General features: G+C 63.7%; 59 protein-coding genes and 5 tRNA genes (2 of these 64 running past the window's edge). 56 read left to right on the forward strand and 8 right to left on the reverse strand.

Translation table 11 applies throughout. The annotated features are described in order from the left end of the window. The 4 genes from moaB to hemA all read right to left on the reverse strand — a co-directional run. A protein-coding gene (gene moaB / locus ACCQ13_RS03620) for a molybdenum cofactor biosynthesis protein B (protein WP_104602625.1) crosses the window boundary here: on the reverse strand, positions 1 to 169 show its 5' end (the start). It extends 350 nt beyond the left edge of the window; 169 of the gene's 519 nt are visible here — the first part of the coding sequence; its start codon is at positions 167 to 169; the stop codon falls past the left edge of the window. A 63-nt stretch (positions 170 to 232) separates the two neighbouring features. Next, a complete protein-coding gene (locus ACCQ13_RS03625) occupies positions 233 to 1939 on the reverse strand; it encodes an O-linked N-acetylglucosamine transferase, SPINDLY family protein (RefSeq protein WP_104602624.1) in 1707 nt (568 codons plus the stop codon). Then, a complete protein-coding gene (prfA, locus tag ACCQ13_RS03630; RefSeq protein WP_104602623.1) occupies positions 1936 to 3021 on the reverse strand; it encodes a peptide chain release factor 1 in 1086 nt (361 codons plus the stop codon). The genes ACCQ13_RS03625 and prfA overlap by 4 nt, the downstream gene beginning before the upstream one ends. Further along, on the reverse strand, positions 2999 to 4297 hold the full coding sequence (gene hemA / locus ACCQ13_RS03635) for a glutamyl-tRNA reductase (protein WP_159406660.1): 1299 nt from the start codon (positions 4295 to 4297) through the stop codon (positions 2999 to 3001). Before hemA ends, prfA begins: the two co-directional genes overlap by 23 nt. A 65-nt stretch (positions 4298 to 4362) precedes the next feature. Between hemA and ACCQ13_RS03640 the strand changes: the two genes are divergently transcribed. The 53 genes from ACCQ13_RS03640 (at position 4363) to ACCQ13_RS03900 (ending at position 45921) form a co-directional block, all read left to right on the forward strand. Next, a complete protein-coding gene (locus ACCQ13_RS03640; RefSeq protein WP_159406661.1) occupies positions 4363 to 6051 on the forward strand; it encodes a tetratricopeptide repeat protein in 1689 nt (562 codons plus the stop codon). Beyond that, a complete protein-coding gene (gene lolB / locus ACCQ13_RS03645) occupies positions 6048 to 6701 on the forward strand; it encodes a lipoprotein insertase outer membrane protein LolB (protein WP_159406662.1) in 654 nt (217 codons plus the stop codon). Before ACCQ13_RS03640 ends, lolB begins: the two co-directional genes overlap by 4 nt. Beyond that, the gene (gene ispE / locus ACCQ13_RS03650; protein ID WP_159406663.1) at positions 6683 to 7558 is read left to right on the forward strand and encodes a 4-(cytidine 5'-diphospho)-2-C-methyl-D-erythritol kinase; all 876 of its coding nucleotides are present in this window, start codon (positions 6683 to 6685) and stop codon (positions 7556 to 7558) included. Before lolB ends, ispE begins: the two co-directional genes overlap by 19 nt. 12 nt (positions 7559 to 7570) lie before the next feature. Continuing rightward, a tRNA-Gln gene (locus ACCQ13_RS03655) sits at positions 7571 to 7647 on the forward strand. A gap of 86 nt (positions 7648 to 7733) precedes the next feature. Next, complete coding sequence (locus ACCQ13_RS03660; protein WP_104602618.1) at positions 7734 to 8693, forward strand: ribose-phosphate diphosphokinase; 960 nt, start codon at positions 7734 to 7736, stop codon at positions 8691 to 8693. Between the two features lie 111 nt (positions 8694 to 8804). Beyond that, entirely contained in the window at positions 8805 to 9440 is a 636-nt protein-coding gene (locus ACCQ13_RS03665; RefSeq protein WP_104602617.1) for a 50S ribosomal protein L25/general stress protein Ctc, read from the forward strand. Positions 9441 to 9490: 50 nt separating this feature from the next. Further along, positions 9491 to 10069: an aminoacyl-tRNA hydrolase gene (pth, locus tag ACCQ13_RS03670; protein ID WP_104602719.1), complete on the forward strand. Its 579-nt coding sequence runs from the start codon at positions 9491 to 9493 to the stop codon at positions 10067 to 10069. A gap of 79 nt (positions 10070 to 10148) precedes the next feature. Further along, the gene (ychF, locus tag ACCQ13_RS03675; protein WP_159406664.1) at positions 10149 to 11240 is read left to right on the forward strand and encodes a redox-regulated ATPase YchF; all 1092 of its coding nucleotides are present in this window, start codon (positions 10149 to 10151) and stop codon (positions 11238 to 11240) included. 152 nt (positions 11241 to 11392) lie between these two features. After that, positions 11393 to 11478, forward strand: a tRNA-Tyr gene (locus ACCQ13_RS03680). A gap of 29 nt (positions 11479 to 11507) precedes the next feature. After that, positions 11508 to 11581, forward strand: a tRNA-Gly gene (locus tag ACCQ13_RS03685). A 33-nt stretch (positions 11582 to 11614) separates the two neighbouring features. Then, a tRNA-Thr gene (locus tag ACCQ13_RS03690) sits at positions 11615 to 11690 on the forward strand. Positions 11691 to 11736: 46 nt separating this feature from the next. Next, positions 11737 to 12927, forward strand: a complete 1191-nt coding sequence (tuf, locus tag ACCQ13_RS03695; protein ID WP_159406665.1) for an elongation factor Tu — start codon at positions 11737 to 11739, stop codon at positions 12925 to 12927. Between the two features lie 105 nt (positions 12928 to 13032). Next, positions 13033 to 13108: transfer RNA gene (locus ACCQ13_RS03700), tRNA-Trp, on the forward strand. Between the two features lie 49 nt (positions 13109 to 13157). Next, positions 13158 to 13568 carry a preprotein translocase subunit SecE gene (secE, locus tag ACCQ13_RS03705; RefSeq protein WP_104544236.1) on the forward strand — a complete coding sequence of 137 codons (411 nt, stop codon included), beginning with the start codon at positions 13158 to 13160 and terminating at the stop codon, positions 13566 to 13568. A 13-nt stretch (positions 13569 to 13581) separates the two neighbouring features. Continuing rightward, positions 13582 to 14139 (forward strand): transcription termination/antitermination protein NusG, encoded by a 558-nt coding sequence (gene nusG / locus ACCQ13_RS03710; RefSeq protein ID WP_104605365.1) that lies wholly within the window; start codon positions 13582 to 13584, stop codon positions 14137 to 14139. Positions 14140 to 14338: 199 nt separating this feature from the next. Continuing rightward, entirely contained in the window at positions 14339 to 14767 is a 429-nt protein-coding gene (gene rplK / locus ACCQ13_RS03715; protein ID WP_104588956.1) for a 50S ribosomal protein L11, read from the forward strand. A 3-nt stretch (positions 14768 to 14770) separates the two neighbouring features. Continuing rightward, on the forward strand, positions 14771 to 15469 hold the full coding sequence (gene rplA / locus ACCQ13_RS03720) for a 50S ribosomal protein L1 (protein WP_003486747.1): 699 nt from the start codon (positions 14771 to 14773) through the stop codon (positions 15467 to 15469). A gap of 547 nt (positions 15470 to 16016) precedes the next feature. Beyond that, complete coding sequence (gene rplJ / locus ACCQ13_RS03725; RefSeq protein ID WP_104605367.1) at positions 16017 to 16550, forward strand: 50S ribosomal protein L10; 534 nt, start codon at positions 16017 to 16019, stop codon at positions 16548 to 16550. A 54-nt stretch (positions 16551 to 16604) separates the two neighbouring features. After that, the gene (gene rplL / locus ACCQ13_RS03730; RefSeq protein ID WP_104605369.1) at positions 16605 to 16970 is read left to right on the forward strand and encodes a 50S ribosomal protein L7/L12; all 366 of its coding nucleotides are present in this window, start codon (positions 16605 to 16607) and stop codon (positions 16968 to 16970) included. 352 nt (positions 16971 to 17322) lie between these two features. Next, the gene (gene rpoB / locus ACCQ13_RS03735; RefSeq protein WP_104605371.1) at positions 17323 to 21474 is read left to right on the forward strand and encodes a DNA-directed RNA polymerase subunit beta; all 4152 of its coding nucleotides are present in this window, start codon (positions 17323 to 17325) and stop codon (positions 21472 to 21474) included. A gap of 124 nt (positions 21475 to 21598) precedes the next feature. After that, positions 21599 to 25816 (forward strand): DNA-directed RNA polymerase subunit beta', encoded by a 4218-nt coding sequence (rpoC, locus tag ACCQ13_RS03740; RefSeq protein ID WP_104605373.1) that lies wholly within the window; start codon positions 21599 to 21601, stop codon positions 25814 to 25816. Positions 25817 to 26036: 220 nt separating this feature from the next. After that, the gene (gene rpsL / locus ACCQ13_RS03745) at positions 26037 to 26411 is read left to right on the forward strand and encodes a 30S ribosomal protein S12 (protein ID WP_003469157.1); all 375 of its coding nucleotides are present in this window, start codon (positions 26037 to 26039) and stop codon (positions 26409 to 26411) included. 12 nt (positions 26412 to 26423) lie between these two features. Continuing rightward, complete coding sequence (gene rpsG / locus ACCQ13_RS03750) at positions 26424 to 26891, forward strand: 30S ribosomal protein S7 (protein WP_005993356.1); 468 nt, start codon at positions 26424 to 26426, stop codon at positions 26889 to 26891. 136 nt (positions 26892 to 27027) lie between these two features. Continuing rightward, positions 27028 to 29145, forward strand: a complete 2118-nt coding sequence (fusA, locus tag ACCQ13_RS03755) for an elongation factor G (protein WP_104605375.1) — start codon at positions 27028 to 27030, stop codon at positions 29143 to 29145. Between the two features lie 46 nt (positions 29146 to 29191). Next, positions 29192 to 30382 carry an elongation factor Tu gene (tuf, locus tag ACCQ13_RS03760; protein WP_159406666.1) on the forward strand — a complete coding sequence of 397 codons (1191 nt, stop codon included), beginning with the start codon at positions 29192 to 29194 and terminating at the stop codon, positions 30380 to 30382. A 451-nt stretch (positions 30383 to 30833) separates the two neighbouring features. Then, the gene (gene rpsJ, locus ACCQ13_RS03765) at positions 30834 to 31145 is read left to right on the forward strand and encodes a 30S ribosomal protein S10 (RefSeq protein WP_003486723.1); all 312 of its coding nucleotides are present in this window, start codon (positions 30834 to 30836) and stop codon (positions 31143 to 31145) included. Between the two features lie 11 nt (positions 31146 to 31156). After that, complete coding sequence (gene rplC, locus ACCQ13_RS03770; RefSeq protein WP_005993363.1) at positions 31157 to 31807, forward strand: 50S ribosomal protein L3; 651 nt, start codon at positions 31157 to 31159, stop codon at positions 31805 to 31807. A gap of 12 nt (positions 31808 to 31819) precedes the next feature. Further along, positions 31820 to 32425, forward strand: coding sequence for a 50S ribosomal protein L4 (gene rplD, locus ACCQ13_RS03775; RefSeq protein WP_010371054.1), 606 nt, complete (start codon positions 31820 to 31822; stop codon positions 32423 to 32425). Continuing rightward, entirely contained in the window at positions 32422 to 32721 is a 300-nt protein-coding gene (rplW, locus tag ACCQ13_RS03780) for a 50S ribosomal protein L23 (RefSeq protein ID WP_002811694.1), read from the forward strand. The genes rplD and rplW overlap by 4 nt, the downstream gene beginning before the upstream one ends. A gap of 10 nt (positions 32722 to 32731) precedes the next feature. Beyond that, entirely contained in the window at positions 32732 to 33559 is an 828-nt protein-coding gene (rplB, locus tag ACCQ13_RS03785; protein ID WP_003486715.1) for a 50S ribosomal protein L2, read from the forward strand. Between the two features lie 6 nt (positions 33560 to 33565). Then, entirely contained in the window at positions 33566 to 33835 is a 270-nt protein-coding gene (rpsS, locus tag ACCQ13_RS03790) for a 30S ribosomal protein S19 (RefSeq protein WP_104604116.1), read from the forward strand. 12 nt (positions 33836 to 33847) lie between these two features. Continuing rightward, the gene (gene rplV / locus ACCQ13_RS03795) at positions 33848 to 34183 is read left to right on the forward strand and encodes a 50S ribosomal protein L22 (RefSeq protein ID WP_003486710.1); all 336 of its coding nucleotides are present in this window, start codon (positions 33848 to 33850) and stop codon (positions 34181 to 34183) included. A 17-nt stretch (positions 34184 to 34200) separates the two neighbouring features. After that, positions 34201 to 34935, forward strand: a complete 735-nt coding sequence (gene rpsC, locus ACCQ13_RS03800; RefSeq protein ID WP_104584652.1) for a 30S ribosomal protein S3 — start codon at positions 34201 to 34203, stop codon at positions 34933 to 34935. Positions 34936 to 34940: 5 nt separating this feature from the next. Continuing rightward, positions 34941 to 35354: a 50S ribosomal protein L16 gene (gene rplP, locus ACCQ13_RS03805; RefSeq protein ID WP_003486706.1), complete on the forward strand. Its 414-nt coding sequence runs from the start codon at positions 34941 to 34943 to the stop codon at positions 35352 to 35354. Next, positions 35354 to 35539 carry a 50S ribosomal protein L29 gene (gene rpmC / locus ACCQ13_RS03810; RefSeq protein ID WP_104604115.1) on the forward strand — a complete coding sequence of 62 codons (186 nt, stop codon included), beginning with the start codon at positions 35354 to 35356 and terminating at the stop codon, positions 35537 to 35539. The genes rplP and rpmC overlap by 1 nt, the downstream gene beginning before the upstream one ends. 11 nt (positions 35540 to 35550) lie before the next feature. Continuing rightward, entirely contained in the window at positions 35551 to 35820 is a 270-nt protein-coding gene (rpsQ, locus tag ACCQ13_RS03815) for a 30S ribosomal protein S17 (RefSeq protein WP_003486701.1), read from the forward strand. Positions 35821 to 35834: 14 nt separating this feature from the next. Next, positions 35835 to 36203 (forward strand): 50S ribosomal protein L14, encoded by a 369-nt coding sequence (gene rplN, locus ACCQ13_RS03820; RefSeq protein WP_003486699.1) that lies wholly within the window; start codon positions 35835 to 35837, stop codon positions 36201 to 36203. A 15-nt stretch (positions 36204 to 36218) separates the two neighbouring features. Next, entirely contained in the window at positions 36219 to 36536 is a 318-nt protein-coding gene (rplX, locus tag ACCQ13_RS03825) for a 50S ribosomal protein L24 (protein WP_003486696.1), read from the forward strand. Between the two features lie 11 nt (positions 36537 to 36547). Next, the gene (rplE, locus tag ACCQ13_RS03830; RefSeq protein WP_010371090.1) at positions 36548 to 37090 is read left to right on the forward strand and encodes a 50S ribosomal protein L5; all 543 of its coding nucleotides are present in this window, start codon (positions 36548 to 36550) and stop codon (positions 37088 to 37090) included. Positions 37091 to 37101: 11 nt separating this feature from the next. Continuing rightward, entirely contained in the window at positions 37102 to 37407 is a 306-nt protein-coding gene (gene rpsN / locus ACCQ13_RS03835; RefSeq protein WP_005917137.1) for a 30S ribosomal protein S14, read from the forward strand. 204 nt (positions 37408 to 37611) lie between these two features. Continuing rightward, positions 37612 to 38010 carry a 30S ribosomal protein S8 gene (gene rpsH, locus ACCQ13_RS03840; protein ID WP_010371096.1) on the forward strand — a complete coding sequence of 133 codons (399 nt, stop codon included), beginning with the start codon at positions 37612 to 37614 and terminating at the stop codon, positions 38008 to 38010. Between the two features lie 15 nt (positions 38011 to 38025). Next, a complete protein-coding gene (rplF, locus tag ACCQ13_RS03845) occupies positions 38026 to 38553 on the forward strand; it encodes a 50S ribosomal protein L6 (protein WP_104604114.1) in 528 nt (175 codons plus the stop codon). A gap of 91 nt (positions 38554 to 38644) precedes the next feature. Then, complete coding sequence (gene rplR / locus ACCQ13_RS03850; protein WP_005993383.1) at positions 38645 to 39004, forward strand: 50S ribosomal protein L18; 360 nt, start codon at positions 38645 to 38647, stop codon at positions 39002 to 39004. A gap of 158 nt (positions 39005 to 39162) precedes the next feature. Then, entirely contained in the window at positions 39163 to 39705 is a 543-nt protein-coding gene (gene rpsE, locus ACCQ13_RS03855) for a 30S ribosomal protein S5 (RefSeq protein WP_003486682.1), read from the forward strand. Continuing rightward, positions 39698 to 39889, forward strand: coding sequence for a 50S ribosomal protein L30 (gene rpmD, locus ACCQ13_RS03860; protein ID WP_024711764.1), 192 nt, complete (start codon positions 39698 to 39700; stop codon positions 39887 to 39889). Before rpsE ends, rpmD begins: the two co-directional genes overlap by 8 nt. 4 nt (positions 39890 to 39893) lie before the next feature. After that, a complete protein-coding gene (gene rplO, locus ACCQ13_RS03865) occupies positions 39894 to 40337 on the forward strand; it encodes a 50S ribosomal protein L15 (RefSeq protein ID WP_104604113.1) in 444 nt (147 codons plus the stop codon). A gap of 7 nt (positions 40338 to 40344) precedes the next feature. Continuing rightward, a complete protein-coding gene (secY, locus tag ACCQ13_RS03870; protein WP_104604112.1) occupies positions 40345 to 41709 on the forward strand; it encodes a preprotein translocase subunit SecY in 1365 nt (454 codons plus the stop codon). A 331-nt stretch (positions 41710 to 42040) separates the two neighbouring features. After that, positions 42041 to 42397 (forward strand): 30S ribosomal protein S13, encoded by a 357-nt coding sequence (gene rpsM / locus ACCQ13_RS03875; RefSeq protein WP_104604120.1) that lies wholly within the window; start codon positions 42041 to 42043, stop codon positions 42395 to 42397. 10 nt (positions 42398 to 42407) lie between these two features. Further along, entirely contained in the window at positions 42408 to 42800 is a 393-nt protein-coding gene (gene rpsK / locus ACCQ13_RS03880) for a 30S ribosomal protein S11 (protein WP_003486671.1), read from the forward strand. A 15-nt stretch (positions 42801 to 42815) separates the two neighbouring features. After that, complete coding sequence (gene rpsD / locus ACCQ13_RS03885; protein ID WP_104604111.1) at positions 42816 to 43445, forward strand: 30S ribosomal protein S4; 630 nt, start codon at positions 42816 to 42818, stop codon at positions 43443 to 43445. Positions 43446 to 43498: 53 nt separating this feature from the next. Continuing rightward, the gene (locus ACCQ13_RS03890; RefSeq protein WP_002811635.1) at positions 43499 to 44497 is read left to right on the forward strand and encodes a DNA-directed RNA polymerase subunit alpha; all 999 of its coding nucleotides are present in this window, start codon (positions 43499 to 43501) and stop codon (positions 44495 to 44497) included. A 179-nt stretch (positions 44498 to 44676) separates the two neighbouring features. Continuing rightward, complete coding sequence (gene rplQ / locus ACCQ13_RS03895) at positions 44677 to 45060, forward strand: 50S ribosomal protein L17 (protein ID WP_023902827.1); 384 nt, start codon at positions 44677 to 44679, stop codon at positions 45058 to 45060. Positions 45061 to 45402: 342 nt separating this feature from the next. Then, the gene (locus ACCQ13_RS03900; RefSeq protein WP_104604110.1) at positions 45403 to 45921 is read left to right on the forward strand and encodes a disulfide bond formation protein B; all 519 of its coding nucleotides are present in this window, start codon (positions 45403 to 45405) and stop codon (positions 45919 to 45921) included. A gap of 129 nt (positions 45922 to 46050) precedes the next feature. On the opposite strand, the gene ACCQ13_RS03905 is transcribed toward ACCQ13_RS03900, so the two are convergent. Continuing rightward, a complete protein-coding gene (locus tag ACCQ13_RS03905; RefSeq protein WP_159406667.1) occupies positions 46051 to 48177 on the reverse strand; it encodes a TonB-dependent receptor in 2127 nt (708 codons plus the stop codon). A 233-nt stretch (positions 48178 to 48410) separates the two neighbouring features. On the opposite strand from ACCQ13_RS03905, the gene ACCQ13_RS03910 reads away from it, so the two are divergent. Together ACCQ13_RS03910 and ACCQ13_RS03915 are read left to right on the forward strand one after the other, a co-directional pair. Then, positions 48411 to 49808: a class II 3-deoxy-7-phosphoheptulonate synthase gene (locus ACCQ13_RS03910; protein WP_104604108.1), complete on the forward strand. Its 1398-nt coding sequence runs from the start codon at positions 48411 to 48413 to the stop codon at positions 49806 to 49808. 85 nt (positions 49809 to 49893) lie between these two features. Next, positions 49894 to 51021: a mechanosensitive ion channel family protein gene (locus ACCQ13_RS03915; RefSeq protein WP_104604107.1), complete on the forward strand. Its 1128-nt coding sequence runs from the start codon at positions 49894 to 49896 to the stop codon at positions 51019 to 51021. A gap of 152 nt (positions 51022 to 51173) precedes the next feature. Here the strand turns inward: ACCQ13_RS03915 and ACCQ13_RS03920 are convergent, their stop codons facing one another. The 3 genes from ACCQ13_RS03920 to typA form a co-directional block, all read right to left on the reverse strand. Then, positions 51174 to 52805 carry an amidase gene (locus tag ACCQ13_RS03920; RefSeq protein ID WP_208800620.1) on the reverse strand — a complete coding sequence of 544 codons (1632 nt, stop codon included), beginning with the start codon at positions 52803 to 52805 and terminating at the stop codon, positions 51174 to 51176. A gap of 106 nt (positions 52806 to 52911) precedes the next feature. Continuing rightward, the gene (locus ACCQ13_RS03925; RefSeq protein WP_104604105.1) at positions 52912 to 53379 is read right to left on the reverse strand and encodes a DUF2127 domain-containing protein; all 468 of its coding nucleotides are present in this window, start codon (positions 53377 to 53379) and stop codon (positions 52912 to 52914) included. Positions 53380 to 53397: 18 nt separating this feature from the next. Further along, positions 53398 to 55227, reverse strand: a complete 1830-nt coding sequence (typA, locus tag ACCQ13_RS03930; protein WP_104604104.1) for a translational GTPase TypA — start codon at positions 55225 to 55227, stop codon at positions 53398 to 53400. Positions 55228 to 55470: 243 nt separating this feature from the next. Between typA and ACCQ13_RS03935 the strand changes: the two genes are divergently transcribed. Beyond that, positions 55471 to 55779 carry the 5' portion of a peptidylprolyl isomerase gene (locus ACCQ13_RS03935; protein WP_159406668.1) on the forward strand. It continues 186 nt past the right edge of the window, so the window shows 309 of its 495 coding nt (coding positions 1–309); the start codon lies at positions 55471 to 55473; its stop codon lies beyond the right edge, outside the window.

Below are 55779 nucleotides of genomic sequence, written 5' to 3' on the forward strand. Positions count from 1 at the left end.
GCATGCGGTAACGGTCGTCCGGGCATAGCGCACGTTCGTGTAGCACGTGGCCTTCCTGGGTGAGGGCATCGGCCAGATAGTCGCCGGAACGGTCGTCGGCCAGGCGGCGGCTGTCGGACACGGTCAGCACGCACAGGCGCAGGGGAATGAAGTCGGGAGTGGATGGCATGCGCCAAGCCTAGCGAGCCTGGACGGCCGGGTACAGCGCCAATGGGGTGCTGGCACTGGCGCGCTAGACACCCAGCCAGCCGCGCTCCTGCGCAAGCGCGTGCAGCACGGCGGCCAGCGCATCGGCCAACCCGTCCATATCGAAGACGCCACTTTGCTGCCGCTGCAGTGCCAGGCGCGCACGCAGCGCGGCCAGTGCATCGGTATCGTTCGCCAGCGCCACCGCCTTGGCCACGAACGCCGCGTCATCGGCCACGTTCATCTCCTCCAGCCCCAGGTGATGATTGAGGCTGCCGGCCACGCGCGCGGCAAAGGTCTCGCCTGGGGTGGTCAGCACCGGGCAACCCGCCCAGAGCGCGTCCGATGCGGTGGTATGGGCGTTGTACGGGTGCGTGTCCAGGAATAGATCTGCATGCCGGTAGCGTGCCAGATACTGCGGGTGCGGCAGTTTCGGCATGAACACCAGGCGCTGCGGGTCCACGCCTTGCGCCTTCGCTGCCGCGCGCAACCGCGCATCGGCCTGGCCTGGCCCGGAGAGCAGCCACAGCACGCTGCCGGGTGCCGCACCCAGCACTGCCAGCATGCGCGCCATGCTGCGCGGGTTGAGCTTGTAGCTGTTGTTGAAGCAGCACAGCACCACGCCATGCTCGGGCAATCCGCAGTCCGTACGCGAGGGCGGGGCGGCCACCGTGCGCGAGGTGTCCGAGGGTTGAAACGCGCGCGGCAGGCGCAGTACCTGCTCGCTGTAGAACGGCGCCAGTGCTGGCGGCAACGCAAACGCATCGCCCAGCACGTAGTCCATCCACGGCGCACCGGAGGTGCCGGGGTAGGCCAGCCAGTTGATCTGCACCGGCGCCGGGCGCAGGGCGAATACTTCCGGCCGTCCGCCACCGCCCCAGCCGCGCAGGTCGAACACCACATCGATCCCCTGCGCGCGGATGTGCCGGGCTGTCTCCACGTGGCCCAGCGTGGTCACGTCGTGCAGCGTGGTGGCACGCGCAAGACGCGCACGGATCTGGCTTCCGTCGTCGTGGCTGGTGGCGAACAGATGCACCTGCAGCCCCGTCTGACGCTGCTGCAAGGCTTCGAACAGCGCCACGGTCAGCAACCCGGTGGGATGCGCCCCGAAGCCGTTGGAGACGAAACCGATCCGCAACGCGCCCTGGCGGCGTAGTGCCACCGGCGGCAGCGGCTGCAACATCGCCGCGATGGCCTGCGCGCGCGTCCGTGCGCAGGCCAGCTGTTCGGCCGCGCTGGCGTCTTCGCTCAGGAACGCGAACGGCTCCACCGCCGCGGCGCCTTGTGCCACCGCTGCGCGCACCTGCGTGGACAGCGCTTCCACCTCGCGCCAATCGCATAGGCGCCGCCGCCAGTTGAGCAACTGCGCGGCGATATAGGGCTGGTCAGGAAGCAGCTGATACGCACGCGTGTAGGCCGCTGCGGCTTGCTCCGGCTGGCCGGCGTCTTCCAGCGCATGGCCAAGCCACAATGCAATTCCCGGATGTTGCGGCACCAGCTCGGACGCCTGCTGGAGCAGGTTGGCGGCCTCGGCATGCCGCGCCTGCGCCCAGCGCACCCGCCCCAGCCGTGCGATCGCTTCCGGGTGGCCTGGCTGCAGTGCCAGCGCGCGTTGCACCGCCTGCTCACCGGCCGCGGTGGCGCCCATGCCCAGCTCGGCATCGGCCAGCATCAGCCAGGCGACGAAATCGCCGGGCTGGCGTCGCACCGCCTCGCGCAGCTGCAGCAGCGCGCGCGGGACCTGCGCAGTCACGGGCTGTCGCTCAACCGCGCCAGTTCGTCAGCCTGATGCTCGTGGATCAGCCGGCCGATCAATGCTTCCAGATCGCCTTCGATGATGTTGGGCAGGTCGTACAGGGTCAGCCCTTCCACGCGGTGGTCGGTGATGCGTCCCTGTGGAAAGCTGTAGGTGCGGATGCGCTGGCTGCGATCACCGCTGCCCACCTGCAATTTGCGTGTCTGCGCTTCGGCGGCGGCGGCCTTGCTGCGTTCGGCTTCCAGCAGCTGCGCCTTGAGTCGTTTCATCGCCTTGTCGCGGTTGGCGTGCTGGCTGCGCTCGGTCTGGCATTCCACCACCACGCCACTTGGGACGTGGGTGATGCGGATCGCCGATTCGGTCTTGTTGACGTGCTGGCCGCCGGCGCCGGAGGAGCGAAAGGTGTCCACTTTAAGATCGGCCGGATTGATCACGATCTCTTCCACGTCGTCGGCCTCGGGAATGATCGCCACCGTCGCCGCCGAGGTATGGATGCGGCCCTGCGACTCGGTCGCGGGGACGCGTTGCACGCGATGGGTGCCGGACTCGAACTTCAGCCGCGAATACGCGCCGCGCCCGACCACGCGCGCCACCACTTCCTTGTAGCCGCCGTGTTCGCCGGGGCTGTCCGATTCGATCTCCACCTTCCAGCCCTGACGCTCGGCATAGCGGGCGTACATGCGAAACAGGTCGCCGGCGAAGATCGCCGCTTCGTCGCCGCCGGTGCCGGCGCGGACTTCCAGGAACAGGTTGCCGTCGTCGCGCGGGTCGCGCGGCACCAGCAGCAGCGCCAGTTGCGCGTCCAGTGCTTCCAGGCGCGCCTGTGCGGCGGCGATTTCTTCTTCGGCCAGTTCGCGCATTTCCGGATCGTTGCGCATGGCCTCGGCCGCGCTCAGGTCGGCCTTGGCGCGCGCTTCGTCTTCCAGCGCGATTGCCACCGGCTCCAGCTGCGACAGCTCGCGTGACAGGCTGCGGAACCTGTCGTTGTTGCCCACCACGTCCGGATCGGACAACAGGTGCTGCAGTTCTTCGCGGCGCTCGGCCAGCGCTTCGAGCTTACGGCGCAGGGTCGGCGTCATCAGTCCTCACGATCGGGGTAGCTACAGGGGGATGTAGGTAACCGGGCTTTTCCGGAAACAGCCGGTCGGCTGCGCTGGTCAGTTCCAGGTCGTTGTTGAGCGCGGCGTCGCGCAACGCGGCGGTGGGTGGATGCAGCAGACGGTTGGTCAGCGCATGCGCCAATTGTTCCAGCACCTCGTCGGCCGGCTTGCCGTTGTGCAATTGCTGGCGCGCCTTGGCCAGCAGTTCGTCGCGGGTGCTGTCGCCGAAGGCGCGCAAGCGCTTCAGCGGGGCCTGGCGCGCATTGGCTTGCACGGTCTCGACGTAGCGCGCCACCTGCAGGTCGATGATGGCCTCGGCCTGGTCGGCGGCCTCGCGGCGGCTGCGGCGGTTGTCTTCCACCGCGCGCTCCAGGTCGTCCACCGTGTACAGGTAGGCGTCGCTCAGTTCTGCCACCGAGGCTTCGATATCGCGCGGGACTGCCAGGTCGAACAGCAGCATCGGCTTGCGTTTGCGCGCGCGCAGCGCCTGTTCCACCTGCACCCGGGTCACCAGCGGCTCGCGCGCGGCAGTGGCCGAAAACACCACGTCGGCTTCGGCCAGGTGGCGTTCCAGATCGGTGAGCGGCAAGGCGTAGCCGCCATGCTGGCTGGCCAGGGTCTGCGCATGGGCGAGGGTGCGATTGGCGATCAGCAGGCGCTGCACGCGGCCTTCGCTCAGATGCCTGGCGGCCAGTTCGATGGTCTCGCCGGCGCCGACCAGCAGCACGGTCGATTCGTTGAGCCGGGCGAACGACTCCTGCGCCAGGCGCACGGCGGTGGAGGCCACCGACACCGGATTGGCACCGACGCGGGTATCGGTGCGCGCCCGCTTGGCGACCGAGAAGGTCTGCTGGAACAGGCGGTCCAGCCCGCTGCCCAGTGCGCCGTGTGCACGCGCCACTGCCCAGGCGTCCTTCACCTGGCCCAGGATCTGCGGCTCGCCCAGCACCATCGAGTCCAGCCCGGTGGCAACGCGGAACAGGTGGCGCACCGCCGCTTCCTCCTGGTGCTGATACAGGTAGCCGCTCAAGCCCGGCGCATGGGTCTCCAGCCAGCTCACCAGGCTGTGCGGGTCGTCGGACATCGCATACAGCTCGGTGCGGTTGCAGGTGGACAGCAACGCGGCCTCGCGCACCTGCGGCAACGCGCGCAGGGATTCGAGCGCGCGCGGCAACGCGTCACCTGCGAACGCTGCGCGTTCGCGCAGGTCCACAGGTGCGGTCTGGTGATTCAGTCCGAGCACCCACAACGTCATTGTTCAGTTGCTTGCGATAAGCTGGCGGCCATTCAGGGCCCCATTTTACGGCCCGGTTGCCCCCGATGCCTGTACCGATTCGCATCCTGTGTGTTCTTTTGCTGGCCGCAATCTCCGCCAGTGCCGCCGCAGCGCCGAAGAAAGCACCGCCCAAGCCCCCGGCCGGCAACGCCGCCAGCGCTTCGCTGGAGCCGGTGCTGGCCGGTGAATTCGCCTTGCAGTCCGGTCAGCTGGACGAGGCCGCCCGCGCCTATCTGGACGCCGCCAGGGCCGAAGCCGGCGATGCCGGGCTGGCCGAACGCGCTGCCCGCATCGCCATGCTGGCCAATGACGACCCGCGCGCCATCGAAGCGCTGGCGCTGTGGCGCGACCGCGCACCTTCTTCGATGTCCATGCGCAGCACCGAGGCCTCGCTGGCCCTGCGCCGCAACGATCTGCGCACCGCACGCCGTGACTTGCTCGGCCTGCTCAAGGAACCCGACCCCCGCGGCTGGCGTTTTGCGCTGATCGCACTGGCCAATGGTGGTCGCGAGCCGGAGGCCTCGGCCGACGTGCTCGAAGATCTGGTCAAGGCCGGCGCCATCACCAACCAGATCGAAGCCTGGCAGGAATTCGGCCGGCTGGCGCTGCGCATGGAGCGCCCGGCGCTGGCCAAGCGCATCGTCGATGAAGTGGTGCGCCGCTTCCCCGAAGAGCCGCGCGTGGCCTTGCTGCACGCCACCCAGCTGCAGCAGGAGGGCAAGAACGACCAGGCCCTGGCGCTGCTGAAAAATGTCGAGCCGCAGGCGGTGAAGGATTCCGAACTGCGCGGCGCACTGGCCTTCGCCTATGACGCCATGGGCCAGACCGAAGCCGCTGCACGGGTGCTGTCCACCGGGCCGCAGGATACCCAGACCTACGGCCTGCGCGCCTCCATGCTGGCCAAGGAAAAAGACCGCAGCGCGCTGGATGCGCTGTACGGGGAACTCAAGAGCAATGCGACCAAGCCGGATCCGGACCGCCGCCTGCTGCTGGGCAAGATCGCCGAATTCCTCAAGCGCTACGACGAAGCGGTGGAATGGTACCGCGGCGTGCCCGGCGGCCCGCAATTGAGCGAAGCGCGCCTGCGCGCCGCCAGCGCACTGTACGAACTCGGCCGCAAACCCGAGGCGCTGGCCGAGGTGCGCGCGCTGCAGGGCGATGCCAGCGCCGACGACGACGCCCGCCGCGATGCCTATGTGCTGGAAGCCGAGTTGCACCAGCGTGCCAACGATGCCGCTGGCGAATTGGATGCCTTCGAGCGTGGCCTGGCCGCCTACCCGGACGACGGCGAGCTGCTGTACGCCCGCGGGCTGGCCTGGGAGCGGCGCGACGAGGTGCCGCGTGCCGAGGCCGACCTGCGCAAGATCCTGGTGGCCGAACCCGAGAACGTCGCCGCGCTCAACGCGCTGGGCTACACCCTGGCCGACCGCACCACCCGCTACAAGGAAGCGCTGGCGCTGATCGACCGCGCCCGGACCGCCGATCCGGACAACCCGGCCATCGTCGACAGCTATGGCTGGGTGCTGTACCGCATGGGCCGTATCAAGGAAGCGCTGGTGCAGCTGCGCCGCGCCTGGGCGCTGGCCAGGGATCCGGAGATCGCCTCCCATGTGGGCGAAGTGCTGTGGGTCAGCGGCAAGCAGGACGAGGCGCGACGCTACTTCGACGAGGCCCGCCGGCTGGATCCGGACAACCGCGCTCTGCAGCGCGCAACCGAGAAATTCGGCCTGTGAGTGTTGTGCTGCGCACGCTGGCCCTGAGCGGGCTGGTGCTGGCGGGTCTGTCCGGCTGCGTCAGCGTGCCGCGCGGGCAGGGCGGCGGCGCGGCCGTGGTCGAACGCGTCTCCGATACCGCGCGCACCGCGGAAGCGGCGCGCCAGGCCTGGTTGCAGGCGCATCCGCAGTGGTCCTTCCAGGGGCGGGTGGCGATCAGCAAGGGCCGCGACGGCGGCAGTGGCCGCATCGACTGGCAACAGGATGGCCCACGCTATCGCGTGCAGCTCAGCGCGCCGGTGACCCGACAGAGCTGGGTGCTCACCGGCGACAGCGCCACCGGTGCCGGTCGCATCGAAGGGCTGGATGGCGGTCCGCGCAGCGGGCCGGATGCCGAGCAGGTCTTGCTGGAGGCCACGGGCTGGACCATTCCGGTCAACCAGATGCCGGACTGGGTGCTTGCGCTGCGGATCGCCGACGCCAGCGCCCAGCGCGTGGACCTGGACGCCGCCGGACGCCCGCGCACCGTGCAGCAGGACGGCTGGACCATCGATTTCCTGGCCTGGGCACCGGCCGGCGACGGCCAGCCCGAGCTGCCGCAGCGCATCGAAGCCTACAACGGCAGTGCCAAGGTCCGCCTGCTGGTGGATCAATGGACGGTCTCGCCCTGATGTCGGCGCAGGGAGCGTGGTCGGCCTGGCCTGCGCCGGCCAAGCTGAACCTGTTTCTGCAAATCACCGGGCGCCGCGCCGATGGCTACCACCTGCTGCAGACCGTGTTTCGGCTGCTGGCCTGGGGGGATACCATTCATCTTCGTTTGCGCAACGATGGCCTGATCCGGCGCATCGGCGACGGTTTGCCCGGCGTCGCCGAAGACGACGATCTGGTGATCCGCGCGGCGCGTCTGCTGCAGTCGGCCACCGCCACGCAGGCTGGTGCCGAGATCCGCATCGACAAACGCATCCCCGCCGGCGGCGGGTTTGGCGGCGGCTCATCGGATGCGGCCACCATATTGGTGGCGCTCAACGCCTTGTGGGGGCTGGGTTTGCCGGTGGATGTGCTGGCCGGGCTGGGCCTGCAGGTGGGTGCGGACGTGCCGGTGTTCGTGCGCGGGCACAATGCCTGGGCCGAGGGCGTGGGGGAGCAACTGACCCCGATCACGCTGGCGGACGCGGCCTACGTGCTGGTGGATCCGGGCGTTCACGTGCCCACGCCCGCCTTATTTCAATCACAGGAATTGACGCGGGATGCCGCGCCCGCGAAAATAGCGGACTTCGCTTCCGGTTCTCTGCTCGACAATGCGTTCGAGCCGGTCCTGCGGCGCCGCGAACCCGCCGTCGAGGCGGTGTTCCAGGCACTGTCCAGGATCGGAACGCCACGCTTGACCGGGTCGGGAAGCGGCTGTTTCGTCGAATTCGCCACGCGCGCTGCTGCAGAGCAGGCGCTGGCGCGGTTGCCGGGCAGCCTGCGGGCGTGGGTGGTGGAGGGTGCAGCGCACTCGCCATTGCTCGACGCACTGGACGCGTGACAGGTTTGATGCAGGGGCGTCGCCAAGAGGCCCAAGGCACCAGGTTTTGATCCTGGCATTCGTAGGTTCGAATCCTACCGCCCCTGCCAGTTTTTAAAGAAAAGCCCGGCGTCAGGTCGGCTTTGTCCAGCTCAGCCATCGCCCGCACGCTCTTCGCCGCCGCCCGAGAGATCCCATGCAAGATCAACGTAACCTGCTGGTGTTCTCCGGCAACGCCAACAAGCCGCTTGCCCAGAGCATCTGCAAGGAACTGGGGCTGCGCATGGGCAAGGCGCTGGTGACGCGCTTCTCCGATGGCGAAGTGCAGGTCGAAATCGAAGAGAGCGTGCGCCGGCAGGAAGTGTTCGTCATCCAGCCGACCTGCGCGCCCAGCGCCGAGAACCTGATGGAGTTGCTGGTGCTGATCGACGCGCTCAAGCGCGCCAGCGCCGCCTCGGTCACTGCGGTGATTCCGTATTTCGGCTACTCGCGCCAGGATCGCCGCATGCGCTCTTCACGCGTGCCGATCACCGCCAAGGTCGCCGCCAAGATGATCTGCGCGATGGAGGCCGACCGTGTGCTGACGGTCGACCTGCACGCCGACCAGATCCAGGGTTTCTTCGATGTGCCGGTGGACAACGTCTACGCCTCGCCGCTGCTGCTAGCCGACATCTGGCGCGCCTACGGCACCGACAACCTGATCGTGGTCTCGCCGGACGTCGGTGGCGTGGTGCGCGCGCGCGCCGTCGCCAAGCGCCTGGACGATGCCGACCTGGCCATCATCGACAAGCGCCGTCCGCGTGCCAACGTCGCCACCGTGATGAACATCATCGGCGACGTACAGGGCAAGACCTGCGTGCTGGTGGACGACCTGGTCGATACCGCCGGCACCCTATGTGCCGCTGCCGCCGCACTCAAGCAGCGCGGCGCGCTTAAAGTAGTGGCCTACATCACCCACCCGGTGCTGTCCGGCCCGGCGGTGGACAACATCAATAATTCGCAGCTCGACGAGCTGGTGGTGACCGACACGATCCCGTTGAACGAAGCGGCGCGCATGTGCCCCAAGATCCGTCAGCTGAGCGTGGCCGAACTGCTGGCCGAGACCATCCGCCGCATCGCCTTCGGCGAGTCGGTCAGCTCGCTCTACGTCGACTAACACCCCATTCGGTGCCCGCATCACGCGGGTGCCGGTACCACGTCTCTCCTGGTCGCGGGTGAGACGCTTCATCGCCGCGAGGCGGTATTCCAATCTAGGTAGTGAAACAACATGGCAAAGACTCACGAAATCAAGGTCGAGCGCCGCGCAGACGAGGGGAAGGGTGCGAGCCGCCGCCTGCGTCACGCTGGCGTCATTCCGGCCATCGTCTACGGTGGCGATCTGCAGCCGGTCAGCATCCAGCTCGACCACGAGCAGATCTGGCTCGCCCAGCAGAACGAGTGGTTCTACTCGTCGATCCTGGACCTGAGCCTCAATGGCGACGTGCAGCAGGTGCTGCTGCGTGACATGCAGCGCCATCCGTTCAAGCAGCTCATCATGCACATCGACTTCCAGCGCGTCAGCGCCAACGAGAAGCTCAGCGCCGCCGTGCCGCTGCACTTCATCAACGAAGCGACCTCGCCGGCCGGCAAGTCCAGCGAAGTGGTCGTCACCCACGAGCTCAACGAAGTCCAGGTGGTCTGCCTGCCGAAGGACCTGCCGGAGTTCATCGAGATCGACCTCGGTGCCCTGGAAGTGGGCAATGTGATCCACTTGTCCGAGATCAAGCTGCCGGCCGGCGTCGAAATTCCCGAGCTGAAGCTGGGCAAGGAACACGACGTCGCCGTGGTTGCCGCCAAGCACGTGCGCATCGAGGAAGACGATGCGGCCGGTGAAGAAGGCAGCGAAGGCGCCGAGACCAAGTAATCCGTTGGCCGATTCCTCGCACATGCGGGGAATCGGCGGCGGTGACCGGCATGTCTGCACTTCGGCTGATCGTCGGGCTCGGGAATCCGGGTCCGGAACACGCGCAAACCCGGCATAACGCCGGGTTTCGTTTCGTCGATGCGCTCATCGAGCGCAGCGGCGCCCGCTGGAGCCTGGACAGCAAGCTGTTCGGCGAGACGGCCAAGGTCGAGCTGGCGGGGCAGGCGGTCTGGCTGCTCAAGCCGGCCACCTTCATGAATCTCAGCGGCAAGTCGATCACCGCCGCATTGCGGTTCTGGAAGATCGAACCGGAGCAACTGCTCGTTGCGCACGACGAACTGGATCTGGCGCCAGGCACCGCACGGCTCAAATTCGATGGCGGTCACGGCGGCCAGAACGGCCTGCGCGACACCATTCACCTGCTCGGACACGGCAAGTTCCACCGTTTGCGCATCGGCATCGGCCATCCCGGTCACAAGGACCGCGTGGTGCCATGGGTGCTGGGGCGGGCAGGGCGCGAGGACGATGCAGCGATCGGTACGGCAGTGGATGCCGCCATCGACGTGCTGCCGCTGGCAATGGCCGGCAATTTCAGCGAGGCGATGAAGCGCCTGCATACGGAAAAATAGAGAATGGGGAATCGGGAATGGGAGGAGCGGTTGCGCTTGTCCATTCTCGATTCCCGATTCTCCATTCACTGGAAAACCCATGGGTATCAAATGCGGCATCGTCGGCCTGCCTAATGTCGGCAAGTCGACCCTGTTCAATGCGCTGACCAAGGCGGGCATCGCGGCGGCCAACTTTCCGTTCTGCACCATCGAGCCGAATGTCGGCATCGTGCCGGTGCCGGATCCGCGCCTCAACCAGCTGGCCGAGATCGTCAAGCCACAGAAGCTGATCCCCACCGCGGTGGAGTTCGTCGATATCGCCGGCCTGGTGGCCGGTGCCGCCAGTGGCGAGGGTCTGGGCAACAAGTTCCTGGCGCACATCCGTGAAGTGGATGCGATCACCCATGTCGTGCGTTGCTTCGAGAACGACGACGTCATCCACGTCAACAACAAGGTCGACCCGATCGCCGATATCGAGACCATCGATACCGAGCTGGCGCTGGCCGACCTGGACAGCGTGGAAAAGGCGCTCAACCGGGCCGAGCGCAGCGCCAAGGGCGGCGACAAGGATGCGGCGGCGCGCAAGCCGGTGCTGGCCAAGTTGCAGGCGGCGCTGGCCGAGGGCAAGTCTGGCCGCGCCGCCGGTCTGGACGAGGAAGAAAAAGCGCTGGTGCGTGACCTGTTCCTGTTGACGCTCAAGCCGGTGCTGTACATCGCCAACGTGCTGGAAGACGGTTTCGAGAACAATCCGCATCTGGAGGCCGTACGTGCGCACGCGGCCGCCGAAGGCGCCGAGGTGGTGCCGGTCTCGGCGGCCATCGAAGAAGAGCTGTCCCAGTTGGACGACGAAGACCGCGACACCTTCCTGGCCGACCTGGGTCTGGACGAGCCGGGCCTGAATCGCGTCATTCGTGCGGCCTATACGCTGCTGGGTCTGCAGACCTACTTCACGGCGGGCGTCAAGGAAGTGCGCGCGTGGACCGTCAGGGCGGGCTCCACCGCACCGCAGGCCGCCGCGGTGATCCATACCGATTTCGAGAAGGGCTTCATCCGCGCCGAAACCATCGGCTTCGATGACTTCATCAAGTACCGCGGCGAAGCCGGTGCGCGCGACGCCGGCCGTCTGCGCCTGGAAGGCAAGGAATACCGCGTGCAGGAAGGCGACGTGCTGCACTTCCGTTTCAACGTCTGAGAGGGTGCGCGCGGCGGCGGTCGCTGCGCGTATTCAGTGTCTGCGCGAAGTTCAAAATTGTTGTTGACATCGCAGGCGGTCCACAACAAAATAACGGGCTGCTTCACACCGAACCGAATCGCCACGCGGCGGTCCGGCCCGGTGGGAAAGCTGGAGGGATACCCAAGCGGCCAACGGGGGCAGACTGTAAATCTGCTGGCTTACGCCTTCGGTGGTTCGAATCCACCTCCCTCCACCAGTTTCACGTTGTGGTATGCAGTTCCCGGCGCGGGAGTAGTTCAACGGTAGAACCTCAGCCTTCCAAGCTGATGGTGCGGGTTCGATTCCCGTCTCCCGCTCCATTGAACGCAAATGCATGGCATAATGCAAAACTCGCTCACGTAGCTCAGTCGGTAGAGCACCTCCTTGGTAAGGAGGAGGTCGAAGGTTCGATTCCTTTCGTGAGCACCATTGCTCAATCGTCTTAACTCCAAACGATTACCGAGAACTTGCACCCATGGCAAAAGTAAAATTTGCGCGTACCAAGCCACATGTGAACGTCGGCACCATCGGTCACGTTGACCATGGCAAGACCACGTTGACCGCCGCGCTGACCAAGATCGGTGCAGAGCGTTTCGGTGGTGAGTTCAAGGCGTACGACGCGATCGACGCAGCGCCGGAAGAAAAGGCGCGTGGCATCACGATCTCGACCGCGCACGTCGAGTACGAATCCGAAAAGCGTCACTACGCACACGTCGATTGCCCCGGCCACGCCGACTACGTCAAGAACATGATTACCGGTGCAGCGCAGATGGACGGCGCGATCCTGGTGTGTTCGGCCGCCGACGGCCCGATGCCGCAGACCCGCGAGCACATCCTGCTCTCGCGTCAGGTCGGTGTGCCGCACATCGTCGTGTTCCTGAACAAGGCCGACATGGTCGACGACGCCGAGCTGCTGGAGCTGGTCGAAATGGAAGTGCGTGAGCTGCTGAGCAAGTACGACTTCCCGGGCGATGACACTCCGATCATCCACGGTTCGGCGCGTCTGGCGCTGGACGGCGATCAGAGCGAAATCGGCGTGCCGGCGATCCTGAAGCTGGTCGAGGCGCTCGACACCTTCATCCCGGAGCCGACCCGCGACGTCGATCGTCCGTTCCTGATGCCGGTGGAAGACGTGTTCTCGATCTCCGGCCGCGGCACCGTGGTGACCGGTCGTATCGAGCGCGGCATCATCAAGGTCGGCGACGAAATCGAAATCGTCGGTATCCGCGACACCCAGAAGACCACCGTCACAGGCGTGGAAATGTTCCGCAAGTTGCTGGACCAGGGCCAGGCAGGCGACAACGCCGGTCTGCTGCTGCGCGGCACCAAGCGTGACGACGTCGAGCGTGGCCAGGTGCTGTGCAAGCCGGGTTCGATCAAGCCGCACACCGAGTTCGAAGCCGAAGTCTACGTGCTGTCCAAGGACGAGGGTGGCCGTCATACCCCGTTCTTCAAGGGCTACCGTCCGCAGTTCTACTTCCGCACCACCGATATCACTGGCGCCTGCCAGCTGCCGGAAGGCGTGGAAATGGTGATGCCGGGCGACAACGTGAAGATGGTCGTGACCCTGATCAACCCGGTCGCGATGGACGAAGGTCTGCGTTTCGCCATCCGCGAAGGTGGCCGCACCGTCGGCGCCGGCGTGGTTGCCAAGATCGTCAAGTAAGAACCTGCAATCCGGCGGCCTGAGGTCGCCGGATTTGCGCGAAAGGCGGGCCGGCTGAACCGCGGTCCGCCTTCGTTGTCTAAGGTGTGCGGTAAACGAGTACATACGCCAGTAGCTCAATTGGCAGAGCAGCGGTCTCCAAAACCGCAGGTTGGGGGTTCGAGTCCCTCCTGGCGTGCCACTCCTCTTTCCGGCCCAGCGATTCGGGTCAGATCGGTAACTAGAGCCGGATGAATAGCAAAATCGAGCCTTCCAAAAGCGCGTCTGCTGCAAGCGCCGATATCGTGAAATACGTGATCTCTGCGATCCTGGTGATTGCAGGGCTGTTTGTGTGGTTCTGGTTTTCCGCGCCCGAACGCGCGACCCAGCTGGGTGCCTGGACGCCGCAGTTGCGGGCGCTGGCGGTCATCGTCGGGTTGGTGGCGGGTGCGTTCGTGTTTCTCGGGACCGGCAAGGGTCGTGATACCCGTGAATTCCTGTCCGAATCCAGGTTCGAGCTGCGCAAGGTGGTCTGGCCAACACGCCAGGAAGCCATCCGCACCACCTGGGTCGTCATTGTTGTTGTAATCATTCTGAGTTTGCTGTTGGGCGGCTTCGATTTCGTCATCCAGAAGCTCACGCAGTGGTTCCTGGCTCGTTGAGGAGAATCAAGCAGTGAAGCGTTGGTATGTCGTTCACGCCTATTCAGGCTTCGAAAAATCTGTCGCGCAGGCGCTGCGCGACCGCATTGCGCGCACCGGAATGGAAGAGCGTTTCGGCGACGTGCTGGTGCCGACCGAGGAAGTCATCGAAATGCGTGCCGGCCAGAAGCGTCGGTCCGAGCGCAAGTTCTTCCCGGGTTATGTGCTGGTGCAGATCGAAACGCACGAGGAAGCCGGCATCCCCCGCATCGACAATGAAAGCTGGCATCTTGTGAAGGAGACTTCCAAGGTCATGGGCTTCATTGGTGGCACCGCCGACCGGCCGCTGCCGATCCGGGACGAGGAGGCCGATGCGATCCTGCAGCGTGTGCAGGACGGTGTCGAAAAGCCGCGTCCCAAGGTGTTGTTCGAACCGGGCCAGATGGTGCGCGTCACCGACGGCCCGTTCAACGACTTCAATGGCGTTGTCGAAGAAGTCAACTACGAGAAGAGCCGGCTCCGCGTGGCCGTGCTCATTTTCGGTCGCTCCACCCCGGTCGAGCTCGAATTCGGCCAGGTCGAAAAGGGCTGATCGGTTTGGGCGCCGTCCAGGCGTCCGTTCGAAAATCCTGCTATGCTGCGCGGCTCGCTGACCTGGCGGACCGCCGGGAAACACTGGCTGCCGCATGGCGGCCATCTGCATGTGGTCAAAACGCGAAGCCGGGACGCGTGATTTTCCCGGTCCGATGGGGAGCCTGCAGTTCAGGCGCTAGCACCCGGAGAGTATCGAAATGGCAAAGAAAGTAGTTGCTTACATCAAGCTGCAGGTCAAGGCCGGTCAGGCCAATCCTGCGCCGCCGGTCGGCCCTGCACTGGGTCAGCGCGGTCTGAACATCATGGAATTCTGCAAGGCCTTCAATGCGGCCACGTCCAAGCTGGAACCGGGCCTGCCGACGCCAGTCATCATCACCGCGTATTCCGACCGTACCTTCACCTTCGTCACCAAGAGCACCCCGGCCAGCGTGCTGCTCAAGAAGGCGGCGGGTGTGACCTCCGGTTCCAAGCGCCCCAACACCGACAAGGTGGGCAAGGTGACGCGCAAGCAGCTGGAAGAGATCGCCAAGGCCAAGGAAGCCGATCTGACGGCAGCCGAGCTGGAAGCGGCGGTTCGCACGATTGCGGGTTCTGCCCGCAGCATGGGTTTGACGGTGGAGGGCTAAGATATGGCACAGAGCAAGCGCGTTAAGGCCATCACGGCCGCTGTCGTTCCGGGCAAGACCTATGCCTTCGAAGACGCAATCAAGATCCTGAAGACCGCCACCAAGGCCAAGTTCGTTGAGTCCATCGACGTGGCTGTGCGCCTGGGCGTGGACGCCAAGAAGTCCGATCAGCAGGTGCGCGGTTCGACTGTGCTGCCGGCCGGTACCGGCAAGAGCGTGCGCGTTGCCGTGTTCGCACCGGCAGGCGCCAAGGCTGACGAAGCCCTGGCCGCCGGCGCCGAAGCCGTGGGCATGGACGACCTGGCCGAGAAGATGCAGGCCGGCGACCTGAACTACGACGTGGTCATTGCCACGCCGGACGCCATGCGCGTGGTCGGTAAGCTCGGCACCCTGCTGGGCCCGCGCGGCCTGATGCCGAACCCGAAGGTCGGCACCGTGTCGGCCAACCCGGGCGAAGCGGTCAAGAACGCCAAGTCGGGCCAGGTGCGCTACCGCACCGACAAGGCCGGTATCATCCACTGCACCATTGGCAAGGCCAGCTTCGACGACGAAGCGCTGAAGTCGAACCTGCAGGCGCTGTTGCTGGATCTGGTCAAGGCCAAGCCGGCCACCTCCAAGGGGACCTACCTGCAGAAGGTGTCGGTCAGCTCGACCATGGGTCCGGGCGTGACGGTCGATCAGTCGAGCCTGTCGCTGAAGTAATCGAAGGCGTCGGGCGTCATGCGCCTGACGTATTCGTGGAGTACTGCATTGTTTTTCCGGCCCGGGCAACCGTGTGCTGGGAGTCCGTTCCCTCCTTTGGGGTAACGGACATTTTGAAGGCGATCGCCGGCACGTCCGGCGGTAGCCGTCAAAGACCGCAGGCGCGGTCAGCGCAGATCGACGACGGGCAGGGATGCTCGCACTGGCAAGGAGTCGCCGTCGATGCAGCGGGATCGCTTAATCGGTTCGTTTTCGAACTGGCCGGCGTAGATGGTGTCGCCCTTCTGGAGCTTTCTGGTTTACGCGCGTCTGGGGCATCCCGGATCGAGTCCACTCCAGGTCTAGAACGGCCACCAACGGAACATCGGTCGATGTTCCCGGCTTCCAGGAAGGAGGCCGCCCTGGACCGCAACCGGCAGGAGCCGCGAGCGGAGTAGTTTGAAGCGGGGATTAGCGATTCGGCATTTGGGATTGGCAACGGCGGCGTGATCGCTGTGACGAATCCCGAATCACCAATCACCAATCCCGGCTTTAACGGAGGAGTGCAATGGCTCTCAATCTGTCCCAGAAGCAAGACGTAGTCGCCGAGCTGGCAGACATCGCCGCCAAGGCCCACTCCCTGATCGCCGCCGAATACGCTGGCACCACGGTCTCCCAGATGACCGCGATGCGCAAGCAGGCCCGCGAAACCGGTGTGTTCTTGAAAGTTGTCAAGAACACCCTGGCCGTGCGTGCCGTCGAAGGTACCGAATTTGCTGTCGCGTCCGACAAGCTGGTTGGTCCTTTGGTGTATGCGTTTTCGATGGAGGAACCCGGCGCTGCCGGTCGCCTGATCAAGGAATTCGCCAAGAGCAACGAGAAGCTGCAGGCCAAGGTTGTGGCAATTGGTGGGGAACTGTTCCCGGCCAGCCACGTTGACGTGCTGGCCTCGCTGCCGACCCGTGACCAGGCCCTGGCCATGTTGGCTCGCGTGCTGTCCGAACCGGCTGCCATGTTCGCCCGTGCCGTCAAGGCCGTTGGCGATAAGCAGGGTGGTGGCGACGAAGCCGCCGCGCCGGTCGCCGAGACTGCCGAAGCTTGATGTCCTAGCGTTCGCTAGAACCCCAATCCAGAAAATCATTTAAAGGTAATCACAATGTCCCTTACCAACGAACAGATCGTCGACGCCATCGCCGAGAAGTCCCTGATGGAAGTGATGGAGCTGGTCAAGGCCATCGAAGAGAAGTTCGGCGTCTCCGCCGCCGCCCCGGTGGCTGCCGCTGCTGCCGGCCCGGCTGCCGTGGTTGAAGAGCAGACCGAATTCAACGTGGTGCTGGTCAACTGTGGCGCCAACAAGGTCGGCGTCATCAAGGCCGTGCGCGGCGTGACCGGCCTGGGTCTGAAGGAAGCCAAGGACCTGACCGAAGCCGGTGGCATGCTGAAGGAAGGCGCCACCAAGGACGAGGCCGAGAAGATCAAGAAGGAACTGACCGAAGCCGGCGCGACGGTCGAAATCAAGTAAGCAGCATCTTGCATCGCCAGCGTTTCATGGTGATGCACTGAAGGCTGGGGGCGTAAAGCCCCCGGCCTTTGGCCGTTTCGGACGGGAATCGGGAATCGGGATTTGGGAATCGCAAATGCGACATCGCGTGCTCATCCGATTCCCAGTCCTCCATCCCCGATTCCCGGCCTCACCGAGTTGGTAGTTGGAAGTAGCGGGAGAAGGCGTGCTGGTGCCGGCAATACCAGCGACTTCCAACTGACAACTTGAACGTGAGTCCCTCACAAGAGCAGCGCACATCCATGTGCGCGGGTTCAATTTTGTTATTTCAGGGCCGCCGCAACGTGGCCCCGCAGCCTAGGGTGAAGACCTCATGACGTCTTATTCGTTCACCGAAAAAAAGCGTATCCGCAAGGATTTCGGCAAGCAGCGTTCGATCCTCGAAGTGCCGTTCCTGCTTGCCATCCAGGTGGACTCCTACCGCGAATTCCTGCAGGAAGACGTGGAACCGACCAAGCGCAAGGACCTCGGTCTGCATGCCGCTCTGAAGTCGGTGTTCCCGATCTCCAGCTACAGCGGCAACGCTGCGCTGGAGTACGTGGGCTACAAGTTGGGTCAGCCGGTGTTCGACGAGCGTGAATGCCGTCAGCGCGGCATGAGCTATGGCGCGCCGCTGCGCGTGACCGTGCGCCTGGTGATCTACGACCGCGAGTCGTCCACCAAGGCCATCAAGTACGTGAAGGAGCAGGAGGTCTATCTGGGCGAAATCCCGCTGATGACCGGCAACGGCACCTTCATCGTCAACGGCACCGAGCGCGTGATCGTCTCGCAGCTGCACCGCTCGCCGGGCGTGTTCTTCGACCACGACCGTGGCAAGACCCACAGCTCGGGCAAGCTGCTGTACAGCGCCCGCATCATCCCGTACCGCGGTTCCTGGCTGGACTTCGAATTCGACCCGAAGGACGCGCTGTTCACCCGTATCGACCGTCGCCGCAAGCTGCCGGTATCGATCCTGTTGCGCGCGCTTGGCTACAGCAACGAAGAGATGTTGGCCGAGTTCTTCGAGATCAACACCTTCCACATCAACCCGGACGAAGGCGTGCAGCTGGAGCTGGTGCCGGAGCGTCTGCGTGGTGAAACGCTGAACTTCGACCTGGCCGATGGCGACAAGGTCATCGTGGAAGCGGGCAAGCGCATCACCGCGCGTCACGTCAAGCAGCTGGAAGCCGCCGGCGTTGCCGCGCTGGCCGTGCCGGACGACTACCTGGTTGGCCGCATCCTGTCGCACGACGTGGTGGATGGCTCGACCGGCGAACTGCTGGCCAATGCCAACGACGAAATCAGCGAAGACCAGCTGGCGGCGTTCCGCAAGGCCGGCGTCGACGCGGTCGGCACCCTGTGGGTGAACGACCTGGACCGTGGTCCGTACCTGTCCAACACCTTGCGCATCGATCCGACCAAGACGCAGCTGGAAGCGTTGGTCGAAATCTACCGCATGATGCGCCCGGGCGAGCCGCCGACCAAGGAAGCCGCGCAAAACCTGTTCCACAACCTGTTCTTCACCTTCGAGCGCTACGACCTGTCCACGGTCGGCCGCATGAAGTTCAACCGCCGCGTCGGCCGCAAGGACGTGCTGGGCGAGTCGGTGCTGTACGACAAGAAGTACTTTGCCGAGCGCAACGACGAAGAATCCAAGCGCCTGGTCGCCGAGCACACCGACACCTCCGACATCCTGGAAGTCATCAAGGTGCTCACCGAGATCCGCAACGGTCGCGGCGTGGTCGATGACATCGATCACCTCGGCAACCGTCGCGTGCGTTCGGTTGGCGAAATGGCCGAGAACGTGTTCCGCGTGGGCCTGGTCCGCGTCGAGCGCGCGGTCAAGGAGCGGTTGTCGATGGCCGAATCCGAAGGCCTGACCCCGCAGGAACTGATCAACGCCAAGCCGGTGGCTGCCGCGATCAAGGAATTCTTCGGCTCCTCGCAGCTGTCGCAGTTCATGGACCAGAACAACCCGCTGTCGGAAGTGACGCACAAGCGTCGCGTCTCCGCACTGGGTCCGGGCGGCCTGACCCGCGAACGCGCAGGCTTTGAAGTGCGCGACGTGCATCCGACCCATTACGGCCGCGTCTGCACCATCGAAACCCCGGAAGGCCCGAACATCGGTCTCATCAACTCGCTGGCCGTGTTCGCCCGCACCAACCAGTACGGCTTCCTCGAGACGCCGTACCGCAAGGTGCTGGACGGCAAGGTGTCCGACGACGTCGAATACCTGTCGGCGATCGAAGAAAACGAGTACGTGATCGCCCAGGCGAACGCGCTGACCGACGCCAAGAACATGCTCACCGAGCAGTTCGTGCCGTGCCGTTTCCAGGGCGAGTCGCTGTTGAAGCCGCCGGCGGAAGTCCACTTCATGGACGTCTCGCCGATGCAGACCGTGTCGGTCGCAGCGGCGCTGGTGCCGTTCCTGGAACACGATGACGCCAACCGCGCCTTGATGGGCGCCAACATGCAGCGCCAGGCCGTGCCAACGCTGCGTTCGCAAAAGCCCTTGGTCGGTACCGGCATCGAGCGTGCCGTTGCGCGCGACTCGGGCGTGACCGTGAATGCCTTGCGTGGTGGCGTGATCGAGCAGATCGACGCGGCCCGCATCGTGGTCAAGGTCAACGAGGCAGAAATTGGCGGCGGCACCGATGCCGGCGTGGATATCTACAACCTCATCAAGTACACCCGCTCCAACCAGAACACCTGCATCAACCAGCGTCCGCTGGTCAATGTGGGTGACGTGATTGCGCGCGGCGACGTGCTGGCCGACGGCCCGTCCACCGACATCGGTGAACTGGCGCTGGGCCAGAATATGCTGATCGCCTTCATGCCGTGGAACGGCTACAACTTCGAAGACTCCATCCTGCTCTCCGAGCGCGTGGTGGAAGAAGATCGTTACACCACGATCCACATCGAAGAACTGACCTGCGTGGCGCGCGACACCAAGCTGGGGCCGGAGGAAATCTCCGCCGACATCCCGAACGTGTCCGAGCAGGCCTTGAACCGTCTGGACGAGTCCGGCGTGGTGTACATCGGTGCCGAAGTGCGCGCCGGCGACATCATGGTGGGCAAGGTCACGCCGAAGGGCGAAAGCCAGCTGACCCCGGAAGAAAAGCTGCTGCGAGCGATCTTCGGTGAGAAGGCGTCCGACGTGAAGGACAGCTCGCTGCGCGTGCCCCCGGGCATGGACGGCACCGTCATCGACGTGCAGGTCTTCACCCGCGATGGCATCGAGAAGGACAAGCGTGCGCGCCAGATCGAAGAATCCGAGATCAAGCGCGTCAAGAAGGACTTCGACGACCAGTTCCGCATCCTGGAAGCGGCCATCTACGCACGTCTGCGCTCGCAGATCGTGGGTAAGGTCGCCAACGGCGGTCCGAACCTGAAGAAGGGCGACAACGTCACCGACGCGTATCTGGACGGGCTGAAGAAGTCCGATTGGTTCCAGTTGCGCATGAAGGACGAAGACGCCGCCGATGCCATCGAACGCGCACAGAAGCAGATCCAGGCGCACGAGAAGGAATTCGAGGCACGCTTCGCCGACAAGCGCGGCAAGATCACCCAGGGCGACGACCTCGCACCGGGCGTGCTGAAGATGGTCAAGGTGTTCCTGGCCGTGAAGCGTCGCATCCAGCCGGGCGACAAGATGGCAGGCCGCCACGGCAACAAGGGTGTGGTCTCCAACGTGGTACCTGTCGAGGACATGCCGTACATGGCCACCGGCGAGCCGGTGGACATCGTGCTGAACCCGCTCGGCGTGCCGTCGCGTATGAACATCGGCCAGATTCTGGAAGTGCATCTGGGTTGGGCCGCCAAGGGCCTGGGTCGCAAGATCCAGCGCATGCTGGAAGCCCAGGCGGCGGTCAGCGAGCTGCGCAAGTTCCTGGACGACATCTACAACCACGACAACGCGATCAATGCACAGCGCGTGGATCTGTCGCAGTTCAGCGATGAGGAATTGCTCAACCTGGGCAAGAACCTGATCGACGGCGTGCCGATGGCGACCCCGGTGTTCGACGGCGCCAGCGAAGCGGAAATCAAGCGCATGCTGGAACTGGCCGAACTGCCGCAGAGCGGCCAGACCCAGCTGTACGACGGTCGCACCGGCGAGGCGTTTGATCGCAAGACCACGGTCGGCTACATGCATTACCTGAAGTTGAACCACTTGGTCGACGACAAGATGCATGCGCGCTCGACTGGCCCGTACTCGCTCGTGACCCAGCAGCCGCTGGGTGGTAAGGCGCAGTTCGGTGGTCAGCGCTTCGGTGAGATGGAAGTCTGGGCGCTGGAAGCCTACGGCGCGGCCTACACCCTGCAGGAAATGCTGACGGTGAAGTCCGACGACGTGCAGGGCCGCAACCAGATGTACAAGAACATCGTCGATGGTGAGCACGAGATGGTCGCGGGCATGCCGGAATCCTTCAACGTGTTGGTGAAGGAAATCCGCTCGCTGGCGATCAACATGGAACTGGAAGAGTGAGAGCCGGGACCCGGGACCCGGGAGAGCAGGAGCTTTGTGCTCCTCGCTTTCCGGGTCCCCAGTCCCGAGATAACACGCTTCCCGCCCATCTCAGATACGAATTCCTCCGACCCGGAGATATCAAATGAAAGACCTGCTCAACCTCTTCAATCAGCAGCGCCAGACGCTGGATTTCGACGCGATCAAGATCGCGCTGGCCTCGCCGGACCTGATCCGTTCGTGGTCCTACGGCGAAGTGAAGAAGCCCGAAACCATCAACTACCGGACCTTCAAGCCCGAGCGTGACGGCCTGTTCTGCGCCGCCATCTTCGGACCGATCAAGGACTACGAGTGCCTGTGCGGCAAGTACAAGCGCATGAAGCACCGTGGCGTGGTCTGCGAAAAGTGCGGCACCGAAGTCACCCTGGCCAAGGTACGTCGTGAGCGCATGGGCCACATCGACCTGGCCTCGCCGGTCGCGCACATCTGGTTCCTCAAGTCGCTGCCCTCGCGCATCGGCCTGATGCTGGACATGACCCTGCGTGACATCGAGCGCGTGCTGTACTTCGAAGCCTACGTCGTCACCGAGCCGGGCCTGACCCCGCTGGAGCGCCGCCAGCTGCTGACCGAAGAGCAGTACCTGACCGCACGCCAGGAGTACAACGACGATTTCGACGCCGCCATGGGCGCCGAGGCCGTGTACGAGCTGCTGCGCACGATCGACCTGCAGTCGGAAATGACCCGCCTGCGCGAGGAAATCGCCAGCACCGGTTCGGAAACCAAGCTCAAGCGCCTCACCAAGCGCATCAAGCTGATCGAAGCCTTCCTGGAATCGGGCAACCGCCCGGAGTGGATGGTCATGACCGTGCTGCCGGTGCTGCCGCCGGACCTGCGTCCGCTGGTGCCGCTGGATGGTGGCCGTTTCGCGACCTCGGATCTGAACGATCTGTACCGTCGCGTCATCAACCGCAACAACCGTCTGCGTCGCCTGCTGGAGCTCAATGCGCCGGACATCATCGTGCGCAACGAAAAGCGCATGCTGCAGGAATCGGTCGATGCGCTGCTGGACAACGGCCGCCGCGGCCGTGCCATCACCGGCACCAACAAGCGTCCGCTGAAGTCGCTGGCCGACATGATCAAGGGCAAGCAGGGCCGGTTCCGCCAGAACCTGCTCGGCAAGCGCGTGGACTACTCCGGCCGTTCGGTCATCACCGTCGGTCCGTACCTCAAGCTGCACCAGTGCGGCCTGCCGAAGAAGATGGCGCTGGAGCTGTTCAAGCCGTTCGTGTTCGCCAAGCTGCAGCGTCGTGGCCTGGCCACCACCATCAAGGCGGCCAAGAAGCTGGTCGAGCGCGAAGAGGCCGAGGTGTGGGACATCCTCGAAGAAGTCATCCGCGAACACCCGGTGCTGCTGAACCGTGCGCCGACCCTGCATCGCCTGGGCATCCAGGCGTTCGAGCCGGTGCTGATCGAAGGCAAGGCCATCCAGCTGCATCCGCTGGTGTGTACCGCCTTCAACGCCGACTTCGACGGTGACCAGATGGCCGTCCACGTGCCGCTCTCGCTGGAAGCCCAGCTGGAAGCGCGTGCGCTGATGATGTCCACCAACAACATCCTGTCGCCGGCCAACGGCGAGCCGATCATCGTGCCCTCGCAGGACGTGGTGTTGGGCCTGTACTACATGAGCCGCGCCCTGGAGAACAAGAAGGGCGAGGGCATGGTGTTCGCCAACACCAGCGAAGTGAAGCGCGCATACGACAATCGCGTGGTGGAACTGCACGCCAAGGTCAAGGTCCGCATCACCCAGGTGGACATCGACGCTGTCGACGGCAAGCGCACCAGCGGCACCTCGATCGTGGACACCACGGTCGGTCGTGCGCTGCTGAGCGAGATCCTGCCCGAAGGCCTGCCGTTCCAGCTGGCCAACACCGAGATGACCAAGAAGAACATCTCGCGCCTCATCAACTCCAGCTACCGCCTGCTGGGCTTGAAGGACACCGTCGTGTTCGCCGACAAGCTGATGTACACCGGCTACGCCTACGCCACCCGCGCCGGCGTGTCGATCGGCATCGACGACATGCTGATCCCGGACGAGAAGAAGGGCATCCTCACCGAGGCCGAAGCCGAAGTGCTGGAAATCCAGGAGCAGTACCAGTCCGGTCTGGTCACCGCCGGCGAGCGCTACAACAAGGTCGTGGACATCTGGTCGCGGACCAGCGAGCGCATCGCCAAGGCGATGATGGACACCATCGGTACCGAAAAGGTCGAGAACGCCAAGGGCCAGACCATCGACCAGAAGTCGATGAACTCGCTGTACATCATGGCTGATTCCGGCGCGCGTGGTAGCCAGGCGCAGATCCGCCAGCTGGCCGGTATGCGCGGCCTGATGGCGCGTCCGGACGGCTCGATCATCGAGACGCCCATCAAGGCCAACTTCCGCGAAGGCCTGAACGTGCAGGAGTACTTCAACTCCACCCACGGCGCGCGTAAGGGTCTGGCCGACACCGCGCTCAAGACCGCCAACTCGGGTTACCTGACCCGTCGTCTGGTCGACGTGGCGCAGGACGTGGTGATTACCGAAGTCGATTGCGGCACCACCGAAGGGTTGATCATGACCCCGATCGTGGAAGGCGGCGACGTGGTCGAGCCGCTGCGCGAGCGCGTGCTGGGCCGTGTCGTGGCCGAAGACGTCTACCTGCCGGGCAACGACGAAGAGCCGATCGTCACCCGCAACACGCTGCTGGACGAAGCCTGGGTCGCCAAGCTCGAAGACGCCAGCGTGCAGTCGGTGAAGGTACGTTCGACCATCAGCTGCGAATCCTCGTTCGGCGTGTGCGCACGCTGCTACGGTCGCGATCTTGCACGCGGTCACCAGGTCAACATCGGTGAAGCGGTCGGCGTCATCGCGGCCCAGTCCATCGGCGAGCCGGGCACCCAGCTGACCATGCGTACGTTCCACATCGGTGGTGCGGCCTCGCGTGCGGCGGCAGTGGACAACATCACGGTCAAGACGACCGGTTCGGTGAAGTTCAACAACCTGAAGTCGGTCGAGCATGCCAACGGCTCGCTGGTAGCGGTGTCGCGCTCGGGCGAGTTGTCGGTGCTCGACGGCCACGGCCGCGAGCGTGAGCGCTACAAGCTGCCCTACGGTGCCACCATCACCGCCAAGGACGGTGATGCGGTCAAGGCCGGCCAGGGCGTGGCCAACTGGGATCCGCATAACCACCCGATCGTGTCGGAAGTGGCCGGTTTCATCCGCTTCATCGACTTCGTCGACGGCGTCACCGTCATCGAGAAAACCGACGAACTGACCGGTCTGGCCTCGCGTGAAATCACCGACCCGAAGCGTCGCGGTGCACAGGCCAAGGAACTGCGGCCGATCGTGCGCATCGTCGACGGCAAGGGCAACGACCTGACCATCCCGAACACCGATCTGCCGGCGCAGTACTTGCTGCCGCCGCGCTCCATCGTCAACCTGCAGGACGGCGCCGCCGTCGGCGTGGGCGACGTGGTGGCGAAGATCCCGCAGGAAGCGTCCAAGACCCGCGACATCACCGGTGGTCTGCCGCGCGTCGCCGACCTGTTCGAAGCACGCAAGCCGAAGGATCCGGCGATCCTGGCCGAGCGTTCGGGCATCATCAGCTTCGGCAAGGACACCAAGGGCAAGCAGCGCCTCATCATCAAGGACACCGATGGTTCGGAACACGAAGAGCTGATCCCCAAGTATCGCCAGATCATCGTGTTCGAAGGCGAGCATGTGACCAAGGGCGAGACCGTGGTGGACGGCGAGCCGAGCCCGCAGGACATCCTGCGTCTGCTGGGTGTCGAGCCGCTGGCGGCGTATCTGGTCAAGGAAATCCAGGACGTGTACCGCCTGCAGGGCGTGAAGATCAACGACAAGCACATTGAGGTGATTACCCGCCAGATGTTGCGCAAGGTCGAGATCGTCGATCAGGGCAACAGCAAGTTCCTCAACGGCGAGCAGGTCGAGCGCCAGCGCGTCATCGAGGAAAATGCACGCCTGACCACGCGTTCTGAGCTGCCGGCCAAGTACGACCCGGTGCTGTTGGGCATCACCAAGGCCTCGCTGGCCACCGAGTCGTTCATTTCGGCGGCCTCGTTCCAGGAAACCACCCGCGTGTTGACCGAGGCGGCCGTTCGCGGCACCCGCGACAACCTGCGCGGCCTGAAGGAGAACGTCATCGTGGGTCGTCTGATCCCGGCCGGTACCGGTCTGGCGTATCACGCCGGCCGTCGCAAGGCCTCGGGTCTGACCGACTCGGAAATGGAAACGCTGTCGGGCAAGCCGGCGGTGGTCGAGCCGGTCGCCACCGTGGCCGACGCTGGCGCGGACGAAGAGTAAGCGCTCCGGCGGTGGTCGCAAGGCCGCCGCAAGCCAGGCGAAAGGGAGGGCAGGAGGCCCTCCGTTTTCCGGTCCGGGAGGGACCAACAGGGTTAGATTTCCGTGAAGTTGACGGAGTTTTGTCCTGCCAGCTATACTTCTCTGTCTTGGTGGGCCGACTCGCGGCCTGCCTTCGTGTTCATGCAAGGCCGTTTCGGCCTCCAATCAGAAGAATCGACTGATGGCAACGATCAATCAGCTGGTCCGCAAGCCCCGGCAAGCGACCACCTACAAGAGTGCCTCTCCGGCACTGGACAAGTGTCCGCAGCGCCGTGGCGTCTGCACACGCGTCTACACCACCACCCCGAAGAAGCCGAACTCGGCCCTGCGTAAGGTCGCCAAAGTGCGCCTGACGAACCAGGAGGAGGTCATCAGCTACATCGGTGGTGAAGGCCACAACCTGCAGGAGCACTCCGTGGTCCTGATTCGCGGTGGCCGCGTCAAGGATCTTCCCGGTGTGCGTTATCACACCGTCCGTGGTTCGCTGGACGCCGCCGGCGTCGCAAAGCGCCGTCAAGGTCGTTCCAAGTACGGCGCCAAGCGCCCGAAGAGCTAAGGAAATACTCCAATGTCCCGTAAAGGTTCTACTCCGCAGCGCACCGTCCTGCCTGATCCCAAGCATGGCAGCGAAACCATTGCCCGCTTCATCAATATGGTGATGCAAAGTGGCAAGAAGTCGGTTGCTGAGAAAATTGTCTATGGCGCGATGGACGTCATTGGCGAAAAGAATCCGAATGCCGTCGAGCTGGTGCAGAAAGCACTGGACAACGTGGCCCCGGCTGTCGAAGTCAAATCGCGTCGCGTCGGTGGTGCTACCTATCAGGTGCCCGTCGAAGTGCGCTCCTCCCGTCGCATGGCGCTGGCAATGCGCTGGTTGATCGATTCCGCGCGCAAGCGTGGCGAGAACACCATGCCGCGCAAGCTGGCTGCCGAACTGTTGGACGCCTCGGAAAGCCGTGGCGGCGCGATCAAGAAGCGCGAAGAGACGCACCGTATGGCGGAAGCGAACAAGGCGTTCGCACACTACCGCTGGTGACCTCGGGGGCCTTGGTAACGGGGCCCTTCAGCACCACCGAGTGCTGTTTGCGACGCAGTTAGCGTCGCATTCAATCCGAAGGCCGCCGAAAGGCGGCGTTCGGCCATCCGAAATCCAAGAAATTGAGAGGCTCCCCGTGGCCCGTACCACCCCTATCGAGCGTTACCGCAATTTCGGCATCATGGCGCACATCGATGCCGGCAAGACCACCACTTCCGAGCGCATCCTGTTCTACACCGGTGTCAGTCACAAGATCGGCGAAGTCCATGACGGCGCTGCAGTGATGGACTGGATGGAGCAGGAGCAGGAGCGTGGTATCACCATCACCTCCGCAGCGACCACCGCGTTCTGGACCGGCATGGACAAGTCCATGCCGCAGCACCGCTTCAACATCATCGACACCCCCGGGCACGTCGACTTCACCATCGAAGTGGAGCGCTCCTTGCGCGTGCTCGACGGTGCGGTGTTCGTGCTGTGTGCCGTCGGTGGCGTGCAGCCGCAGTCCGAGACCGTGTGGCGCCAGGCCAACAAGTACTCCGTGCCGCGCATGGCCTTCGTCAACAAGATGGACCGTACCGGTGCCAACTTTAACAAGGTCGTTGAGCAGCTGAAGGCCCGTCTGGGCGCCTACGCCGTGCCGATGCAGGTGCCGATCGGTGCCGAAGACGGCTTCGAGGGCGTGGTCGATCTGTTGAAGATGAAGGCCATTCACTGGGACTCCGCTTCGCAGGGCACCACCTTCGAATACCGCGACATCCCGGCCGACCTGGTCGAGATCGCGACCGAGGCACGTTCGTTCATGGTCGAAGCGGCTGCAGAAGCCAGCGAAGACCTGATGGACAAGTACCTCAACGAGGGCGACCTGAGCGAGGAAGAAGTCCTTGCGGGCTTGCGCGAGCGCACCCTGAAGGTCGAGATCGTACCGGTGTTCTGTGGCTCGGCGTTCAAGAACAAGGGCGTGCAGGCCATGCTCGACGGCGTGGTGCACCTGTTGCCGTCGCCGGCCGACCGTCCGCCGGTGCAGGGTATCGACGACGACGAGAAGGAAGACAGCCGTCCTGCGACCGACACCGCGCCGTTCTCGGCGCTGGCGTTCAAGATCATGACCGACCCGTTCGTGGGTTCGCTGACGTTCTTCCGTGTCTATTCGGGCACGCTGAACTCCGGCGACCAGGTCTATAACCCGGTCAAGTCGAAGAAAGAGCGCGTGGGCCGCATCCTGCAGATGCATTCCAACAATCGCGAAGAGATCAAGGAAGTGCGCGCGGGTGACATCGCCGCTGCCGTGGGTCTGAAGGACGTCACCACCGGTGACACGCTGTGCGCGCAGGACAAGATCATCACCCTGGAACGCATGGTGTTCCCGGAGCCGGTGATCTCGATGGCGGTGGAGCCGAAGACCAAGTCGGACCAGGAAAAGATGGGTACGGCGCTGGGTCGTCTGGCGCAGGAAGACCCCTCGTTCCGCGTCAAGACCGACGAAGAATCCGGCCAGACCATTATCTCCGGCATGGGCGAGTTGCACCTGGACATCATCGTCGACCGCATGCGTCGCGAGTTCAATGTCGAGGCCAACGTCGGTAAGCCGCAGGTGGCCTATCGCGAAACGATCCGCAAGACCGACGTCAAGTCCGACTACAAGCACGCCAAGCAGTCCGGTGGTAAGGGTCAGTACGGTCACGTGGTGATCGAGCTGTCGCCGATGACCGAGGAAGATCGCAAGAGCGATAACGTCAAGGACGATTTCCTCTTCATCAACGACATCACCGGCGGCATCATCCCGAAGGAATTCATTCCGTCGGTCGAAAAGGGTCTGCGCGAAACGATCACCAGTGGTCCGATCGCCGGCTTCCCGGTGGTGGGCGTGAAGGTCAAGCTGGTGTTCGGCTCGTACCACGACGTCGACTCCTCGGAAATGGCGTTCAAGCTGGCCGCGTCGATGGCGTTCAAGCAGGGCTTTGCGAAAGCCAGCCCGGTGTTGCTGGAGCCGATCATGAAGGTCGAAATCGTCAGCCCGGAGGATTACCTGGGCGACGTGATGGGCGACGTGAGCCGTCGTCGTGGCGTGCTGCAGGGTCAAGACGACAGCCCGTCGGGCAAGATCATCAACGCGATGATCCCGCTGGGCGAGATGTTCGGCTACGCGACCTCGCTGCGCTCGATGAGCCAGGGCCGTGCCACGTTCTCGATGGAGTTCGACCACTACGAAGAGGCGCCGGCCAATATCGCCGACGCTGTCACCAAGAAGGGCTGAGTTCGCTCAGCCGCTTCAAAAATTTTTCAATTAGAGGTAGCAAGTCATGGCAAAAGTAAAATTTGCGCGTACCAAGCCACATGTGAACGTCGGCACCATCGGTCACGTTGACCATGGCAAGACCACGTTGACCGCCGCGCTGACCAAGATCGGTGCAGAGCGTTTCGGTGGTGAGTTCAAGGCGTACGACGCGATCGACGCAGCGCCGGAAGAAAAGGCGCGTGGCATCACGATCTCGACCGCGCACGTCGAGTACGAATCCGAAAAGCGTCACTACGCACACGTCGATTGCCCCGGCCACGCCGACTACGTCAAGAACATGATTACCGGTGCAGCGCAGATGGACGGCGCGATCCTGGTGTGTTCGGCCGCCGACGGCCCGATGCCGCAGACCCGCGAGCACATCCTGCTCTCGCGTCAGGTCGGTGTGCCGCACATCGTCGTGTTCCTGAACAAGGCCGACATGGTCGACGATGCCGAGCTGCTGGAGCTGGTCGAAATGGAAGTGCGCGAGCTGCTGAGCAAGTACGACTTCCCGGGCGATGACACTCCGATCATCCACGGTTCGGCGCGTCTGGCGCTGGACGGCGATCAGAGCGAAATCGGCGTGCCGGCGATCCTGAAGCTGGTCGACGCGCTCGACACCTTCATCCCGGAGCCGACCCGTGACGTCGATCGTCCGTTCCTGATGCCGGTGGAAGACGTGTTCTCGATCTCCGGCCGCGGCACCGTGGTGACCGGTCGTATCGAGCGCGGCATCATCAAGGTGGGCGACGAAATCGAAATCGTCGGTATCCGCGACACCCAGAAGACTACCGTCACTGGCGTGGAAATGTTCCGCAAGTTGCTGGACCAGGGCCAGGCAGGCGACAACGCCGGTCTGCTGCTGCGCGGCACCAAGCGTGACGACGTCGAGCGTGGTCAGGTGCTGTGCAAGCCGGGTTCGATCAAGCCGCACACCGAGTTCGAAGCCGAAGTCTACGTGCTGTCCAAGGACGAGGGTGGCCGTCATACCCCGTTCTTCAAGGGCTACCGTCCGCAGTTCTACTTCCGCACCACCGATATCACTGGCGCCTGCCAGCTGCCGGAAGGCGTGGAAATGGTGATGCCGGGCGACAACGTGAAGATGGTCGTGACCCTGATCAACCCGGTCGCGATGGACGAAGGTCTGCGTTTCGCCATCCGCGAAGGCGGCCGCACCGTCGGCGCCGGCGTGGTTGCCAAGATCGTCAAGTAAGACGTGCCTGCAGTCCGGGAACTTCGGTTGCCGGCGCAGCGGAAAGGGTCGGCGTAAGCCGGCCCTTTTTTGTGGGTTGAACGGGTGTCGCTGGATTTTGATCGAAGCGCGCTTGCGCGAGTGAAAACACCTCGCTATAATGCGCGGCTCGGTGTCCCTGGGTAGGGCGCAGAGTTACAGCGAAAAGAACGGCAGGATGCCGCTCGTGTTCGCCAGACCGGGAAGGTCGCGTTGCATGGGGCACTCAACAACTCACGCGTTGTTGACCGTGCTTTAGTTGCGCATTATACTTTTCCGTCTGGGCAGGCCGGTTTACCGGGCTGCCTCAGTTTTTGGGCGGAGGAAATGCCCTCGCTGACAGGATTGCGGCGATTTCATCAACGTCAGGAATATCGGGGCAGGTATCCCAGAGGCCTTGCCCGTCGCTCTTTTAACGAAGGAAGCTTCCGTCATGTCGGAACAAAAGATCCGGATTCGGTTGAAGGCGTTCGATCATCGTTTGATCGACCGTTCGGCCAGCGAGATCGTCGAAACGGCCAAGCGGACCGGCGCGCAAGTGCGTGGCCCGATCCCGCTGCCGACCAAGATCGAACGTTACACCATCCTCGTATCCCCGCATGCCGACAAGGATGCGCGTGACCAATACGAAACCCGCACGCACAAGCGTGTGCTCGATATCGTCGACCCCAACGACAAGACCGTGGACGCGCTGATGAAGCTCGAACTCGCGGCTGGCGTCGATGTACAGATCAAGTTGACCTGAGGACTACGACCATGACGAAGAAATATTCGTTGGGCTTCGTGGGCCGCAAGGCTGGCATGAGCCGCGTCTTCACTGAAGATGGCCGCTCGGTGCCGGTTACGCTGATCGAAGCAACTCCGAACCGCATCGCGCAGATCAAGACCGTCGAAACCGACGGCTACAGCGCCGTGCAGATTACCGTTGGCGCCCGTCGTGCCGCGCTGGTCAACAAGCCGGCTGCAGGCCACTTCGCCAAGGCGAAGGTGGAAGCGGGTCGCGGCCTGTGGGAATTCCGCGTTGAAGATGCCCAGCTCGGCGATTTCGCCGTCGGTGGCGAAATCAAGGCGGACATCTTCGAGGTCGGCCAGAAGGTCGACGTCCAGGGCGTCACCAAGGGTAAGGGTTTCCAGGGCACCATCAAGCGCTACAACTTCCGTATGGGCGACGCAACCCACGGTAACTCGCTGTCGCATCGCGCGCCGGGTTCGCTGGGTCAGCGCCAGACGCCGGGTCGCGTTTTCCCGGGTAAGAAGATGTCGGGCCACATGGGCGCCGTGCAGCAAAGCACGCAGAACCTGGAAGTGGTCAAGGTCGACGTCGAGCGTGGTCTGATTGCTATCCGCGGCGCCGTGCCTGGCGCAGCTGGTGGCGACGTGATCGTCCGTCCGGCGAGCAAGGCATAAGGAGAGATGACGATGGAACTCGTTATCACGGGTAGCAATAACAAGGTCTCGGTCTCCGATGCCGTGTTCGGTCGCGAATTCAGCGAGGATCTGGTTCACCAGGTCGTCGTCGCTTATCGCAACGCCGGTCGCGCCGGTACCAAGGCACAGAAGACGCGTTCGGAAGTTGCGGGCACGACCAAGAAGTCGAAGAAGCAGAAGGGCGGCGGTGCGCGTCATGGCGCGCTGACGGCTCCGATCTTCGTCGGCGGTGGTGTGACCTTCGCGGCCAAGCCGCGCAGCTTCGAGCAGAAGGTCAACCGCAAGATGTACCGCGCGGCCATCTGCGCGATCTTCTCCGAGTTGAACCGTCAGGGTCGTCTGATGATCGTCGATGCGTTCGATCTCGAAGCGACCAAGACCAAGGGTCTGATCGAGAAGCTGAAGGGGCTGGATGTGGGCAAGCGCCCGCTGATCGTCACCGAAGAAGCCTCTGAGCACCTGTATCTGTCCGCTCGCAATCTGCCGTATGTGCAGGTGCGTGACGTGCAGGGTCTGGATCCGGTCGCTCTGGTCGGGGCCGATACGGTCGTGATCACCGCCGATGCGGTCAAGAAGGTCGAGGAGTGGCTGGCATGAGCAGCAACGAAAAAATCTTCAGCGTGCTGCGTGCTCCGCGAGTCTCCGAAAAGACCGCGCGCCTGCAGGAAATCTCCAACCAGTATGTCTTCGAAGTTTCGAACGAAGCCACCAAGGCCGATGTAAAGGCCGCGGTCGAGCAGCTGTTCGACGTCAAGGTCAAGGCCGTCAACGTGGTCAACGTCAAGGGCAAGAGTAAGTCCTTCCGTAACCGTGCTGGCAGCCGTGGCAATTGGCGCAAGGCGTACGTCCGCCTGGTCGATGGTCAGTCCATCGACGTAACGGCCAAGGCCTGAGGTCCATCCCATGCCATTGATGAAGTTCAAACCCACCTCTCCCGGCCGTCGTTCCGCCGTGCGCGTGGTTACTCCCGATCTGCACAAGGGCGCACCGCATGCGGCGCTGCTCGACTCGCAGAGCAAGTCCGGTGGTCGTAACCACCATGGCCGCATCACCGTGCGTCACGTCGGTGGTGGCCACAAGCAGCACTACCGCATCATCGACTTCAAGCGCAACAAGGAAGGCATTCCGGCGCGTGTGGAGCGGATCGAATACGATCCGAACCGTACCGCCCATATCGCCCTGCTGTGCTACGTCGACGGCGAGCGCCGCTACATCATCGCCCCCAAGGGCCTGAAGGCAGGCGACCAGGTCATTGCCGGTGCCAATGCACCGATCAAGACCGGCAACACGCTGCCGCTGCGCAACATCCCGGTCGGTACGACGGTTCACGGTATCGAGCTGAAGCCGGGTAAGGGCGCTCAGATCGCACGTGCTGCCGGTGCAGCCGTCCAGCTGGTCGCTCGCGAAGGCATCTACGCCACGCTGCGCCTGCGCTCGGGCGAAATGCGCAAGGTGCCGGTCGAGTGCCGCGCCACCATCGGCGAAGTCGGCAACGACGAGCACAACCTCGAGAAGCTGGGCAAGGCCGGCGCCAAGCGTTGGCGCGGTGTTCGCCCGACCGTTCGCGGTGCGGCCATGAACCCGGTCGATCACCCGCACGGTGGTGGTGAGGCCAAGGCTGGCCAGGGTAATCCCCATCCGGTCACCCCGTGGGGTGTTCCGACCAAGGGTTACAAGACGCGCAAGAACAAGCGCACCCAGCAGTTCATCGTCCGCGATCGTAGGGGCTAATCGACCATGGCACGTTCACTCAAGAAGGGCCCGTTCGTCGATCACCACCTTGCCAAGAAGGTGGAGTCTGCTACGGGTAGCAAGAAGCCGATCAAGACCTGGTCGCGCCGTTCGATGATCCTGCCGCAAATGGTAGGCATCACCATCGCCGTGCATAACGGCAAGAACCACATTCCGGTGCTCGTCAACGAGAATATGGTCGGCCACAAGCTCGGCGAATTTGCCGTCACCCGGACCTTCAAGGGTCACGGTGGCGACAAGAAGTCGAGCAGGTAAGGAGAGATGACGATGGAAGCGAAAGCAATCCTGCGCACCGCGCGCATCTCCCCGCAGAAGGCCCGCCTGGTCGCCGACCAGGTGCGTGGTTTGTCCGCCGAACGTGCGGTCAATCTGCTGAAGTTCTCGGATAAAAAGGCTGCGCACCTGATCAAAAAGGTTGTGGAGTCGGCGATTGCCAATGCCGAGAACAATCAGGGCGCGGATGTCGACGAGCTGAAGGTCAAGACCATCATGGTTGATGAGGGTCCCTCCCTGAAGCGTTTCATGGCGCGGGCGAAAGGCCGCGGTACCCGCATCCTCAAGCGCACCAGCCACATCACTGTGGTTGTGGGCGCCGCCAAGTAAGCGGAAAGGAAAAGACCATGGGTCATAAAGTTCATCCGACTGGAATTCGCCTGGGCATCGCCAAGGACTGGAATTCCAAGTGGTACGCAAACAAGGCCGAGTTCGCCGGTTACCTGGCTGCCGACCTGAAAGTGCGTGAAATGCTGCGCAAGAAACTCGCGCAGGCAGGCATCAGCAAGATCTTGATCGAGCGCCCTGCCAAAACCGCCCGCGTGACCATTCACACCGCCCGTCCGGGCGTGGTGATCGGCAAGCGTGGCGAGGACATCGAGAAGCTGCGTAAGGAAGTGAGCGAGCTGATGGGCGTTCCGGCGCACATCAACGTCACCGAAGTGCGCAAGCCCGAGCTGGACGCGCAGCTGGTTGCCGAGTCGATCGCGCAGCAGCTTGAGCGTCGCATCATGTTCCGCCGCGCAATGAAGCGCTCGGTTGGTAACGCGATGCGCGTGGGCGCGCTGGGCATCAAGGTCAACGTCGGTGGCCGCCTCAACGGTGCAGAAATCGCCCGTTCGGAGTGGTACCGCGAAGGCCGCGTGCCGCTGCACACGCTCCGTGCCGACATTGATTACGGTTTTGCCGAGGCGTCCACGACCTACGGCATCATCGGCATCAAGGTCTGGATCTATAAGGGCGAGGTCTTCGACTTCTCCCAGGTTGGCCAGGAAAAGCAGGACGACAGCCCGCGCAACGATCGTAATGATCGCGGCGACCGTGGTGACCGCCCGTCGCGCCCGGCTCGTGAAGCGAGGTAACGGCAATGTTGCAACCCAAGCGAACCAAATATCGCAAGATGCACAAGGGCCGTAACGACGGCCTGGCATGGAGCGGAAACGCCGTCAGCTTCGGCGAATACGGCCTCAAGGCCACGGCGCACGGTCAGCTGACCGCGCGCCAGATTGAAGCAGCACGCCGCACGATCAGCCGCCACGTCAAGAAGGGCGGCAAGATGTGGATCCGTGTGTTCCCCGACAAGCCGATCACCAAGAAGCCGATCGAAGTCCGCATGGGCTCCGGTAAGGGCAATGTGGAGTACTGGGTCGCGCAGATTCAGCCGGGCCGCATGATCTATGAAATCGAGGGGATCCCCGAAGAGACCGCACGCGAGGCGTTCCGCCTTGCCGCTGCCAAGCTCTCGGTGACCACCACTTTCGTGACCCGGACGGTGCGCTGATGGATATCAAACAACTCCGCGAAAAGTCGGCTGACGAACTGAAGGCCCACCTGATCGATCTGCGTAAGGAGCAGTTCTCGCTCCGTATGCAGCAGGTCACCGGCCAGCTGCCGAAGACCCACGAAACCCGCCGGGTGCGCCGCGAGATTGCTCGCGTCAAGCACCTGCTCGGCAGCACCCAGTAAGGACGGCCGCGATGAGCGACAACAACGAAAAGCAAACGCTGCGCACGGTCGAAGGCCGTGTCGTCAGCAATAAGATGGACAAGACGGTCACCGTGTTGGTGGAGCGCCAGGTCAAGCATGCGCTGTACGGCAAGTACATCAAGCGCTCGACCAAGCTGCACGCGCACGACGCCGACAACGCCTGCAATGAAGGCGATGTCGTGCGGGTGACCGAGATTGCTCCGATGTCCAAGACCAAGAACTGGCGGGTGGTCGAAATCGTCACCCGTTCGGCCGAATAAGGGAGATCTGAATCATGATCCAGATGCAGAGCTACCTCGATGTCGCCGACAATTCCGGTGCCAAGGAAGTGATGTGCATCAAGGTGCTGGGCGGCTCCAAGCGCCGTTACGCACATATTGGCGACATCATCAAGGTGACCGTCAAGGACGCCATCCCGCGTGGCAAGGTCAAGAAGGGCGAAGTCTACGACGCCGTCGTGGTGCGTACCCGCAAGGGTGTGCGCCGTCCCGACGGTTCGCTGATCCGCTTCGATGGCAATGCCGCTGTGCTGTTGAACAACAAGCAGGAGCCGATCGGGACCCGCATCTTCGGGCCGGTGACGCGCGAGCTGCGTTCCGAGAAGTTCATGAAGATCGTCTCGCTCGCTCCCGAAGTGCTGTGAGCGGAGGACATACACATGGCTAACCGTATCAAGAAGGGCGACCAGGTCGTCATCAACACCGGCAAGGACAAAGGTAAGCAGGGTGAAGTGGTGCGTGTGGACGGCGATCGCGTGATCGTCTCCAACGCCAACGTCATCAAGCGCCACACCAAGCCGAACCCGCAGGCGGGTGTCGCCGGCGGCGTGGTCGAGCGTGAAGCGTCGATCCATATCTCCAACGTCAATATCGTCAACCCGGCAACGGGCAAGGGCGAGCGCGTTGGCTTCAAGGTGCTGGAGGATGGACGCAAATTGCGTGTGTTCCGCTCCAGCGGTGAGGCGCTCGACGCCTGAGGAATGAGATCATGAATACGCGTCTCGAAAAGTTTTACAAGGAAAACGTGGTGCCGGCCCTGATGAAGGAATTCGGCTACACCAATCCGATGGAAGTGCCGAAGCTGGTCAAGGTCACGCTCAACATGGGCGTGGGCGAGGCCGCTACCAACAAGAAGATTCTGGAAAATGCGGTCGCCGACATGTCCAAGATCTCTGGCCAGAAGCCGGTGGTCACCAAGTCGCGCGTTTCGGTCGCATCGTTCAAGATTCGCGACGGTTGGCCGATCGGCTGCAAGACCACCTTGCGTCGCGCCAAGATGTACGAATTCCTGGATCGCTTGATCAACATCTCGCTGCCGCGCGTGCGCGACTTCCGTGGTGTTTCCGGTCGTTCCTTCGACGGTCGTGGCAACTTCAACATGGGTGTGAAGGAGCAGATTATCTTCCCGGAAATCGACTTCGACGCCGTCGACGCGATCCGCGGTATGGATATCGCCATCACCACCACCGCCAAGACGGATGCGGAAGCGAAGGCGCTGCTGGCAGCGTTCAAGTTTCCGTTCCGTAATTAAGGGTTAGAGACATGGCTAAGACCTCCATGATCCACCGCGACATCAAGCGTGCAAAGCTGGCGAAGAAATTCGCCGGCAAGCGTGATGCGCTGAAGAAGATCCTCTCCAGCCAGGATGCGTCCTACGAAGAGAAGATCGATGCATCGACCAAGTTGCAGAAGCTGCCGCGCGATTCGTCGCCGAGCCGCCACCGCAACCGTTGCGAGCTGTCCGGTCGTCCGCGCGGTGTCTACCGCAAGTTCGGCCTGGGTCGCAACATGCTCCGCAAGGCCACGATGAACGGCGACGTTCCCGGCCTGCGCAAGGCAAGCTGGTAACAGCACTCCGGCCGCTCGCGGCTGGTCCGGGCAGGTTTGTCCTGTCCAACAGGGGAGTCCGGCGTAAGTCGGGCTCTTTTGTCGTATACTTCCGCTTCTGTCTTGCCCGTACGGGCCTGGCATGGCGTCAAGGGTCCTGGCCCATCCCCAGGAAAACACAAGATTTTCGCGAAAGCGGATATCGGTGCACTCAAAGGTACTCATATGAGCATGACTGATCCCATCGCCGACCTGCTGGTTCGCATCAAGAATGCGGCCGCGGTTGGTAAGCAGACGGTGAAATTGCCGTCGTCCAAGATCAAGGTAGCGATCGCCCAGGTCCTGAAGGACGAGGGTTACATCACTGACCTGCGCGTTACGGCCACCGAAAACAACAAGTCGGAGCTGGAAATCGTGCTGAAGTATTTCGAAGGCCGTCCGGTCATCGAGACCCTGAAGCGTTTCTCGCGCTCGGGTCTGCGTCAGTACCGCGGCAAGACCGAGCTGCCCAAGGTCCTGGGTGGCCTGGGTATCGCCATCATCTCCACGTCGAAAGGCATCATGACTGACGCACAGGCTCGCGAAGCCGGCGTTGGTGGTGAAGTCCTGTGCTTCGTGGCCTAAGGGAAGGAGTCGAACATGTCCCGTGTAGCCAAGAAGCCTGTGTCCCTTCCGAAGGGTGTTGAGCTCAACGTCCAGCCCACCCTGGTCAGCGTCAAGGGCCCGAAGGGCACGTTGACCCTGGCCAAGCCGAACGGCGTGGAAGTCGCCGTCGATGGTGACGTTGCCACCCTGTCGGCCAACGATCCTTCGCAGATGGCCATCACCGGCACCGTGCGCGCCATCCTGGCCAATATGGTCAAGGGCGTGTCCGAAGGCTTCGAGCGCAAGCTCGAGCTGGTTGGCGTCGGTTACCGTGCTGCCATGCAGGGCAAGGACCTGAGCCTGGCGCTCGGTTTCTCGCACCCGCTGGTGTTCGTGGCGCCGGAAGGCATCACGCTGTCGACCCCGAGCCAGACCGAAATCGTGGTCCAGGGCACCGACAAGCAGCGCGTTGGCGAGGTCGCCGCCAAGATCCGCGGTTTCCGTCCGCCGGAGCCCTATAAGGGCAAGGGTGTGAAGTACGCCGGTGAAGTCATCATTCGCAAGGAAGCCAAGAAGGCGTAAGGCAGGTCCCTCTGCGAGGAGCCCGGCCATCCATGGCCGGACTTCTCAATGTACAAGCCTGTTTTCCTTCAGCTTTCGTAGGATAAATATCATGAGCATCAACAAGAACATCGCCCGCCTGCGTCGCGCCAAGTCGACCCGTGCACACATCCGCGAGCTGGGCGTCGCGCGTCTGTCGGTGCTGCGCACCGGTCAGCATCTGTATGCGCAGGTCTTCACTGCCGACGGTTCCAAGGTGATCGCTGCGGCGAATACCCTGCAGGCCGACGTCAAGGATGGGCTGAAGAACGGCAAGAACAGCGATGCGGCCGTCAAGGTCGGCAAGCTGATCGCCGAGCGCGCCAAGGCGGCGGGTATCGAGAAGGTCGCATTCGACCGCTCGGGTTACCGCTACCATGGCCGCATCAAGGCGCTGGCCGATGCAGCTCGCGAAGGCGGCCTGCAGTTCTAAGTCCTGCTGCAAGGGTGGCCTCATGCCGCCCTTGCGTTCCGCCGGCAGGGTAGAAGCCGGACCGACCCGTTCTTTTGCAGCGGTATCGGGAACACCGTGTCACTCCACAACCATAAGCGGCTTCGAGCCGTACATACTCAATCAATCAAGGAATCAAGATGGCAGAAGAACGTGCACCGCGGGGTCGTGATCGCGACCGTAACCGCGAAGAGAAAGTCGACGATGGCATGATCGAAAAGCTGGTCGCGGTCAATCGCGTCAGCAAGACGGTCAAGGGCGGTCGCCAGTTCACCTTTACCGCGCTGACCGTGGTCGGCGATGGTCTGGGCAAGGTCGGTTTCGGTTATGGCAAGGCGCGCGAAGTGCCGGTCGCCATCCAGAAGTCGATGGAGCAGGCGCGCAAGAACCTGGCTACTGTGGATCTGAACAACGGCACCTTGTGGCATGCGGTCAAGTCCGGCCACGGCGCCGCACGCGTGTACATGCAGCCGGCTTCCGAAGGTACCGGCGTCATTGCCGGCGGTGCGATGCGCGCCGTGCTCGAGGCAGTTGGCGTGAAGAACGTGCTGGCCAAGGCTGTTGGTTCGCGCAATCCGATCAACCTGGTCCGTGCCACCCTGAAGGGTCTGTCGGAAGTGCAGTCGCCGGCCCGCGTTGCGGCCAAGCGCGGCAAGAAGGTGGAGGAGCTCAACCATGGCTAAGGACACCAGCAAGACCGTGAAGGTGCGCCTGGTGCGTGGCCTGCGTGGAACCCAGTCGCGTCACCGCCTGTCGGTGCGTGCGTTGGGCCTGAATAAGCTCAACGATGTGCGTGAACTGAAGGACAGCCCGCAGGTGCGTGGCCTGATCAATACGGTTCACTATCTCGTCAAGGTTGAGGAGTAATCCAATGACTCTGCGTCTTAATGACCTCAAGCCCGCCGATGGCGCACGCACCGAGCGCACCCGCGTCGGCCGTGGTATCGGTTCGGGTCTCGGCAAGACCGCTGGTCGCGGTCACAAGGGTTCGTTCGCCCGTAAGGGTGGCGGCAAGATCAAGGCCGGCTTCGAAGGCGGCCAGACCCCGATGCAGCGCCGTCTGCCCAAGATCGGTTTCCGCTCCAAGATGGCGCGCGACACCGCTGAAGTGTTGTCCTACCAGTTGGACAAGCTGGACGCCGGCACCGTCGATTTCGCAGCGCTGCGTGCGGCCAATCTGGTCCCGAGCCGCGCCAAGAAGGCGAAGGTCGTGCTGAAGGGCGAGCTGAGCAAGAAGTTCGTGCTGAAGGGCGTTGCGGCAACCGCAGGCGCCAAGGCGGCAATCGAAGCTGCCGGCGGCAGCGTAGAGGAGTAATCGGCAGATGGCGCAGGCTGGCATTGGTAACCTCGGTGGCGGGCTCGGCAAGTTCACGGAACTTCGCCAGCGGCTACTGTTCGTCCTCGGGGCATTGATCGTCTATCGCATTGGCTGCTACGTGCCGGTGCCGGGCGTCAATCCCGATGCCATGCTTTCGTTGATGCAGGCGCAGGGCGGCGGCATCGTGGACATGTTCAACATGTTCTCGGGCGGCGCCTTGCACCGTTTCAGTATTTTTGCGTTGAACGTGATGCCGTACATCTCGGCATCGATCGTGATCCAGTTGGCCACGCATATCTTTCCCGCCCTCAAGGCGATGCAGAAGGAAGGCGAGTCCGGTCGACGCAAGATCACCCAGTATTCGCGCATCGGTGCTGTATTGCTGGCGGTGGTGCAGGGCGGCAGTATCGCGCTTGCGCTGCAGAACCAGACCGCGCCGGGCGGCGCTCCGGTGGTGTATGCACCGGGCATGGGTTTCGTGCTGACCGCAGTGATCGCCCTGACGGCGGGTACCATCTTCCTGATGTGGGTGGGTGAGCAGGTTACCGAGCGTGGCATCGGCAACGGTGTGTCGTTGATCATCTTCGCCGGCATCGTTGCAGGTCTTCCGTCGGCGGCGATCCAGACCGTCGAAGCGTTCCGCGAAGGCAACCTGAGCTTCATTTCGCTGTTGCTGATCGTCATCACCATCCTGGCGTTTACGCTGTTCGTGGTGTTCGTCGAGCGTGGGCAGCGACGTATCACGGTCAACTACGCGCGCCGCCAGGGCGGTCGCAATGCGTACATGAACCAGACCTCGTTCCTGCCGCTCAAGCTCAATATGGCCGGCGTGATTCCGCCGATCTTCGCCTCCAGCATTCTGGCTTTTCCCGCTACGCTGTCGATGTGGTCTGGCCAGGCGGCTTCGGGTGGTGTGGGTTCGTGGCTGCAGAAGATCGCCAATGCGCTCGGGCCCGGTGAGCCGGTGCACATGCTGGTGTTCGCCGCGCTGATTATTGGTTTTGCGTTCTTCTACACCGCGCTGGTGTTCAACTCGCAGGAAACCGCTGACAACCTCAAGAAGTCTGGCGCGTTGATTCCCGGCATCCGTCCGGGCAAGGCGACCGCCGACTACGTGGATGGCGTGCTGACGCGCCTGACCGCAGCCGGTTCGCTGTACCTGGTGATCGTCTGCCTGTTGCCGGAAATCATGCGCACGCAGCTCGGTACCTCCTTCCACTTCGGTGGCACGTCGCTGTTGATCGCGGTGGTGGTGGTGATGGACTTCATTGCGCAGATCCAGGCGCATCTGATGTCGCACAAGTATGAGAGCTTGCTGAAGAAAGCCAACCTGAAGGGTGGGTCACGCGGCGGTCTTGCGCGCGGTTAAGTGGTACACTAGATTTTCATTACGTGAAGACGGCCTGGTTCCCGGGCCACGATCTTCCGATCAGAAGGGCGGCTCGCGCGACGTCTCGCGTGCGGGTGAGACGGGGTGGTCCTGTGCGGGAGTAGTACAGGCGATTCGGAGTGTTTTTCCGGATCAACACCGTCCGGCGCCGGAGCGAGGGCACACTCCCCACGCCGGGTCCATGGAACCTCTGGTTTCACGGGCTTCAAAGCAATCCGAGGCCTTGCTACAATTCCGATTTCACTTTGATCCATCCTGCCGGATGGCGCCTGGGCGCCGTCGGGCCATCACTCAGTTGGAGAATCGCGTCATGGCGCGTATTGCAGGCGTCAACCTGCCAGCCCAGAAGCACGTCTGGGTCGGGTTGCAAAGCATCTACGGCATCGGCCGTACCCGTTCGAGGAAGCTCTGCGAATCCGCAGGCGTTACCTCGACCACGAAGATTCGTGATCTGTCCGAACCCGAAATCGAGCGCCTGCGCGCCGAAGTCGGCAAGTATGTCGTCGAAGGCGACCTGCGCCGCGAAATCGGTGTCGCGATCAAGCGACTGATGGACCTGGGCTGCTATCGCGGTCTGCGTCATCGCCGTGGTCTCCCGCTGCGTGGTCAGCGCACCCGTACCAACGCCCGCACCCGCAAGGGTCCGCGCAAGGCGATCAGGAAGTAAGGGATAGATCATGGCCAAGCCAGCAGAAAAGAAAACGAAGAAGAAGATCAAGCGCGTCATCACTGACGGCGTTGCGCACGTCCACGCTTCGTTCAACAACACCATCGTCACCATCACCGATCGCCAGGGCAATGCGCTGTCGTGGGCTACGTCCGGCGGCGCCGGTTTCCGTGGTTCGCGCAAGTCGACCCCGTTCGCTGCTCAGGTTGCCGCCGAAAAGGCTGGCCGCGCTGCGCTCGACTACGGCGTGAAGTCGCTGGAAGTGCGTATCAAGGGTCCGGGTCCGGGCCGTGAGTCGGCCGTGCGTTCGTTGAACAACGTGGGCTACAAGATCACCAACATCATCGACGTGACGCCAATCCCGCACAACGGGTGCCGTCCGCCGAAGAAGCGTCGCGTCTAAAGGGAGCGATAAGAAATGGCTCGTTATATCGGTCCTACCTGTAAGCTCGCCCGCCGCGAAGGCGCCGACCTTTCCCTCAAAAGCCCGGCGCGTGCGCTGGACTCCAAGTGCAAGCTGGAGCAAAAGCCCGGCCAGCACGGCGCGACTGCCCGTAAGGGCAAGCTGTCTGATTACGCAACCCAGCTTCGTGAGAAGCAGAAGGTCAAGCGTATCTACGGTCTGCTCGAGCGTCAGTTCCGCAACTACTACAAGAAGGCCTCGACCAAGAAGGGCAATACCGGCGAGAACCTGCTGCAGTTGCTGGAAACCCGTCTGGACAACGTGTGCTACCGCATGGGCTTTGCCGTCACCCGTCCGGCCGCGCGCCAGCTGGTGTCGCACCGTGGCGTGCTGGTCAATGGCAAGTCGGTGAATCTGGCCTCGTACCAGATCAAGGCTGGCGATGCGATCACGCTGTCGGAAAAAGCACAGAAGCAGCTCTGCGTGCAGGAAGCCCTGACCGTGGCTGAGCAGCACGACATGACGCCGTCGTGGGTTGAAGTCGATTCGAAGAAGTTCAGCGGCGTGTTCAAGGCCGTTCCGGATCGCGCTGACCTGCCTTCGGATATCAACGAAGCGCTGATCGTCGAGTTGTATTCGAAGTAATTCACATTGGAGAGCCTCCGGCACTGCCGGAGGTTCGCAGGAGACCCCGCAACATGACGGTTACCGCCAACCAGGTTCTGCGCCCCCGTGGTCCGCAGATCGAACGTCTTACCGACAACCGTGCCAAGGTCGTGATCGAACCCTTGGAGCGCGGTTACGGGCACACGCTGGGCAATGCCCTGCGTCGTGTGCTGTTGTCGTCGATCCCCGGTTTTGCGATCACCGAGGTCGAGATCGACGGCGTGCTGCACGAGTACACCACGGTCGAGGGTTTGCAGGAAGACGTGCTGGACGTCCTGCTCAACCTGAAAGACGTGGCCATTCGCATGCACAGTGGCGACAGCGCGACGCTGTCGTTGTCCAAGCAGGGTCCGGGCACGGTCACTGCGGCCGACATCAGGACCGATCACAACGTTGAGATCATCAACGGCGACCACGTGATCTGCCACCTGACCAAGGACACCGCGTTGAACATGCGCCTGAAGATCGAGCGTGGTTTCGGCTACCAGCCGGCGGCTGCGCGTCGTCGTCCGGATGAAGAGACCCGCACCATCGGTCGTCTGATGCTGGATGCGTCGTTCTCGCCGGTGCGTCGCGTTGCCTATGCCGTGGAAGCTGCGCGCGTCGAACAGCGTACCGACCTCGACAAGCTGGTCATCGATATCGAGACCAACGGCACGATCGATGCCGAGGAAGCCGTGCGCACTGCCGCCGACATCCTCAGCGATCAGCTGTCGGTGTTCGGCGACTTCACCCACCGCGATCGTGGTGCGGCCAAGCCGGCTGCCAGCGGCGTGGATCCGGTGCTGCTGCGCCCGATCGACGACCTCGAGCTGACCGTGCGTTCGGCTAACTGCCTGAAGGCCGAGAGCATCTACTACATCGGTGATCTGATCCAGAAGACCGAAGTGGAGTTGCTTAAGACCCCGAATCTGGGCAAGAAGTCGCTCACCGAAATCAAGGAAGTGCTGGCACAGCGCGGCCTTGCACTGGGCATGAAGCTGGAGAACTGGCCGCCGGCCGGTGTCGCCCAGCATGGCATGCTTGGTTAATGTGTCATCGCATGGGCGTCTTCGGGCGCCCATGCCGTTTTTCTCATCGACGGGCCGAAGCCCGCGGTGACATCCGGTCGAAGGACGGCCGGTTCGGACCAGCCGCAGTCCATTCAACAGCGCCAGGATGGCGACAACGTCTCTGAAGCAGTCTCAACATTCCTTAGGAAATCATACTCATGCGTCACCAGAAATCCGGTCGTAAGTTCAACCGCACCAGTGCGCACCGCGAAGCCATGTTCCGCAATATGGCTGCTTCGCTGTTCAAGCACGAGCTGATCAAGACCACCTTGCCGAAGGCCAAGGAACTGCGTCGCGTCGCCGAGCCGCTGATCACCATCGGCAAGATCGATGGCGTAGCCAATCGTCGTCTGGCGTTCGCGCGTCTGCGCGACAAGGAAGCGGTGGGCAAGCTGTTCGTTGAACTGGGCCCGCGTTACGCGACCCGTCCCGGCGGCTACCTGCGCATCCTGAAGGCCGGCTTCCGCGCTGGCGACAATGCGCCGATGGCGTATGTCGAGCTGGTCGACCGCCCGGTCGTGGCTGAGGAAGTGGCCGAGTAATCGGGTCGCTCTATCAAGATTCTCGAAAAGCCCGGCATTGCCGGGCTTTTTGTTATGTGCGGTATCGATTCGGGCCGGCGGTGCGGGGTATTGGACGTGTCCTGGCCACTGCCTGCTTGGGCACCGGCCGACTCCAGAGCGGTGGCGTTGCCATACCAGGGTTCCTTGCCGGCGTGGTTGCGTTGATGCCTGCTCGATGGCCGTGGAGTCCATCGCCTGGCGATGCGCTGCCGCGGGAATGCAGGGCGCCTCGCGGTGTGCGATGGAGCAGGGCAGGGCATGCGTGGTCAGGGCCGCGGCGATGATTGATAATCGGGCTTCGATCCTAGGCAAGCAGTCACGATGAATCCATTGCGTTGGGGGTTTCGGGCGCAGTTTCTACTGGGCTTTCTGGCCTGTGCGGGACTGCTGGCTTACGCGATCTACGTGCAGCTGCATCTGGGGCTGGAGCCTTGCCCGCTGTGCATTTTCCAGCGAATCGCGTTTGCGGCGCTGGCAGTGTTGTTCCTGCTCGGTGCCCTGCACGGGCCGCGTGCCGCAGGCGGGCGCAAGGTCTATGGCGTGTTGAGCTTCATCGCTGCCGGCGTGGGCATGGGCATCGCCGCGCGGCATGTCTGGGTGCAGATCCGGCCCAAGGACATGATGTCCTCGTGTGGCCCGCCGCTGAGTTTTCTGAGCGAGACGATGGGGCCGTTCGAGGTGTTCCGCACGGTGCTGACCGGCACCGGTGACTGCGGCAACATCGACTGGCGCTTCCTGGGCCTGAGCATGCCGATGTGGAGCATGGTGTGGTTCGTGATGCTGGCGTTGTGGGCGCTGTACGCCGGTTTCAAGGCACGTCGCACTTCAGTGCATCACTAGCGGGTGGTGCATCGTGGTGGTGCCTGGCGCGGCGGCGCTTGAGGGGCCGATCAGGGTGATGTGCGCAGCTGGTGCAGCAGTCGGATGGAGCCGGGGCAGCCGGCTCCATCCGCGAGGTTGCGGTTGTGGTCAGAAGTCCTGTTGCAGGCTCAGATAGACCCCGCGGCGCGGCGCCCATTGCGGCGCGAACACCCCGATGCCGCCGCCGTCGCGCAGTTGATAGCTGCGATCCAGTGCATTGAGCACGGCAAGCTGGGCGTGCAGTGGATGCGTGCTGCTGAGTGCGAAGTCATGTCCCGCGCTCAGATTGAGCTGGAAGTACGAGGGCAGCTCGCCGCCATTGGGCACGGTGTCGGTATCGGTGCGCAGGCCACTGCCATACAGGTAGTTCGCGCCCACCCTGCTGCTGTCACCAATGGCGTAGGTAATGCCGGCGGAGGAGGTCAGTTTCTGGTCGTGGTCCAGGTGGATCCAGTTGGTGGATGCATACGCCAAGGCATCTGGATCGAAGTTGTACAAGCTGGTCATGACCTGCTTGCCCATCGCCTTGCTGTAGGCCAGGTTGAAATAGGCGGTCACCGGGCCGTTGCTGTAGCCGGCGCTGAACTCGGTGCCGCGGATGCGGCCCTGGCGATAGTTGAAGGTGGAGTAGACGTAGGCGGCGCCGAACTGGCCTTCGTCCTGCAAGCGGTCGGCGGTGCGATAATAGGTATCCAGACCCAGCGTCAGGTGATCGCCCACCATTTGCGAGATGCCCAGATCGTAGTAGTTGCTGCGCTCGCTCAGCGGCGTGGTGGGGCCGCCGCCGGTGGATTGCTGGTTGGTGGTGCCGTCGTACAAGGCGATATCGCTGGTGGAGATCAGCTCGCTGGCCGGGGGGGTGAAATAGCGCGCATAGCCGGCGTGCACAGTGGTGCTCTCGCTGGCTTTCCAGACCACACCCAGGCGTGGGCTGAGCTGGCCTTCTGTGGCGCCGAAGGCCTTATAACGGTCACCGCGTACGCCGTAGTTGACGATCCAGTCGTCGCCGATCTTCCACTCGTCCTGCAGATAGAGTGCATAGGTGCTGGCATGGAAGCGGCTGCCGTCCGGAATGAACAGCGGCACGTTGCTGCTCTGGTTGCCATCGGCATCGGCCGGGAAAGCAAAGGAGTCGTTGCTGGCGATGGCGTGTTCGAAATTGCCGTACAGGCCATAACGCAAGGTGTGCGAACCGCCCCAGGGGGTGGAGAAGTCGGCTTGCACGGTGTTGGCGCGATTGCTGCGGTTCACCTGTGAAGCGACGCCATTAAAGATCAGATCTCCGGCGACATCGGGCGAGAAGGCCACGCTGCTGTAGCGCTGGCCGGCGGAGAGTTGATAGTTGGTTTCGCCGAGCGTGCCCTGGAGTGCCAATGTGCCAAACCGCGTGTTCTCGCGCTGGTTTTCCCTCAGACGGGACGAGTCGAAATCGGTCGTGCCCAGGTAATCGAACGCCGGGGTCTGGTCGGGATTGTTGGGAATCTGGAAGCGGTTGTTGGCATAACCGACCAGCAGGCTGAGGCGGGTGTCCTCGTTGACCAGGTAACTCAGGTCGGCAAAGCCTTTGCCTTGATGGGTCTTGTCGTGCTCCGGCGAGCGGGTGTCGGTCGGGTTCTCCAGGCCGTGCGTGTTCTGCTCGTAGTCGCCGGTCACGAACCAGCTCCAGCGCCCACTGCTGCCCCAGAGCGATGCATTCGGGTTGACCGTGTCGTAGGAACCGCCGGTGATGCCAACGCTGCCGCCATTGCCCAGTTCGGCGCCATTTTTGGTGGTGATGTCGACCACGGCGGCGGTGCGGTCGCCGAACTGCGCCGGCAGTGCGCCATTGAGCAGCTTGAGGTTCTTGATGATGCGCGGTTCCAGGCTCTGGCCGAAGCCGGAGATGGACTCGGGCAGCATCACGCCGTTGATGCGGTACTGCAGGTTGGCATGGTCGCCACGGACATGGATGCCGCCATACGAATCCTGCACCACGCCCGGTGCCTGCAGCAGCACCTGGTTGAGTGGCGTGGAGGCGCCTAGTGGCAGACGGTCGATGTCGTCGGCGGTGATGACGAACTGACTGCTGCCGATGTCCGGCGACAAGGCGTTGCGCGCCGCTTCGAGCTTGGCGGTGACATTGACGGTGTCCAGCTCGGTGGTCTGCTGGGGGAAGGCATCGGCGGCCAGTACCGCGCCGGTGGCGGACGACAACAGGATGGAGACGATTGCGGCGGTGAGAAGGCGAGGGGTCATGGCAAGTCGCAGCACTGGGTGGGCGGGAAGGTGTTATTGCATAACACTCCGCCTGCCGGCGGGTGCTGGCCTAGGCCGGAAGTCATGCTTGCCGCTGCGCGTTGTTCGCCATTCAGTCGCGTCCGCTGCTGGCATGGGGGTGATCGACCACGGCGGGCCTTGCTCATGGCAGGGAACGCTTTGCGTGGCGCGCCTGCTCTGCGACCATCACGGGCTGTCCAGGAGCTTTGTCGATGAATCCTTCCACGCCCGCTACCGTTTCCGATTCTGCAACCTCGTCGTGGGCGCCCGCCAGCTGGCGCGATCGACCGGCATTGCAGTTGCCGGTCTATCCGGACCCGGATGCCTTGCAGGCGGCCGTGGACGAGCTGCGGCAGCTGCCGCCGCTGGTGACCTCGTGGGAGATCTTTGCGCTCAAGCGTCAGCTGGCCGAGGCGCAGGAAGGCAAGCGCTTCCTGCTGCAGGGCGGCGATTGCGCGGAGAATTTCAGCGATTGCGAATCGGGCACCATCTCCAACCGCCTGAAGGTGCTGCTGCAGATGAGCCTGGTGCTGGTGCATGGCCTGCGCCTGCCGGTGGTGCGGGTCGGACGCTTTGCCGGGCAGTACGCCAAGCCGCGTTCGGCCGACACCGAGACCCGCGACGGGGTGAGCCTGCCGAGTTATCGCGGCGATGTCATCAATGCGCCGGCGTTTACGCAGGCCGCGCGCGTGCCCGATCCGCGCCGCATGATTACCGCGCATTCGCGCTCGGCGATGACGATGAATTTCGTGCGCGCCCTGATCGATGGCGGCTTTGCCGACCTGCATCACCCGGAGTACTGGAATCTGGACTGGGTGGGCTATTCGCCGTTGGCGGCGGACTACCAGAAGATGGTGTCCTCGATCGGCGATGCCGTGCGCTTCATGGAAACCCTATCCGGGGCGGAGGTGTACAACCTCAACCGGATCGATTTCTACACCTCGCACGAGGCATTGCTGCTGCCCTACGAGGAAGGGTTGACCCGGCAGGTGCCGCGCCAGTGGGGCTGGTTCAACCTCAGTACGCACTACCCGTGGATCGGCATGCGCACGGCGGCGCTGGACGGCGCACATGTGGAGTACCTGCGCGGTGTGCGTAACCCGATCGCGATCAAGGTCGGCCCGTCGGTGCAGCCGGACCAATTGCTGCGGCTGATCGATGTGCTCAATCCGGAAGACGAACCCGGGCGGTTGAGTTTCATCCACCGCATGGGCGCGGCGCAGATCGCCGAGAAGTTGCCGCCGCTGCTGGATGCGGTCAAGCGTGACGGGCGCCGGGTACTGTGGGTCTGCGATGCGATGCACGGCAATACCGAAAGTACCGGCAACGGCTATAAAACCCGGCGTTTCGACAATATCCGCAGCGAGGTGGAAACCTCCTTAGACCTGCATGCGGCCGCCGGTACGCGACTGGGTGGCGTGCATCTGGAGCTCACCGGCGAGGATGTCACCGAGTGCACCGGTGGTGCGCGCGAGCTGACCGAGCGCGATCTGGAACGCGCCTACCGCTCCAGCGTGGATCCGCGATTGAACTACGAGCAGTCGCTGGAGATCGCGATGGCGATCGTGCGCAAGCAGCAACAGGCCGCATCGCAGCCGCTGGGGAGCTGACCGGGCCGTGTGCATGACGTGATGCTCATGCCGCTTGCGGCATGCTCTTGCAGCCATCCCTCTTTCCCCCCACAGGAGGAACGGTTTGACTGCCGATTGGAACGTCATCCGCGAATACGCAATTCCCTTGGGTGCCGCGCTGCTGGCCGGTGCCGTCATCTGGTCGCTGATGCTGTGGTTGTTCCGCCGCATGCAGGGCCGCGATTACCGGCGCGCGCGCATCATTCGCGTGGTTGCCTTGCCTGCGGCCTTCATCCTGCCATTGCTGTTCCTGGGGATTGCCACCGAGGCCACGCCGCTGACCGGCAAGGCGTTGGCAGCGGTGCAGCACCTGCTGCATGTGGGCATCGTCGGCTGCGTGACGTGGTTGCTGGTACGCGCGGTGGCCGCTGGCGAAGCGGCAATCCTGCGCAGCAACCCGATCGAGGTGTCGGACAATCTCACCGCCCGTCGCATCCAGACCCAGACCCGGGTGCTGAGCCGGGTAGTGATGGGTGCGGTGATCCTGCTCGGTCTCTCGGTGGTGCTGCTGGGGTTTGAGCAGGTGCGCCAGATCGGCAAGACCCTGCTGGCCTCGGCCGGCATCATTGGCCTGGTGGCGGGCATCGCGGCCAAGCCGGTGTTCGGTAACCTGATTGCCGGTCTGCAGATCGCGTTGACCCAGCCGATCCGACTGGATGACGTGGTGATCGTGGAAGGCGAGTGGGGCCGCATCGAGGAGATCGGCAGCTCGTATGTGGTGGTGCGGATCTGGGACGAACGACGCATGGTGGTGCCGCTCACCTGGTTCATCGAAAATCCGTTCCAGAACTGGACACGCGCCAGTGCGGATCTGCTGGGCACCGCGTTCCTGTGGCTGGATTACCGTACGCCGATTGCGGCAGTGCGCGCGGAGCTGGAGCGCATCTGCCGGAGCGAGACGCTGTGGGATGGGCGCGTGTGCGTCACGCAGATCACCGATACCAGCGACAACACCATCCAGGTCCGCCTGCTGGTGAGTGCGCGCAATTCCGGCGACGCCTTCGATCTGCGTTGCCTGGTGCGCGAGCGGATGATCGACTTCCTGACCCGCGAGCATCCGTATGCGCTGCCCAGGATGCGCGCCGAGATCGCCGCGCAGGAACAGCCGGCCTCGCGCGCCGCCGCGCCGATCGCGCCGGATGGCGTGCGTTCGCCGGGCGCCGAAGACGGCGAGCCGGCGGCGCTGGTGTAGTGCGTCGACTGCTGCCTTCTGCCTGCTGTGGGAGTCGAAGGTGTACGGCCGGTGTCGCTGTACGCCGCGCCGGCGACGGTGCCGACGTGCGTGCAGGCACCATCGGCGCCTGCACGCGCTACGGGCAATGCCGGATGTCAGCCGGTCGTCGGCTACCGCTTGCCAGCTGATTCATCACGCTTGGGCGGGGCTGGCGCCGCATCCGGTGCAGCGCGCGCACTCGGCGCGTAGCCGGGTGCGAAGCGCGCATGGCTACGTTGTTCGTACGCGTACGCCAGCTCGATCAGGCGTGGCTCGCTCCATGCGGTGCCCATGAACAACAAACCCAGCGGCAGGCCTCGGGTCTGGCCCATCGGCACGCTCAGGCTTGGATAGCCGGCCACTGCAGCGGCGCCATAGCCGGCACCGGGAAAGGTATCCCCCTTGCCGAGCGTGGTGACCCAGGCGGGGCCGGTGGTCGGGACGATCAAGGCATCCAGACGATCTGCCAGCAGCGTCGCATCGATGCCTTCCGGCCCGGCCAGCCGTCTGGCGTTGGCGCGCGCGCTCAGATAGCCCGGATCGTCGAGACCGCGTGCGGCCTGCGCTTGTTCGAACAGCTCCTGCCCGAAGTACGGCATCTGGCGCTGCGCATGGTTGCGATTGAAGGCAATCAGTTGTTCCAGGTTCGCCACCGGTGCGTTGTGGCTGCGCAGATACGCGTTCAGGCCCGCCTTGAATTCGACCAACAAGACCGTCTGCTCATCGGTATCCCACTTGCCATCGGTGGCCAGGCGGGTTTCGATCACGGTGGCGCCGGCCGCACGCAGCGTCTGCACGGCGCGGTCCAGCGTGGCGGCGATGGCGGGGTCTTCGCGTAGCCGATTGCGCAACAGACCCAGGCGCGCGCCGCGCAGGCCGTCGGCTTTCAGGTGCGCGGGATAGTCGACGCGCGTGGCGGGCGCCGTGCCGGTGGCCGGGTCCTGCGGATCGGGCGCGGCGATCGCCTGCAACACGGCGGCGGCATCGGCCACGCTGCGCGTCATCGGCCCGGCGGTGTCCTGGCTGGCCGAAATCGGGATGATGCCGTCGCGGCTGACCAGGCCCACCGTCGGCTTGAGCCCCACCAGGCCGTTGACCGAGGCCGGGCAGGTGATGCTGCCGTCGGTTTCGGTGCCGATCCCCACCGTGGCCAGGCTGGCAGCGATTGCCGCACCGGTGCCAGCGCTGGAGCCACACGGGTTGCGGTCGAGCGCGTAGGGATTGCGGGTCAGCCCGCCACGGGCACTCCAGCCGGAGCTGGACTGGGTGGAGCGGAAGTTGGCCCACTCGCTCAGGTTGGTCTTGCCCAGGATCACTGCGCCGGCGGCGCGCAGGCGCTGCACCAGAAAGGCATCGCGCGTGGGTTTGAAATCGGCCAGCGCCAGCGAGCCGGCGCTGTTGACCATGGGCACGGCATCGATGTTGTCCTTGAGCAGCACCGGGATGCCATGCAGTGGCCCGCGGGTGTGCCCGGCGCGGCGTTCTGCATCCAATGCGCGCGCGTCGGCCTCGGCCTGTGGATTGCGTTCGATCACCGCGTTGAGCTGCGGGCCGGCGCGGTCGATGCTGGCGATGCGTTGCAGGTAGGCGCGGGTCAGTTCGAGGCTGGTGGTAGTGCCGGCCTGCATGCGTGCCTGCAGGCCGGCCACATCGGCCTCGACCAGATCGAGCGGTTCGGCGCCGGCGGCGGTGGCGGGCCCATGGCGTGTCGGCGCGTCGGCATGCGCACAGCCGCACAGCGCCAGCAGCAAGGCAAAGGACAAGGTGGTGGATCGCATCGGCGCTGGCTCCCGGGAAGTCTGCGCAGGCTAACGGCGCAGGAGCGGGGTGACAACGGATGGCCACGTCCAGATGGACGGGCAGGGGGGATCAGCGGCGACGCCGGACCAGGTCGCGTGCCAGCACGCCGACCACGATCAGATTGACCGCCAGCACCGCCCAGGCCGTCCAGCCGGGATGGCGGACGATGGCGTAGATATCGAAGGGTAGATAGATGGCCGCCGACAGGCAGCCCAGCAACGAGGCCCAGGCCTTGGCGCGCCACAGGCCCCAGGCTTCCACCACATGCAGCAGGCCGTAGCCCAGCATGGCGGCAGCGGCCAGATGCACCGCATCGGGGCTGATGGTCTTGAGCAACGACGGCAGGGCGCCGTGGTCGGGATCCAGATTGAACCGGTGGATCAACGTACGCACCGCATGCTGCAGCGGGAGCGGGCCCAGAATTTCCAGGCCCGTCGCCGCCAACAGTGCAAGCACGCCCTTGGTCGCCTCCAGCAAGGCGATCGCGTGTAGGCCCGGATGCGCACGCGGATCCGGGCTGTAGGGCTTGCGCTGCATGAGCGTGGACGCCGGGGCTTAGCCGGAACGGCCCGCGCGCTTACGGTCGCTTTCGGTCAGGAACTTCTTGCGCAGGCGGATTTCCTTCGGGGTGACTTCCACCAGCTCGTCGTCCTCGATGAAGTCCAGTGCCTGTTCCAGCGTGTACTTGATCGCCGGGGTCAGCTTGATCGCATCGTCCTTGCCCGAGGCGCGCATGTTGGTCAGCGGCTTGGTCTTGATCGCGTTGACGGTCAGATCGTTATCCTTGGAGTGGATACCGATCAGCTGGCCTTCGTACACGTTGTCGCCTTCGGCGGCGAACAGGCGGCCACGCTCTTCCAGCGGCCCCAGTGCATAGGCCGGGGTTGCGCCCGGTGCATTGGCAATCATCACGCCGTTCTGGCGCTTGGCGATGGCGCCCTGTTCCTTCGGGCCGTAATGGTCGAACACATGGAACAGCAGGCCCGAGCCCTGGGTCAGGGTGCGGAACTCGTTCTGGAAGCCGATCAGGCCACGCGCCGGGATCATGTAGTCCAGGCGCACGCGGCCCTTGCCATCCGGCTCCATGTTCTTCAGCTGGCCCTTGCGGGTGCCCAGCTTTTCCATCACGCCGCCCTGGTGCTGTTCTTCGATGTCCACCACCAGCTGTTCGATCGGCTCCATCTGCTTGCCGTCGATTTCCTTGATGATGACTTCCGGGCGCGACACGGCCAGCTCGTAGCCTTCACGGCGCATGTTTTCGATCAGCACCGACAGATGCAGTTCGCCACGGCCGGAGACCAGGAACTTGTCGGCGTCGGAGCCTTCCTCGACCTTCAGTGCTACGTTGTGCACCTTCTCGCGGTCCAGACGGTCGCGCAGCTGGCGGCTGGTCAGGAACTTGCCGCCAGACAGGTCCTTATTGCCGGCGAACGGCGAGTTGTTGACCTGGAAGGTCATCGAGATGGTGGGTTCGTCCACGGTCAGCGCCGGCAGCGCTTCCGGGGTGTCGAGGGCGCACACGGTGTCGGAAATGGTCAGCTCGGCCACGCCGGAGATGGCGACGATGTCGCCGGCTTCGGCGGTGTCCTGCTCGATGCGCTCCAGGCCCAGGAAGCCCAGCACCTGCAGCACCTTGCCCTGGCGCTTCTTGCCTTCACGGTCGATCACGCTGACCGGCATGTTCTTCTTCAGCACGCCGCGCTGGATGCGGCCGATGCCGATCACGCCGACGAAGTTGTTGTAGTCCAGCTGGCTGATGCGCATCTGGAACGGGCCGTCCGGATCGACGTCCGGTGCCGAGACGTGCTGCATGATCGCTTCGTACAGCGGGGTCATGTCGCCGTCGCGCACGCTCGAATCCAGGCTGGCGTAGCCGTTTAACGCCGAGGTGTAGACGATCGGGAAGTCCAGCTGCTCGTCGGTGGCGCCGAGCTTGTCGAACAGGTCGAACACCTGGTCGATCACCCAGTCCGGGCGCGCGCCCGGGCGGTCGATCTTGTTGACCACCACGATCGGCTTGAAGCCCATCGCAAAGGCCTTCTGGGTCACGAAGCGGGTCTGCGGCATCGGGCCGTCCATCGCGTCGACCAGGATCAGCACCGAGTCCACCATCGACAGCACGCGCTCGACTTCGCCACCGAAGTCGGCGTGTCCCGGGGTGTCGACGATGTTGATGCGGTTGCCCTGCCAGGTGATGGCGGTGTTCTTGGCCAGGATCGTGATGCCACGTTCCTTTTCCTGGTCGTTGCTGTCCATCACGCGCTCAGCCAGGACGGTGCGTTCGGACAGGGTGCCGGACTGCTTCAGCAGGCAGTCGACGAGGGTGGTCTTGCCGTGGTCGACGTGCGCGACGATGGCGATATTGCGGAGTTTTTCAATGGACATGCGGAAAAGGCCCCTGTCTGGCGCCAGTCTATGAGATGAGGTAAGCCGAATATTATAGCGGTTTCGTGGCACTGCCGTGGCGGAGTGCCCAATGCCGTCCCGGATCGCCCATTCAGGCAGCGTGGAGACAGGCGACGACGAGGCGGGCGGGACGCTTGGACCATGGTCGTAACCCCGCAGCCGGGCGCGTGCGCGGGTGTATCCTAATGGGCTGTTGATTCCCCAGAACCTGCAAGGATTTCCATGTCCCTGATCGCCACTTTCGATACCTCCCGCGGCCCCATCGTCGTCGAGCTGTACCCGGAGAAAGCGCCGCTGACGGTTGCCAACTTCGTCAACCTGGCCAAGCGCGGCTTCTACAACGGCCTGAGCTTCCACCGCGTGATCGCTGACTTCATGATCCAGGGCGGTTGCCCGGAAGGTTCCGGCCGCGGCGGCCCGGGCTACCGCTTCGAAGACGAGGCCAACAATGGTGTCGGTCACGAGCGCGGCGTGCTGTCCATGGCCAACGCCGGCCCCAACACCAATGGCAGCCAGTTCTTCATCACCCAC

The sequence above is a fragment of the Xanthomonas sp. NCPPB 1638 genome (assembly GCF_041475635.2).
In the GTDB taxonomy this organism is placed as follows: Bacteria; Pseudomonadota; Gammaproteobacteria; order Xanthomonadales; family Xanthomonadaceae; genus Xanthomonas; species Xanthomonas cucurbitae.

Bases quoted from the DNA above. Each gene is read 5' to 3' on its own strand.
- prfA (WP_104602623.1), bottom strand. From the start codon at position 3,021: ATGACGCCGACCCTGCGCCGTAAGCTCGAAGCGCTGGCCGAGCGCCGC.
- hemA (WP_159406660.1), bottom strand. From the start codon at position 4,297: ATGACGTTGTGGGTGCTCGGACTGAATCACCAGACCGCACCTGTGGAC.
- ACCQ13_RS03640 (WP_159406661.1), top strand. From the start codon at position 4,363: ATGCCTGTACCGATTCGCATCCTGTGTGTTCTTTTGCTGGCCGCAATC.
- ispE (WP_159406663.1), top strand. From the start codon at position 6,683: ATGGACGGTCTCGCCCTGATGTCGGCGCAGGGAGCGTGGTCGGCCTGG.
- ACCQ13_RS03660 (WP_104602618.1), top strand. From the start codon at position 7,734: ATGCAAGATCAACGTAACCTGCTGGTGTTCTCCGGCAACGCCAACAAG.
- ACCQ13_RS03665 (WP_104602617.1), top strand. From the start codon at position 8,805: ATGGCAAAGACTCACGAAATCAAGGTCGAGCGCCGCGCAGACGAGGGG.
- pth (WP_104602719.1), top strand. From the start codon at position 9,491: ATGTCTGCACTTCGGCTGATCGTCGGGCTCGGGAATCCGGGTCCGGAA.
- ychF (WP_159406664.1), top strand. From the start codon at position 10,149: ATGGGTATCAAATGCGGCATCGTCGGCCTGCCTAATGTCGGCAAGTCG.
- tuf (WP_159406665.1), top strand. From the start codon at position 11,737: ATGGCAAAAGTAAAATTTGCGCGTACCAAGCCACATGTGAACGTCGGC.
- secE (WP_104544236.1), top strand. From the start codon at position 13,158: ATGAATAGCAAAATCGAGCCTTCCAAAAGCGCGTCTGCTGCAAGCGCC.
- rplK (WP_104588956.1), top strand. From the start codon at position 14,339: ATGGCAAAGAAAGTAGTTGCTTACATCAAGCTGCAGGTCAAGGCCGGT.
- rplA (WP_003486747.1), top strand. From the start codon at position 14,771: ATGGCACAGAGCAAGCGCGTTAAGGCCATCACGGCCGCTGTCGTTCCG.
- rplJ (WP_104605367.1), top strand. From the start codon at position 16,017: ATGGCTCTCAATCTGTCCCAGAAGCAAGACGTAGTCGCCGAGCTGGCA.
- rplL (WP_104605369.1), top strand. From the start codon at position 16,605: ATGTCCCTTACCAACGAACAGATCGTCGACGCCATCGCCGAGAAGTCC.
- rpoB (WP_104605371.1), top strand. From the start codon at position 17,323: ATGACGTCTTATTCGTTCACCGAAAAAAAGCGTATCCGCAAGGATTTC.
- rpoC (WP_104605373.1), top strand. From the start codon at position 21,599: ATGAAAGACCTGCTCAACCTCTTCAATCAGCAGCGCCAGACGCTGGAT.
- rpsL (WP_003469157.1), top strand. From the start codon at position 26,037: ATGGCAACGATCAATCAGCTGGTCCGCAAGCCCCGGCAAGCGACCACC.
- rpsG (WP_005993356.1), top strand. From the start codon at position 26,424: ATGTCCCGTAAAGGTTCTACTCCGCAGCGCACCGTCCTGCCTGATCCC.
- tuf (WP_159406666.1), top strand. From the start codon at position 29,192: ATGGCAAAAGTAAAATTTGCGCGTACCAAGCCACATGTGAACGTCGGC.
- rpsJ (WP_003486723.1), top strand. From the start codon at position 30,834: ATGTCGGAACAAAAGATCCGGATTCGGTTGAAGGCGTTCGATCATCGT.
- rplC (WP_005993363.1), top strand. From the start codon at position 31,157: ATGACGAAGAAATATTCGTTGGGCTTCGTGGGCCGCAAGGCTGGCATG.
- rplD (WP_010371054.1), top strand. From the start codon at position 31,820: ATGGAACTCGTTATCACGGGTAGCAATAACAAGGTCTCGGTCTCCGAT.
- rplW (WP_002811694.1), top strand. From the start codon at position 32,422: ATGAGCAGCAACGAAAAAATCTTCAGCGTGCTGCGTGCTCCGCGAGTC.
- rplB (WP_003486715.1), top strand. From the start codon at position 32,732: ATGCCATTGATGAAGTTCAAACCCACCTCTCCCGGCCGTCGTTCCGCC.
- rpsS (WP_104604116.1), top strand. From the start codon at position 33,566: ATGGCACGTTCACTCAAGAAGGGCCCGTTCGTCGATCACCACCTTGCC.
- rplV (WP_003486710.1), top strand. From the start codon at position 33,848: ATGGAAGCGAAAGCAATCCTGCGCACCGCGCGCATCTCCCCGCAGAAG.
- rpsC (WP_104584652.1), top strand. From the start codon at position 34,201: ATGGGTCATAAAGTTCATCCGACTGGAATTCGCCTGGGCATCGCCAAG.
- rplP (WP_003486706.1), top strand. From the start codon at position 34,941: ATGTTGCAACCCAAGCGAACCAAATATCGCAAGATGCACAAGGGCCGT.
- rpmC (WP_104604115.1), top strand. From the start codon at position 35,354: ATGGATATCAAACAACTCCGCGAAAAGTCGGCTGACGAACTGAAGGCC.
- rpsQ (WP_003486701.1), top strand. From the start codon at position 35,551: ATGAGCGACAACAACGAAAAGCAAACGCTGCGCACGGTCGAAGGCCGT.
- rplN (WP_003486699.1), top strand. From the start codon at position 35,835: ATGATCCAGATGCAGAGCTACCTCGATGTCGCCGACAATTCCGGTGCC.
- rplX (WP_003486696.1), top strand. From the start codon at position 36,219: ATGGCTAACCGTATCAAGAAGGGCGACCAGGTCGTCATCAACACCGGC.
- rplE (WP_010371090.1), top strand. From the start codon at position 36,548: ATGAATACGCGTCTCGAAAAGTTTTACAAGGAAAACGTGGTGCCGGCC.
- rpsN (WP_005917137.1), top strand. From the start codon at position 37,102: ATGGCTAAGACCTCCATGATCCACCGCGACATCAAGCGTGCAAAGCTG.
- rpsH (WP_010371096.1), top strand. From the start codon at position 37,612: ATGAGCATGACTGATCCCATCGCCGACCTGCTGGTTCGCATCAAGAAT.
- rplF (WP_104604114.1), top strand. From the start codon at position 38,026: ATGTCCCGTGTAGCCAAGAAGCCTGTGTCCCTTCCGAAGGGTGTTGAG.
- rplR (WP_005993383.1), top strand. From the start codon at position 38,645: ATGAGCATCAACAAGAACATCGCCCGCCTGCGTCGCGCCAAGTCGACC.
- rpsE (WP_003486682.1), top strand. From the start codon at position 39,163: ATGGCAGAAGAACGTGCACCGCGGGGTCGTGATCGCGACCGTAACCGC.
- rpmD (WP_024711764.1), top strand. From the start codon at position 39,698: ATGGCTAAGGACACCAGCAAGACCGTGAAGGTGCGCCTGGTGCGTGGC.
- rplO (WP_104604113.1), top strand. From the start codon at position 39,894: ATGACTCTGCGTCTTAATGACCTCAAGCCCGCCGATGGCGCACGCACC.
- secY (WP_104604112.1), top strand. From the start codon at position 40,345: ATGGCGCAGGCTGGCATTGGTAACCTCGGTGGCGGGCTCGGCAAGTTC.
- rpsM (WP_104604120.1), top strand. From the start codon at position 42,041: ATGGCGCGTATTGCAGGCGTCAACCTGCCAGCCCAGAAGCACGTCTGG.
- rpsK (WP_003486671.1), top strand. From the start codon at position 42,408: ATGGCCAAGCCAGCAGAAAAGAAAACGAAGAAGAAGATCAAGCGCGTC.
- rpsD (WP_104604111.1), top strand. From the start codon at position 42,816: ATGGCTCGTTATATCGGTCCTACCTGTAAGCTCGCCCGCCGCGAAGGC.
- ACCQ13_RS03890 (WP_002811635.1), top strand. From the start codon at position 43,499: ATGACGGTTACCGCCAACCAGGTTCTGCGCCCCCGTGGTCCGCAGATC.
- rplQ (WP_023902827.1), top strand. From the start codon at position 44,677: ATGCGTCACCAGAAATCCGGTCGTAAGTTCAACCGCACCAGTGCGCAC.
- ACCQ13_RS03900 (WP_104604110.1), top strand. From the start codon at position 45,403: ATGAATCCATTGCGTTGGGGGTTTCGGGCGCAGTTTCTACTGGGCTTT.
- ACCQ13_RS03905 (WP_159406667.1), bottom strand. From the start codon at position 48,177: ATGACCCCTCGCCTTCTCACCGCCGCAATCGTCTCCATCCTGTTGTCG.
- ACCQ13_RS03910 (WP_104604108.1), top strand. From the start codon at position 48,411: ATGAATCCTTCCACGCCCGCTACCGTTTCCGATTCTGCAACCTCGTCG.
- ACCQ13_RS03925 (WP_104604105.1), bottom strand. From the start codon at position 53,379: ATGCAGCGCAAGCCCTACAGCCCGGATCCGCGTGCGCATCCGGGCCTA.
- typA (WP_104604104.1), bottom strand. From the start codon at position 55,227: ATGTCCATTGAAAAACTCCGCAATATCGCCATCGTCGCGCACGTCGAC.